The sequence below is a fragment of the Veillonella sp. 3891 genome, assembly GCF_003992315.1.
In the GTDB taxonomy this organism is placed as follows: Bacteria; Bacillota; Negativicutes; order Veillonellales; family Veillonellaceae; genus F0422.
Genome location: NZ_RQVE01000004.1, coordinates 115,343 through 173,013, shown reverse-complemented (window position 1 = coordinate 173,013; position 57,671 = coordinate 115,343). Strand labels below are relative to the sequence as shown.

Genomic DNA, 57,671 nt, shown 5'->3' with positions numbered 1-57,671 from the left:
AACACAATATTGTTATCTTTATAACGTGTTAAGATAAAGTTTGTTGTCGTGGACAACACCGAATCCAATGTAGATAGGCGACGAGATACGAATAATGCAATATCACGCATGCTCGCCCCTTCCACGATAACCGTCAAATCATAGCTACCAGACATAAGGTATACACCTTCTACTTCTGGAAATTCCATAATTCGTTCTGCCACTTTATCAAAACCTTGATCTGGAGCAGGAGTCACACCTAATTGGATAAGAGCTGTAGACTTATTTTGGTCTACTTGTTCCCAATCAATGACTGCTTGGTACCGTTTAATAATGCCAGACTCCTCGAAGGCTTGAATACGACTTGCCACATGCGCTTCTTCACTGTTAAGCATAATGGCGAGATCTGCAGCCGACATGGAGGCGTCCTCATCTAATAAACGTAATAAACGATGATCCAATGTGTCTAATTGTACTGTCATAAGGGAGACTCCTTTCTTATGATTCACATCTATGTCTTATAAAGTATCGCATTGTACATCTATTCTCAATGCTTATCTTTTTATTATAGTCAGTTTCTCTGAAAGTAGCAATACATTCTATAACACTCATACAAAATAAACATCAAAATTAAAAGAATAGTGATACGCCGAGTTATACTGTACTATGTTTTCAATTTACAGCTATTCCGTATCTAGCTAAATTCTCACAATATGGATATGTACACTCTAAAAATTTTTTATACCCTCTTCATAGACTATCTTCCTATGTATAATTGACAGATAAATTGACATAGTACGTCTATATGTGCCTTGAAGGCCCATGATTTCCAATAATTATCTTTCATTATATTGTTAACTTAGTAAAGTTCTATAGAAAATATTTATATAACCTTTACAAGGTTCACAATTAGGTATATTCTATAGAACGTATTACAAAAGGAGGAGTTATCCATGAATGCCCAATCGTTACAAAATCAAGAAGAAACATTATTTAATTCTGGGTTTATCAGTATTACTATCATTAACTTTATTGTCTTTTTAGTCTACTACTGCTTTGTGGTCATCACAGCAAGCTATGCTACAAAAGAACTACATTCTACAGTTGCCGAGGCAGGCTTTGCTACCGGTATTTATATTATAGGCACTTTATTTGCTCGCCTTATCATGGGACAGCGCTTAGAGCTCATCGGCCGTAAAGAAGTACTTCGGTATGGCGCTATCTTTTATTTTCTCACTACCCTTGCTTATCTTATCGCCAAAGATATTTTAATCTTGGATGCCGTACGTTTCTTAAATGGATTTGCCTATGGTACCGTATCCACCGCTGCCAATGCAGTGGTCACTGCTTACATTCCTAAATCAAAAGATGGTGAAGGCATCAATTATTATGGTCTTAGCACTAGCTTGGCCGCCGCTATTGGACCTTTCATCGGCATGATTTTATTGCCTGCCGTAGGTTTCACTTGGATTATTTATCTTGCCGTCCTATTATCTATAGGTGTTGCCATCGCATGTTTGCGATTCCCTGTACAAAATTTAAGCTTATCCTCTACAGAAGCGGCCTCCATGAAATCTTGGTCTCTTAAAAACTTTATTGAACCACGCGTAGCTTTCATCTCCTTTCTCGGTTTCCTAATGGGCCTTGCTTACTCTAGTGTACTAGGATTTCTTTCTATCTTCACCCATGAAATCGGTCTCATTACAGCAGGAGCCTTCTTCTTTGTTGTCTATGCCCTTGTGATTACTGTGACTCGCCCTATTGCAGGTCGTATCTTTGATGAACGCGGGGAAAATGCTGTTATGTACCCTAGCTATGTATGTTTAACTATTGGACTTTTACTCATCGCTTATAGTTCAAATGCAGCGTTACTACTCATCGCTGGTGCCTTTGTCGGCTTAGGCTATGGTACTTTCATGTCGAATGGTCAAGCGGTTTGTTTGAAAGCCGTAGAACCTGCCAAAATTGGAGTAGCTCTTTCCACCTATTTCATCGGTTTAGATCTTGGTTTAGGAGTAGGACCTTATACATTAGGTATCTTGCATGGATTACTATCCTACAGCGGTATCTACATCGTATCTGCCATCATCCCAGTCATCGTATTGGTACTCTATGCCATCTATTATCGTCCAGTGAAAGAACAAGCTATCTACGAAGAAGAGATTTCACAACATCAATAAGTATATACACATAAAAATTGCCATATACCGATATGCTATAACATACATATGCATATCGGTATATGGCACTTTTATATTATTCTTTTTTTACAAATATACGAATTTTATTCGTCCTATCGATCAAATTAGTGTCACTGCAATAAAACTTAAAAGTATCATAGCCAATATATCTGTCTATAAGAAGGAGGTTCGTCTCACTATAGATTATCGCTCCTAACTCATCATAACAGTTTACGATAAACTCTAAATTACAATTAAATTTGCCATTCATGATTTCAAGAAGAACACAGAAGGATTGCTCACCTTCTTTATCGACATCTTGTATACCATAAGACTGTACATCGATTTGAAAAAACTGAAATGTTCTTTCGTTAATTTCAATAGCCTTATATAATCGATCAACATCAGTAACCATATTCATAGTCCCTCCCTAAGCACACTCATTGTATGATACTTACATTATAATCCATTTAGACATAAAAAAATAGACCAACCGAAGTTGGTCTAAGTGGTGCCGAGGACCGGAATCGAACCGGTACGGTTATCTCTAACCGACGGATTTTAAGTCCGTTGCGTCTGCCTGTTCCGCCACCCCGGCATGGGTGGAATATTGTGGAGGCGGCACCCAGAATCGAACTGGGGAATAAAGGTTTTGCAGACCTCTGCCTTACCGCTTGGCTATGCCGCCAAAAAAGTGGAGCGGAAAACGAGATTCGAACTCGCGACCCCCGCCTTGGCAAGGCGGTGCTCTACCGCTGAGCTATTTCCGCAAATGGTGCCTCAGGGCAGAATCGAACTGCCGACACACGGATTTTCAGTCCGTTGCTCTACCGACTGAGCTACCGAGGCAAGTAGTGGCGACCCCGATCGGATTTGAACCGACGATCTTCGCCGTGACAGGGCGACATGTTAACCGCTACACCACGGGGCCAATTGACTACTTTGTTAGTATACCCTATTTCATATTTCTCGTCAACACTTTTTTATATTTTTTTATAAATATTTTGTATTTCTTTGATATCTTGTCTAACACTCGAACAATCCACTACGTCATATCATTATTCTAAGTATCTTTTCTTTTACTCATGTACTATCAAGTACGGATTGGTTGCTAATTCATGCTCTAATGTAGTGCTCGATCCATGACCTGGATATACCACATAGGATGGATAGAAACTTTTTATTCTTTTTAATGTCTCTTTCATGACCACCGGATCACCATTATAGGTATTCACCTTCCCTACGGTTCCCTTAAATAATGTATCTCCTGTAAACAAAATATATTTATATCCAACAAACACACTACCTGCACTATGTCCAGGCACTTCCCATATACTCAAAGAAAAGGTTCCTATTTGTAAAGGTCCCTCTTCCAACGCAATGTATGGCGACGTAAACCGTTCTTTATACCCCGATGGCATACGCCGTTTGACTAGTAATAGTTCTTCATCCTTAGGATGCATGTATACAGGGATATGATACGCCTCTACTAAGGCATCCACAGCACAAATATGGTCTGCATGACCATGGGTCAATACAATACCTACCGGCACCACGTCCTGTAATTCTTTCATAATACGTAGACCGTGAAATCCTGGATCAATAATAAGGGCGTATCCATTTTCTTTCAGAATATAGCAATTTGTCTTATACAAGCCTTGAGGAGTTCTTATGATGTCCATCGAATCGTCTATAGCCTTTTTCTTTCTTTGTAAAATATCCACGCCAAAAACCTGGATGCAATAACACTAATAAAGTAAACAACTCTAAGCGCCCTAATAACATATCAATAATACAAACTATCTTTGCAAGGGGTGCCAAAACTGTAAAACTTTCTGTAGGCCCTAGTGATCCAAATGCAAGGCCTACATTTCCTAAACTACCTGCAACTAATGGCAGCACATCTGACAAGGGTAATCCTGTAGAAGAGATAATCACCGAAGAAAGACCAAAAATTAGCATATACAAAAAAAAGAACTGTTGTGTAATTTGTAACCATTTATTAGGCAATACATAGCCATTTAATCGTACTAGCTGTACCATATCAGGGTGGATAGCTTTTCGTAGATAGAGAATGCTACTTTTCGCCAAGATAATAATCCGAATAATTTTAAGTCCCCCAGCAGTCGATCCACTACAACCACCAAAGAACATCCCCATAAACAATACCATTTGTCCTAAACTAGGCCATAGATTATAGTCAGCAATAGCAAATCCAGTCCCAGTCTGTATGGAAACAAGCGTAAAAATCGCATTTCGCAAATGCTCAATTTTAGCATCTCCAGCTTCCCATATTAATGCAAATAATACTAAACTTGATCCAATTGCTAGAGTAATGAGATAAATTCTGTATTCAAAATCTCGCCAAATCTCTTTAATACCTCGTTGCCAGACAGATTGATAGACTGCAAAATTTCCACCCGCCAATATCATAAATACTACTAATATGATGCAGACCAAATAGGAATCAGCATATCTAAATGTACTGCCAGTAATTGGGGACAATCCACCTGTAGCTACCGTAGCAAAGGTAAAATTAAGTGCTTCAAATAAACCGATGCCACTTAGCCATAATAGAAAAGTACAAGTAAATGTAAATCCCAAATAAATTCTCAGCAAGTTTCCTGCCATAGATTGGATTCTTGGTAATACAAAGCCAGGTCTTGGTACAGAAGCCTCTGCTTCAACTAAAGGAGCTACTCCAGTCCCTAAATTACGCAAGAATGCTAACACTAAGACAATCATCCCCATACCACCAATCCAATTGGTAAGCCCCCTCCACAAAATAAAGGCTCTTGGTAAAGCACTTACATCATCAATCATGCTTGCCCCGGTAGTCGTTATACCTGACACAGACTCAAATAAAGCATCTACAAATTGCTCAAGTACTCCACTAAAATAAAAGGGCAACGCCGAGAATATAGACGCTAAGATCCAAGTTGCACTGACTACAAGAAATCCATCTCGTACACTATATACATTAGTAGCTGTACCATAATAATATAATAGAAACCCTACTCCTCCTGCTATACATGATGTAATAAGAAAAGAGTAGTAAAAAACCCCTTCATCTAATATACCAAAGAAAAAGGGAACCATAATGAAGGAAGCTAATATAAGCATCACTTGTCCAACAACTCGCATAATATTTTGAATGCGCATGATTCCTTCTCCTTTCAAAATTTTTATATCATTTATTAATATATGCTAATAAAGCATTAATATTTTCTGGCAATGTAAAGATAACTATATGATCTCCTTCCAGGAGCAATGTATCCCCTTTAGGAACAATGGTTTGATGCTCTCTAACAATAGCCCCCACTAATGATTTTCCAGGCAACTTTAAGTCTTTTAAATGTTTATTTAACAATGATGTTTTTTCTGTAACTTCTATTTCCACAGCTTCAGCTTTAGATCCTTCGAAGGTAAAAATATTAATGAGATTTTCATCTTCTCGAATTAACCGTAAAATTTGTCCCGATGTTAATAATCTCGGTGAAAATGCTACGTCAATACCCACCTGCTCCATCAAAGTAATATATTCTAATCGCCCTACACGAACAAATGCTTTAGGTACCCCCATATGTTTCGCTAAGAGTGCCACTAGTAAGTTTAGTTTGTCATCATCTGTCAAACAAATGATAACATCATTATCACTAATTTCTTCCGCTTCCAATAGGTCGATATCTGTGCCGTCTCCATGAATAACAATGGACCGATCTACCATGGCTGCCAATTGTTCACAACGATCAATATTCTTTTCGATGACTTTCACATCGTATCCATCTCGTTCTAAGAGAACTGTTAGATTACGACCAATGAGGCCTGCCCCTATAATCACCACACGTTGTGTAGGACGTGTTGTTTCATGGAGCCAAGATTCCACCTCATCAATACTATCGGTGGCACCTAAAAAGAATACATTATCCATATATTCTAAGGTGCTGTCACCATGAGGAATAATCATTTCTCCACCACGTAGAATCCCTACTACAAGCACATTCGGTGGTAAGGTTAAAGAGCGTAAAGGAATCCCCATGATGTCGTGATTGTTTCGTATTTTAAACTCCACTAACCGCACGGCACCACTAGCAAAATCTTCTACATCCAGTGCAGCTGGGGTCTTTAATATTTTGTAAATTTCTTGGGCTGTTACCATTTCTGGATTGATGAAAAGATCAATCCCTAATCGCTCACGAATCACCGCATTCGTACCATGTTCATATTCCGTGTCACGGACCCTTGCAATGGTCTTAGGAATCCCTGCGGCTTTACCTAGCATACATGCTAGCATGTTGACCTCGTCAGAGTCTGTCACAGCAATGAGCATCCCCATATCTTCTACGCCAATTTCTTGTAACAGGGAAATGCTGCTGCCATTACCTTGTACCAAGTTCACATCCAAATTATTTTCTAAATTTTTAATGCGATCTCCATTTTTTTCAATGACATACACATCATGTTGGTCTTGCGCCAATCGTTGTGCCAAGGAGTAGCCTACTTTACCAGCACCTACTACCACAATTTTCATGACATATCCCCCTATTTTGGTTCCTCTACCGTTGCAGATTGTTCATCTGCATCTAGCAAAGCACGTTGTCCTGCCTCAGTTAAGAGAGTCCAACCATCTTCTTGGATGATAAAACCGGCTTTCATTAAATGACCTAAAGCCCGTTTGAAAGCTGCTTTACTAATATTGAATTTATCTTTTATGATAGGTGCTGATGTGCCATCACCATAAGGCATACGTCCATGACGACTGCCTAAGTAGGTCATAATTTGGGCTCCATCCGAAGCGAGTGCCTCTTCTTTCACTGGGCGCATAGAAATATTGATACGTCCATCATCCCGTTTAAACGTGATGCGACCTTCAATGAGTTCCCCCACCTTTAGTTGTCTTGTCATTTCACTACGATGCATGAAAGCAATCCATCGTTCAGGAGTAATCAAGAACGCCCCTTCACTAGTCATGTTGTAAATGGCACCTTTCACCATGCCACCACTCTTAGCCTCTGTAGCCGGTTTTGAAGCACGGCGCATGGCATCATCCACATCCATGGACACCGCTAAACGACCTGATTTATCACTATAAAGACGAACCCAAACTTTTTCACCATTTTGAGGGCGCCCACGCATTTCTGCATGAGGCATGAAAATCCCCCGTTCTGTTCCGACCTCTACGAAACAACCAAAGTTTGTTGTATTGATAACCTCTACATAACCGATTTGGCCTTCTTTCATGGCTGGTAAACGCATACTCGCCGTTAAACGACCCTTTGGATCTTTGTAGAGAAATACTGTCACTTCCTCACCAATCGCAACGGAACTAGTTTGTTGGTCTTTATGCAATAAAATGTCATCATTCGTGTTGCCTGTCTGACCATCTAAAAAAGAGCCTTGATCACTTTGACGCAATACTTTGAGGGTGACAATGGTATTTTCTGATAAGCTACTAGCCATATTAGACTCCTTCAAAGGATTCTCTCGGTGCATCCTTCCACAATTCTTCTAGTCCATAGAAATGACGGTATTCACCTGTAAATACATGGGCGATTACATCACCAAAGTCTAGCAAAATCCAATCGCCTTCGCGATAGCCTTCACGATGTAAGACAGTCATGCCTTGTTCTGCCCCAGCATCTTCAATAGCATCTACCACACTTTGTGCATGTTTTACATTGTTCGCTGTGACTACTAAGAAATAATCCCCTAACATCGTAAGACCTTCCATATCCATAATGGAAATATCCTCGCCTTTTTTATCATACCCAGCTTGTGCTAATACCTTTACGGTTCCTAAAATATCTTGTTTCTGTTTCATTCTAACTCCTTATCTTGTTGTGGGGCTTCCTGGCTCTGTTTTCTCCTTGGTGCCCTCTGTTTCACTGTCCTTTGGTTGCTTTCCATTATCTTTAGAAGAATCCTTGGATCCATCTTTTGGAGAATCGCCAATCACCGGAATCACTTCTGCATCGCTCGGAATATCCCCTACGGTTATCCCCACTAATTGTTGTAATTCCACTGGCTCTACATTCCAATAGTCCACATGGTCAATCGTTTCTGGTGAACCTGGTAAAATGTACCAACGCACTTTATCTTTCGGGAATTCAATCACTTTTGTCACAAAACGAACTCCATCCCAAGTGCTCACATTAGTACTAATATGGCTCCATTGTCGCCATACTCGAAAAGCAGTCCCTAAGCTAACGTGATTACGTTCATGTTCCAACATAGATTTCAACAATCGCTCTTGATGCATGGTCCTTCCCAATGTATCCCCTGGATCATTGATAAACCGCATATACCCATAGGCTGTATCACTAGTCAAATCTTGGTACCCTTGATGAATATTGATATCTACTTCACCAGATGCTGCATCTCGATGTACCATCGATTGCTCTACATATAAACTAGGAGCACCAAAAATGTTCATCATAGAGTGGAAACTATCTTGATCCACTACCGCATAATAAGGGATGACGATATGGAACATATCTTCCACGACTGCCTTCGTTAATTCAATTCCACCTTGTGCATAGATATCATTAATTCGTTGCGGGGCCTCATTATGACGATTAATAATTTTACTATTACTTGGGATACCAATAATCTGCATAGTTTTGGCATCTAAATTGAAAGCCACTACATACAGCGCATCTGCTTGTTGTGGTTGACTTTTATCGACACCTACAACTAGCATATAAGATGTCTTAATTGACCCCATATCGATAGGCGTTGTATTTGTCACAACCGGCAACGGATGCGATTCTTGTCCAATAGTAGGCTGTGATACGGAACTTACCGCACTGCGTATCCCCCACACTATCAATCCTATCATGACTACGAGGAGGATAAGGGCCCCTATAATTCGTCCCCAACGCAGTCCATTTTTACGTGGTTTGCGTCGTATCTTTTGCTCCATTTATACATCCGACCTTTCTAACAACACACTATTTCTACCTCGAATCGTATCCACATGTATGCTCAACCCTTGATCTAGCAAATGACGTATTGTTCCATCGTAGGCGCGAATAACAGCAGCATTCAAATCTTGAAATGCTAACGCCCGTAGTTCTTCTACACCAGGAAAATCACGATTTGGCTCAATATAATCTGCTAGAAAAATAATCTTATCCAATACACTCATATGGATACTACCTAATGTATGAACACGAATGGCCTCACAAATTGATTCATCATGGATATGTAGTATTAGCTTCGCATAGGCAGCACCTGCTGGTCCATGCAATAGCGCTCCATTCTTCAGCATCTCGGAATCCACCGGTATCTGTGCCTCCCTCACCAATGATTGCATCTCTTGTAAGGGACTTTCTTTCATAGCATCATGCAATAGTCCCGCCACTTCTGCTTGCTGTACAGACGCCCCATAGTGGCTCGCTAATCGTTTTGCCATATCCACCACACCTAGTGTGTGGGCAAATCGTTTTGATGAAAGCCGACCTTTCACAATATGTTGTAATCTTTCTATTGTCATTGTATCCTTCACTAACATATACCTTTCTATGGGGTATCACAAAATTAACTCTATCTCTTTCGATAGTAAGTTTACGTATTATATATCTTATGTTCCTTAATATATTGGTACACGGCTCTCGGCAACATATATCGAGTAGATAAGCCATGGCGCAATCGATAACGCAATTCCGTGGCAGACAGCTTCATTTCTGGCACTTCTAATATATGAATACGACCGCCTCGTTGAGTAAGCCATTCGATGCTTTCACCAATGTCGTTTGTAGCACCAGGACGAATAGCCCCGATGAACTCGCACATATCTAACAATTCCTCTATGTATTTCCAATTTGGTAAATTCTGAATCGTATCTGTGCCAGCAATGAAGAAAAATTCCGTAGATGGTCCATACACATCATGAAAATACCGCAATGTATCAATAGTATACGACTTTCCTTCTCGTTGCATCTCTACATCAGAAACTACAAAATTCGGATTATCCAAAACCGCGGCACGCACCATTTCTAAGCGATATTTCGCTTCAATTACATCTGTTTCTTTATGCGGTGGTTCCTTTGCGGCCACAAAAATAACTCGATTTAAATCAAACGCTTCTGACGCCATTTCGGCAATCATTAAATGTCCTAAATGCACAGGATTAAAGGTCCCCCCTAATATGCCAATTCTCTTTTTCTTATCTGCCATGTAACCACGCCCCTATACACACTAGAGATACCATACTTAGTATGGCTAATACGATGCCGTAAGACTTCCATTCATAAGCCCCTTTTGAAGACTTCATATACTGAAAGTAAGCTTTTACATACTCAAGTTTCATCGTACCTGTCCATGACCAAAGACGAAATATTTATAACTTGTCAACGCATCTAATCCCATAGGTCCACGAGCATGTAACTTCTGCGTGCTAATTCCAATTTCTGCCCCTAAACCAAATTCAAAACCATCTGTAAATCGTGTCGATGCATTTACATATACTGTAGACGCATCTACTAAATTCATAAACTGTTCTGCCTGAGTTGGGTCTTCTGTAATGATCATTTCAGAATGTTTCGTGCCAAATGTATTGATATGGTCAATAGCATCATCAATGGAAGCTACCACTTTGAAATTCACAATATAATCATTATATTCTGTAGACCAATTGTCCTCTGTAGCAATTTTCACCTGAGAAGATAAGCTTTGCACCTTATCATCTCCATAGATGGTAACACCTTTTTCTTTTAGCATAGACACAATTTTTGGACCTAAATCATGTAATCTCGCTTCATGTAACAGAATAGTTTCCATCGCATTACATACCGATGGTCGTGACAGTTTTGCATTTTCCAATACCTGTAATGCCATCATTTCATCAGCAGAGGCATCTACATAGCCATGGACAACACCACTCCCTGTTTCTATAACAGGAATTTTACTGTTATTCACAACAAATTGAATCAATCCTGCTCCACCACGTGGAATCATCACATCAATCCATTTGCGTTGTGCTAACAATTCGCCTACAGCCTCACGTTCTAGAATAGATACTAATTGAACTAGTTCCTTAGGGGCTCCACAACGTTCTAAAGAACTTTGCATAATTTGTACCATCGCCTCACTAGTATGGTATGCCTCTTTTCCACCACGGAGAATGATAGCATTGCCTGTTTTTATAGCTAAGGCTGCTGCATCCACTGTTACATTTGGGCGTGCTTCATAGATCATACCGATCACACCAATAGGAATTTGTCGCTTTTCGATACGCAAACCATTCTCTAACGTCCTAGTTTCTAATACTGTACCAATAGGATCTCGTAAGTTAGCTACCTGACGAACACCTTCACAAATGCCTTCGATACGTTCTTTCGTCAATCGAAGACGGTCCATCATCACGGAAGGAACTCCATTCTCTTTGGCTTGAGAACAATCAATACTATTCGCTTCCAAAATTGTAGGGATTGCCGTTTCCAAATCACAAGCAATCTGTTCCAAGATGTGATTTTTATCTTCTGTACTCAGTACTTGTCCGGCCATAGAGGCTGACCGTGCTGCTTTACCTAAACTTTCAAAATATGCAGTATATGGATTCATAATTTACTCCTGTCGTAAGACAACTAAGTTATCTCGATGCACCACTACATGATAGGTATCACGAACGCCTAGAATACTAGGGATGTCCTGCGATTTATGACCTTTAATCTTAAGCAAATCGGATACATTAAAGTTCACAATACCACGAGCGATTTCCTCTCCATCATGAACAACAGAAATCGTATCTCCTTCTTCAAATTGTCCTTCACCAGATAGAATGCCTACTGGTAAAATACTAGATCCATTGGTAAGCAATGCATCACGGCATCCTTTATCTACATGAATGGTACCTTGTAAACGTGTACCAAATGCCATCCAACGTTTCTTGATTTGCGGCACATCTCTATGCGGCCAGAAATGGGTGCCTCGTTCTTCTCCATTCATGATAGCTTTAATACTATCTGAATGATCCCCAGAGGCAATGACCATATGAACACCGGAATTCGTTGCAATATGAGCCGCTTGAATTTTCGTATACATACCACCTGTCCCCAATGAAGACCCAGCACCCCCGGAAATTTCATAAATGTACGGTGTAAGAGCCTCTACTTCATGAATTAAGGTAGCTGTTGGATCCGTCGATGGGTTCGCTGTATATAAACCCTCGATATCCGAAAGGATAATCAATGCATCTGCATCGATAATGCTAGCAATGTTAGCAGATAATGTATCATTATCTCCGATTTTGAATTCATCGATAGCCACCACGTCATTTTCATTGATAATAGGAATAACCCCTAAGCCGATGAGTGCGGTCAATGTATTTCTTAGATTCAGATAATGACTACGTTTCACCGTATCTTCTCGGGTCACAAGAATTTGTCCCACCGTATGTCCATATTCAGCGAATAACTTCTCATACATATGCAACAAAATCCCTTGTCCCACAGAGGCAGCGGCTTGTTTTAACGCAATATCATCGGGTCTTGAAGTGAACCCCAATGAGGGAAGACCGGCGGCAGTAGCCCCAGAAGAAACTAAAATCATTTCTTTTCCTGCATTGGCTAAATTACAAATTTGGCGGACTAACACTTCCATTTTATCAATGTTAATGCGTCCATTTGCATGGGTTAGTGAACTTGTTCCTACTTTAACAATCACTCGTTTCGCCTGTCGTAATTCTTCTCTCATCGCTTCACCTCATACGGATTGATTATCTTGGCAACTCAATTTTTGGATCTTTTGCTTTTTTATACAATACACCATTATGTCCAATGATTTGTACTAATTCTGCTCCTAACATATCTGCTAAGTGAGGCAAAATTTCTTTTGGGTCCTCCAAGCAGTTGTTTAACACTTTTACTTTGATTAATTCACGTTTTGTAATAGCAGCTCGTGCACTGTCGATAACAGGATCTTCCAATCCCCCTTTACCAATCATCACCACTGCCGGCATAGTACTTGCTAAAGCACGTAAATATCGTTTTTGTTTACCTGTCATTCTATCTCCTAATCATGGAATGTAAATCGTTGGTCACCAATGACTACTTCATCGCCATCTTGGATACCACGTTTTTTCAATTCCGCATCTAAATCCATATAACGCCAAATCTTTTGGAATCTTCGCAATGCTTGTTCATCATCAAGATTTGTCATAGCCACCAATTTTTCAATACGAGAACCACTAATAATATAGGATGCATCATCGCCACGAGTAATGACAAAGTCTGTATCTGGTTTTGCTTCGTAATATACAGTATCATCTACTACTTCTGGCTCTGGCACGTAATTTTCCACATAGTACCACGCACGTTCTACTAATGCTGGCAAGCCTTCTCCAGTTAATGCATTCACCGCAAATACTTCGTAATCTTGATCAGCGAAGTATTTTGTCACTCTTGGCAATGTTTCTTCATCTTGTAACAAGTCTGTTTTATTTAATACGATTAATTGTTTTTTCTTGCTCAATTTTTCGCTATATTTTGCCAGCTCTTCATTAATTTTATGAAAATCCTCAATAGGGTCACGACCTTCTAATCCAGATACATCTAACACGTGTAATAGAATATTACTACGTTCTACGTGGCGCAAGAAGGAATGGCCTAAACCAATGCCTTCACTAGCCCCTTCAATCAAACCTGGAATATCTGCCATAACGAAGCTTTTACCCGGCGCTACAGAGACTACCCCTAATACAGGAGTTAATGTCGTAAAGTGGTACGCAGCCACTTCTGGTTTTGCAGAAGACACTTTGCGGATGATAGAGGATTTACCCACGCTTGGGTACCCCAATAATCCCACATCAGCTAACACTTTTAATTCAAGATTTAACCAACGTTCTTCACCTGGTTCCCCTTTTTCAGCGAAAGTTGGTACACGGTTAGCACTTGTTTGAAAGCGCGCGTTACCACGGCCACCTCGACCACCTTTGGCAACCATGTAAGTTTGTCCATCTTCCACTAAGTCTGCCATTAATTTACCGGACTCTTCATCAGTTACCGTTGTCCCCAAAGGAACAGAAACAATTAAATTTTCAGCACCACGACCATGCTTGTTGGCACTCTGTCCTGCACCGCCTGTATCGCCTTTAAATTGACGTTTATATCTAAAATCAACCAGTGTATTGATATTTCTGTCAGCTTTTAAAATGATGTCAGCACCTTTACCGCCATCGCCACCATTCGGTCCCCCTTGTGGCACATATTTTTCTCGACGGAAACTACTCATCCCGTTACCGCCATCTCCCGCTTTCACTAATATACGGGCACGATCTATAAACATATTTTTTTCCTCTAGCCCTATAGATAGAGCGGCCGAAGCCGCTATATCATAGAGTTTTTACAATTTCAATAGCACGTTCCATTTGTACATCCTCTTCAGGATTTGTCTTGGACGGCTCCACAACTTCATCTGGTTCAATACCAATACCATCGATAACTCTATCATTTGGTGTATGATAGCGCGCGATAGTAATCTTTAAACCTTCTCCGTCAAGGCCTTGTACTACGCTCTGCACAGTACCTTTGCCATAACTTTTGGTACCTACAATGGTACCCGATTTTGTATCCTGCACAGCACCAGCAATAATTTCTGAGGCACTTGCAGAATTACCATTAATCAACACAACTAATGGGATAAGAGGATACTCTCCTCTAGACATATAGGCTGTCGTTTTACCTCGTCTCGTTTGTACCGTCACAATCGGGCCTTTCGGCACTAAATATTGTCCAATACCATGAGCCGTCGTTATTAAGCCACCCGGATTATCACGTAAGTCTAAGACTAACCGTTTCATCCCTTTAGATTGAAGGTCCTCATAGGCTTTCGTAAATTCATCTACTGTTTTTTCCGCAAATTGGGTAACACGAATATAACCAATATCTTCGGTTAGCATTTGCCCTTTTACCGTAGGCATCACAATCGTTTTCCGTTCAATAGATAGCTCTTGTTCTTCCCCATTGCGAAGAATCCGAAGTACTACAAAAGTCCCTTCTTCACCTCGAATGCGATTTGCTACGTCTTCTTTTTCAATATCAGACACAGGTGTGCCATCAATAGCAAGAATTTGATCTCCTTTTTGAAGCCCTGCCGCTTCCGCTGGTTGTCCTTCCATCGTAGCGCCTACTTTCAGAGTTTTTCCATCGGAAAAATCTAGTAATAGGCCAATCCCACTATAAGTAGAAGACGTGTGCATTTCTAGCTCTTTCATATCATCTTTATCTAAATAGACAGTATGTTTATCATGGGTACCTTTGGCTAAGCCTTTCAGCATATTCACAAAGAGTTCTTCTTTGGCTGGAGGATCCATGGCCCATTGGGTCGTGATGTAATAGGTATATCCAAATTTGGCAATCCCTAAAGGCGACCCCGAAATATACCAGAATACACCAGTCATAACCACAAGAACCGTAAGAATACACCCAATGACTCCCACCACCGCAGTTTTTAAGATTGACTTCCAGCTAAATGCTTCGTCATCGTCAAAACCGTCATGTTTCTCATCAGTGATGAAGAAAAATTCTTTAACCTGTTTCCAGATGGTTTGTTTTTCTTTTTCTTTCATAGTCTCCTCTATAAGTATCCCATTGGATCTGTTGGTTCCCCATTAATACGCACTTCAAAGTGAAGATGTGGACCTGTAGAACCTCCGGTATTACCAGAATAGGAAACAACTTGACCTTTTGATACAGTTTGGCCTGGGCTTACCGCTACCTCACTATTATGAGCATACAAGGTGGACATACCATTTCCATGGTCAATGATAACAGTATATCCATAACCGCTAACCCAACCAGCTTCTACGACAACGCCACCATCCGCTGCATGCACAGGTGTACCTTCATCCACACCAAAGTCAGTGCCCGCATGTAAACGACGTGTGCCATAAATCGGGTGAATACGCCAACCAAAGTCAGACGTAATAGGCGCCACCACAGGGGCTGCTAATTGACCAGATCCTTGTACCCATGTAGCACCACCGCCACCACCGCCTTGGCTTGCAGCCGCTGCTGCCGCCGCACGTTCTGCAGCCCGTTGTTGTAGCATCGCAGTAATGCTTGCGGAAGACGCCATTAACTCATTATACGCACGCTCAGCCGTATCTCGGTCATTCATAGCCCGTTCTAACACAGCTTGACGTTCTGCTTTTTTCTGATTAATTACGTTTTGCTTTTCTTGCGCTACTTTTTCTAGTTCTAATACTTTAGCACGATCTTCTTCTAATTTAGCTTTTTTGCTAGCAATTTCTTCTCGCTCCGTTTTAATCGTGTTGATCAAATCCATATCGGATTGTAGAATGCGTTTCAACATTTCCATACGGTTTGCAAAGTCGCTAAAATCTTTTGATCCCACCACTACATCTAAATAGCTTAAACGACCATTGATATAGATATCTCGTACTCGTTTATAGAATACTTTTTCACGAGACTGCAAGCGGGCTTGTGCTTCTTTCAATTCAGCTTCTGTTTTTGTAATATCTTTATCTAATTGAATCCGCTCTGCCTGCACTTGTTTTAATTCTGCTGTAGCAGTATCTAAATCACGTTGTATAGCATGTAACTGTTCATATACGGTACCAATCGTTTTTTCAGCTTCTGACTTTTTATTCGCTTCATTTGTTATTTGTTGTTGAATATTTGACAACTGATTCGTTAAGTCTTCATCTTGTGCTTGATACCAATACGGTGTAGCCATCATGATAGAACCGCATAGTAAACTAGTTACTAGTGTTACAGTTTTTTTCTTCATCATTCCTACACTTTCATATATTGTTTTAACGAAATAGTACTACCAATAGCACCTACTAATATACCTACACCTACTAAGCCAGCTGATAATTGATAGATGAATGGCATCATTGGTACTAATGGCATAAAAGCAAAGTTGGAAATCACTTCCATCGTAATATAGCGATAGAATTGCCATGTCGCAGCACCTGCAATAGCGCCACCAATAGCGCCTAAGAACATACCTTCCAATACGAAAGGCCAACGGATAAACCAGTTCGTAGCCCCTACATACTTCATAATTCCAATTTCTTTTCGACGTGCGAACACAGTCAATCGAATCGTGTTAGAAATAATAAATAAGGTAGCCCCCGCTAAGAAAGCAATTAACACAATGCCGCCGATACGGATAATTTTTGTGACTTCAAAAATTTGCTCAATCACGTCTTGCCCATAATGAGCGCTTTCTACTTCTGGATATTTAGACACCAGTTCCGCTGTACTTTTCACTTGGTCTGGTGTATTGAAAGTCAACACATAGGACGTTGGCAATGGATTATGTCCATCTAAGGATTCTACCAATTGCTGTTGTTCTCCTAAACGCTCTTTAAAGCGTTTCATAGCTTCATCTTTTGTGACAAATTCAATTTCTTTCAACTCTGGCAAGGCCTTTAATTTTTTGCCTAATTCCATCACTTGCGGTGTTGTTAAATTGTCCTTCAAATAGATACTAATTTGCACTTGGCTCTCTAAATGGGATGCCAAATTGTTAAGATTTACAACGCCACAGGCAAACACGCCCAAGATAAACAACGACAATGTGACCGTGGAAATGGATGCCAAGGACATCAATCCATTGCGGCGCATGGATTTGATGGCTTCTTTAATATAATACTTAAACGTTCTAATTTTCATGGAATGCGGCCCCTCTCATTTGATCACTCACAACTCGACCGCCTTCTAAGGCAATCACTCGTTTGTTTAGATAGGACACCATATCCATATCATGTGTTACCATTACTACAGTTGTACCAGAGTTGTTGATGGCTTTGAAAAGATCAGAAATATCGCGGCTTGTTTGTGGATCCAAGTTACCTGTTGGTTCGTCCGCAATGAGCACCAATGGCTTATTCACAATGGCTCTAGCAATAGCAACACGTTGTTGTTCCCCACCACTTAGGTCTTGTGGCAAATCATTGGCTTTGTCGCTCAATCCGACCAGTTCTAAAACATTTAAAACTTTCTCTCTAATCACTTTCGGTTTTTCCTCGATAACTTCTAAGGCGAAAGCAATATTTTCAAACACTGTTTTTGATGGTAATAATCGGAAATCTTGGAATACAATACCTAACTTTCTACGTAAGTACGGTACTTTACTAGATTTGATACGTGTTACATCAACATCATTCACAATAACCGTTCCAGAATCTGGTGTGACTTCATGTGAAAGTAACTTGATAAATGTTGATTTACCTGCTCCAGAATGCCCACAGACTAATACGAATTCTCCTTTTTCAATATGAATCGATACATCCTCTAAAGCAACAGACCCATTGTCGTATACTTTATGGACATTTCTAAATTCTATCATTCTATCATTCCCTTCCTATTTTCGTGCTATACCTCGTTTAGTAGCTGCTACAATATCAGCTGCTGTTAATCCATATTTTGCCATCAATTCTTTCGGTGTACCAGATTCACCAAAGGTATCTTTCACACCGACAAATTCCATTGGCACTGGGTATTCTTTCACCACAACTTCTGCCACAGCACTACCTAAACCACCAATCACATTATGTTCTTCTGCTGTGATCAATAGGCCTGTCTCTTTCGCTGCCTTTACGATCGCCTCTGCATCGATAGGTTTAATGGATGCCATATTGATAACACGTACAGAAATACCTTCTACTTCTAATGCAGCTGCTGTTTCTACTGCAGGTCCTACTAAGGCTCCACAAGCAATAATGGTAGCATCCTTACCATCACGTAATTGTTGAGATTTACCCGGTACAAATGTATAGCCTTCTGGTGTCACATCTTCTACACCAGCACGGCCTAAACGTACATACACAGGGCCATGATACTCCGCTGCCCAGGTAATAACAGCTTCTGTTTCTGCTGCATCTGCTGGTACTACAACAGTCATATTAGGCAATGTACGCATACAAGAAATATCTTCTAAACTTTGGTGTGTCGCACCGTCTTCGCCGACAGTGATACCTGCGTGAGTAGCACATACTTTTACATTTAATTTTGGATAGCACACAGCGTTACGCACTTGTTCAAATGCACGACCGGTAGCAAACATAGCAAAAGAAGACACAAATGGCACTTTTCCCGCTGCTGCTAAACCAGCGCCTACAGAAATTAAGTTCTGCTCTGCAATCCCTACATTAAAGAATCGTTCAGGATATACTTTTTTAAATTCATCAGTTTTTGTAGATTTTGATAAATCTGCATCTAATACAACAACATCTTTATGAGTGGCACCCACTTTAACTAAGGCTGTACCATATGCTTCACGAGTCGCTTTTCCCATGATTACACCTCCAACAATTCCGCTACAAATTTTTCACATTCCTCTTGTGATGGCGCCTTACCATGCCAGCCGGCTTGGCCTTCCATAGCTTGTACACCTTTCCCTTTGACAGTATTCATAATCACCATAGTCGGTTTATCTGTAGTTGCTTTTGCTTCTGTTACTGCTGCATGTAAGGCATCTAAGTCATGACCATCTACCACGATTACATGCCAACCAAAGGCTTTAAATTTTTCATCAATTGGCAATGGACTCATAACTTTTGTGATGTCACCATCGATTTGTAACCCATTAAAATCTACAAAGGCTGTTAAGTTGGACAATTTGTAATGTGCTGCAAACATCGCAGCTTCCCATACTTGTCCTTCTTCTAATTCGCCGTCACCTAGTACGGAGTACACACGGTAGGAGGATCCATCAATCTTACCTGCCAATGCCATACCACAGGCTGCAGAAATGCCTTGTCCCAAGGAACCCGTAGACATATCTACACCTGGAATATATTTCATGTCTGGATGACCTTGTAAGATATGGTCAATTTTGCGCAAGTTTAGTAATTCTTCTGTTGGAAAGAATCCTTTTTCTGCTAACGTAGCATACAGAGCTGGTGCAGCATGTCCTTTGGATAAGACAAAACGATCGCGGTTTGGATCTTTCGGCTCATTTGGATTTACATTCATTTCTTGAAAGTACAACAAGCTCATCACATCAGCAATGGATAAAGATCCACCTGGATGACCAGATTTTGCTGCTGTTACAGATTTCACGATGTTTACACGAATCGCTTTTGCTTTTTCTTGTATCAATTGTTTTTGTTCAAGTGTTAACATACTATACCCTCCCGTGTTATACACAATTCTAAGGTAAATTATTTATCATGCAGCATGCCAATGGCAATGCGGGCATTCTCTAATGCATTTCTTCGTAGTTCATGGATATTTTCTAACACAGTTTCCGTGAAAGTATTTCGTTTCAACGATTCTACTGTATGTGTCACAATAGGTTCTACCGTTAATGTATGTAAATCACCTACCGGCACTTCTCCAATCATATGAAGAAAGTTTAAAATTTTAGGGTCATAGGAGATCCCTAAGCAAGGAGTTTCCATTAACGCACTAAATACTAATGCATGGAGTCGTACACCTATCATGACATCCACGGAACCACTAAGCGCCAATAACTCAGTAGTGCTATACGAATCAGCTAGGACCGTGGACTTTGATTTCATCTGTTTAGCTATGGTTTCTGCTTCCATCGTATCTTCCCGATGTTGCATGGGAATGAATACGATCTGGGCATCCTTAGCGGTCTGAATCTGGTCGAGAGCTTTTGCCAATGTTCGTTGATACTCTGTGCAATCTTTCCAAGCACGTACGGACACCCCCACAATCGGTCGGTCAGAATCAACTTCATAGGATGCCAATATATCACGGCCCACCGCAGTATCCACTGGATGCATGCCCAGCACCGCATCAGCAGTTACTGTAATTGGTACATTATGAATCCCCAGTGAAAGCAATTCCTCTTTTGAAGCGTGATCTCGTACGGTAATCATAGATACTTGATTCAATACACGTCCCACCGTGGCCCGAGCCAAAGATTTACGCAAAGGTCCAATGCCTTGGGCATAAATCATCACTCGTTTTCCCAAGGTATTCGCTAAAGCGATAATACTCAAGTAGTAATACAAACTGCGCGCGCTTGTTACATCTTGCAACAAACTACCGCCACCACTGATGAGCATATCGCAAGAATGTATCGCTTGATATATCTTCCACATATCAAATCGACCAATGGCTTTCACCTTGTGGGTGCTCGTAGTTTCCGCAGGATTACCCGAAATGACTGTAATTTCAGCTTGTGGTTCTCTCTCCAGTAATGCTTGCAAAATAGAACTCAATAGCGCTTCATCTCCGGCATTACCAAATCCATAATAACCGGAAATGAGTATCTTACACATGGCTTTCACCTCGTCCTTGGAACCAACGAATGCCATAACCGATGAAACGAACCGCCATAATCGCTAGTAAACCGATGACAATACCTAATAGCAATCCATCGTAACCACGAGCAATGGACATATACACTGGCGTACGCAAGTGACAGAATGTTTCTACCATGGAGGCAATACCAATGACCGCCCCTACGGATAAGGCAAAATGCAATACCATTGGAATGCGTCGTCCCACAGCATAGGCAGCAAGCATAAATGCTGGATGACCAATTAAAAATTCTTTTTCACGAGGGCGAGCATACATGGTATTTTCTAAAAATCTACGTAAAGCCAGTTCCCAAGACGGTACTGGTACGCCTGCCGTATGACCACTACGTCCTACAAAGACATAGGCTACCACAGCCAAAGCACCTAGGATTAATAAGCTATATACTTTAATATCTATTTGTACAAATTCTGTAATGAAAGATTTCACATCTTTCACAGAAGAAATAGTTCTGCCTTTCCAAATTGGAAACCGTTGTAAATAGGCGATAGCAGTCAGTACTACTGGCGCCACAAAGGTTAATTTCACGCCATGGAATAAAGCAAATTCCATAAAGAACTGTGTGCTACCTAACATGGCAGCAATACTAATGCCACCAACGGCAGCAATCAAAGCCGCCACCACAAGATATACTACAGATTCTATAGTGCTTCTCCACGGGGATAAGCCTACATGGTTACGTTTCGACCAACAATCAAAGATCATCGTCATAGCTAGTACTGGTGCTGATATAGCTGCTACCAATGCCCAAGCCGACATAATTTTTGTACCTGTAGTCATCACATAGATACCAATAGAAAGGATGGACCCCACAGCAAATAGGCCCAGTAAATATGGTTTTCGTATACGTATAAACTGACCCAATGTGAGTGTCGCTAAGCTAATTACACCTGTCATCGTTAATACTCGTAACAAAGTGTTCGGCGTATATACTGGATAGACTGAGGCTTGCCCTGTGGTAAAGCCACGAGCTTGTAATTTATCTGTCACTTGTTTCGCTACAAACAATGTCGTTTCTAAGGCGGTTCTATTATCTACACCTTGTTCATATAATGGGAACAAATTGTAGCGGATATTTCGTTCAATGTCGCTAATGTAGAACCATTGTACCAATTCGCCTGGTGTAAGTTTACGTACTTCTTCTTTCGATACAGTATACAATCTGCCTACTTTATAGTGATTGGCATTAGCCATTTCTAGGAATCCAGCTTGTGGGAAATATTGTAATTGGTTCACTGCTTCAATACCAACTACAGGGATATGACGTGCTTCTAATTGTTCTAAAGTACGATCCACATGCAATGGATATCCCAAAGCTTCTTTCCCTACAAAGACCATACCCGTTACATTAGGGACACCCTCGATTCGTTGAAATACATGATCTACATCTTCCACGGTAACGCCTTTATAGTTTGTAGGGCGCACAATGACATGGAATCCGAGGTTCGCCACTTCTTGAGCTTGTAACTTGGAAATTCCCAAATTCATATCTTTCATCGAATCACTTGGTAAGGCTAATCCTAACATAGGGCCCAACGATGTTTGCAATACTGTGACTTTATCCTTACCTAGGCGGCGTAATAAATCTTCTTGCACCTCTTGAAAGTAAGCTTCTTTACCCGGAATCACGCCCACATATGTCATGCCTGGCTGGGTACCTTCCACTTGTAGCTGCTGTAAGTCATCGGAGCTATACATATGAATATGACCTGCATCTTTTTCTTTTTGCAGTGTTCTATCATAAATTGCTAAGGCTGTAATGCCAGATTCTTTAGCCGCTGCTACAGCCTCCTGTAAGGAGCGTTTCTCATAGGCATTAGCACGAAGGAGCCCATCATAATCAATGATATTTTCAATTTGCTCCTGCTGCGCCTCAATATGATGACGTTCTTTCACCAATAGGAGTCCACTCACAATGCCTACACCTAGAAAGGCTAATAAAATCCACGTGTAAATAGATATTGTCTTTAGTTTCATAAGCCCTCCTATTGTGCAACAGGATGCACGAATACATGAATTTCTTCACGTCCTGTTTCTACACGATCCAATTGAACTGGAATTGGGAATTTTCCAAAATCATAGAGAGGAATTGCTTTTACCGCACCACTAGATAGGCGGTTTAAACTAGCTCCACCAATGGATAACTTTTCAGTAGCAAATTGTAATGTATTCCCTTCAATTTCCAAATGACCTTGGATGGTTACCTTACCGGAAAGGAATCCTCCTACGTCGATACGACCAGTCATGACAACGCCACGATCAGAAATCTCCACAGTTTCAATGGATAACCCTTTTGCACTGGAACTGGATAAATGTTGTTCAATATATCGTTTTAAATCATCTTGATGGATAACTCCTTCAATATGACCTTGTCCAAAACTCGTAAAACGTAATTGTTGGTCAAAAAATAATTCTTTAGGCTCAATCTGAATTTGACGTAAATCAAATGTCAAACGTTGTACTTTCAACTTACCTAAAGTAACGCCTTCTAAGTTACCACGAAAGGAGTCAATCTCACCTAAGGCCAATTTAAATCCAGGAGAGGATTCAATACGCATAGATTGTTCATCAGGATGTAAAGCTCCTTCTAATCTTGATTCCACTTCATGACTCACAAGCGTAGGCAATAGAAAGGATGATCCTCCTATAACGATACCACCTAGTATCAAGATGAATAGTATTGTTTTTAAAAAGAAATTTCTCACTGCCACTCCATTATATTGTTAAATTCGCTTCTTTCTTCAAGAAACCTTCCATAAATTGATCTAAATTACCGTCCATGACAGCTTGTACATTACCTGTTTCCACACTAGTACGATGATCTTTAACCATATTATACGGATGGAATACATAGGATCGAATTTGGCTCCCCCATTCAATGGCTTGGTAGGTACCGCCCAATTGTTCCTTCAATTCAGCTTGCTTTTCTAACTCTAATTCAAATAATTTAGCACGCAATAGTTTTAAACATTGTTCTCTATTTTGAATTTGTGAGCGCTCACTTTGACACTGTACGACAATCCCCGTCGGAGTATGTGTCATACGCACGGCAGAGTCCGTTTTGTTGATGTGCTGTCCACCAGCACCACTGGCACGATACGTATCCACTTGTACATCTTTCATATCTAAATTAATTTCTACGGTCTCATCAATTTCAGGCATCACGTCAACAGCACAGAACGATGTATGACGGCGTGCGGCAGAATCAAACGGAGAAATACGAACTAACCGATGTACACCTTTTTCAGATTTCATATAACCAAAGGCATTTTCCCCTTTTATAAGGAACGTCGCACTTTTAACGCCTGCTTCATCTCCTACTTGTTCATCCATGAGAGAAATACTATACCCTTGTTTTTCCGCCCAACGCAAGTACATGCGAATGAGCATAGAGCACCAATCTTGTGCCTCTGTACCACCGGCACCGGCATGGAAGGTAAGGATGGCATTATTCTTATCGTATTCACCACTTAATAGGAGTAATACTTCGCGATGCTCTACTTCATGAGTCAACTGTTCTACCATAGCAGTCAGTTCCCCTTCCATAGATACATCTTCCTCATCGATGGCCATCTCTAACATGAGCTTTGCTTCTTCGATATCTGTGACCAGCTTTTTATATCCTTCTACAGCATCTTTTAATTGTGTCGCCTCTTGGGAAATGTCGCGTGCTGCCTCTGGATCATTCCAAAAATCAGGGTCACTCATTTTTATATCTAATGTTAATATGCGTTCTTCTTTTTGAGCGATGTTAAAGTGAATCCCTCATTCCAAAAATACGCTCCTCTAAATTGTCGATAGGACCTTTTAAGTCTTCTAACAATTTATTCACCTCTTTCTTTCATTCTATACAACAAATGGCCGCACAGGAGATGTATCACCTCGCTGCGTGGCCATGAAAGTCTAGTCTACGTTTTGTGGTTCCAACACGTCTTCATGGTGGGTCTTAGCATCAGCTAGATGATCAACCGGTTCTTCTTCTGCTATTGTTTCCACATTAATTTGGATACGGTATAAATACATAATAGTTTCATCCGTAATAGCTTCTTTCATACTTTCGAACATGTCATAGGCCTCGAATTTGTATTCTACTAATGGATTTTTTTGTCCATATGCACGTAGGCCAATCCCTTCTTTTAACATATCCATGGCATCCAAATGTTCCATCCATTTGCTGTCCACCACTTTAAGCATGATGGCTTTTTCAAGCTCACGCATATTGGCTTCTCCAAATAAGGCTTCACGTTTTTCATACTCTTTGTGAGCAATGTCAATTAAATGCTCTTGCAATTCTGCACGACCATATTCTTCCATTTGCTCTACTGTCAACATACCTGGTTCTAAGAAGTAAATTTCTAAATGTTTTAGTAAGCCTTCATAGTTCCATTCTTCTGGATATAGTTTTTCATCTGCATACTGATTCATAGCGTTGATAATCAAATTATCAACCATATGTAAGATCGTTTCACGCAAGGATTGGTTATTTAAGATCAAACGACGTTGTCCGTATAATACTTCCCGTTGTTGATTCATAACATCATCATATTCCAAGATATACTTACGAATATTAAAGTTATGATTTTCTACTTTTTTCTGTGCTCGTTCGATGGATTTAGTAATTAAAGAATGCTCGATAGGCTCGTCTTCTTCCATACCTAATTTATCCATCATGCCAGCAATATTATCTGCGCCGAAAATACGCATCAAATCATCTTCCAAGGATAGGAAGAATTGAGAGGAACCATTGTCCCCTTGACGGCCAGAACGACCACGCAGCTGATTGTCGATACGACGACTTTCATGTCGCTCAGTACCTAAAATGTGCAAACCACCTAATTCAGCTACGCCTTCCCCTAAGGAAATATCGGTACCACGGCCTGCCATATTCGTGGCAATTGTTACCATGCCACGCTGACCTGCATTCGCAACAATTTCTGCTTCTTGCTCATGATGTTTCGCATTCAATACATTGTGAGGTACGCCTGCTTTTGTCAACATATCACTTAGCATTTCAGATTGCGTAATAGAGGTAGTACCCACCAAGATTGGCTGCCCTGTTTTATGACGTTCCACTACATCTCGTACAACAGCACGATATTTAGCATCTTTTGTTTTAAAGATTAAATCTGGCATATCCACACGTGCCAATACTTTATTTGGTGGAATTTCATATACTTCCAAACCGTAAATATTGTTAAATTCTTGTTCTTCTGTTTTCGCTGTACCAGTCATACCAGACAATTTTTCGTACATACGGAAATAGTTCTGGAATGTGATGGACGCCAACGTTTGGCTTTCACGTTCTACACGTAGGCCTTCTTTGGCTTCAATAGCTTGGTGTAAGCCATCAGAATAGCGACGACCGAACATCAAACGACCCGTAAATTCATCGACGATAACAACCTCGCCATCTTTCACGACATAATCTTTGTCTCGTTCCATCATGGCATAGGCACGAAGGGAAGCACTTAACAAGTGATTCAATTCTAGGTTTGAGGAATCATATAAGTTTTCGATGTGTAACATCTTTTCAACTTTTGCAATCCCTTCTTCTGTAGGAGCAATCGTTTTTTGTTTTTCATCGATCGTATAATCTTCATCTTTCACCAAGTGAGGCACTACTTTAGCTAATTCATAATAGCGTTCCGTAGAGCGTTCCCCTGGACCAGAAATAATAAGTGGTGTACGCGCTTCATCGATTAAGATAGAGTCCACTTCATCGACGATGGCATAGTTCAACGGACGTTGTACCATTTGATCTGCATGGACAACCATATTATCACGCAAGTAGTCAAAGCCGAACTCATTATTTGTACCGTATGTAATGTCTGCGCCATAGGATTGTTTACGTTGGTCGTAATCTAAACCAGCTACAATTAAGCCAGTAGATAAGCCTAAGAAATTATATAAACGGCCCATCCATTCGCTGTCACGTTTCGCTAAGTAATCGTTCACTGTTACAACGTGCACACCTTTACCAGATAGAGCATTCAAATATACTGGTAAGGTAGCCACTAATGTTTTACCTTCACCCGTACGCATTTCTGCAATATTGCCACGGTGCAATACAATACCCCCGATCATTTGCACATCGAAGTGACGCATACCCAACACACGTTTGGATGCTTCACGAACTACGGCAAATGCTTCTGGTAAAATATCATCTAATGTTTCACCATCTGCCAATCTTGCTTTGAACTCCTCTGTCTTTGCGCGCAAAGAAGTATCACTTAACGATAACAATTCTGGTTCCAATCCATTAATCTCTTCAACAATGGATCGAATCCGTTTAATTTCTTTTGCATTTTTATTGCCTAATAGTTTTTGTATAAAACCTAACAACTATCTCAACTCCTTATATGTGGAAAGTTTCAATTAAAGACTATGTATCTAGATTATTATAGCCTACTAGCAAGTAATAGTCAAAAAGAATGATAAAAAGACGGTGCCAAGTTTATCATTCTATACTATATAAAAAAGATTAGACCAATCTAGCCAGTCTAATCTCTCCACTCCCTTATTCAATTCCAAAAAACTGTTTAATATACGTCAATGACACAGGAAAGTAATAGTTCGCATCAACGCCCACGTCATATCGTCGAATGCCATTGGCTCGATTCTCTGCATTATACTCCGGTGTGTTATGCATATGTCCATGCAACATGAGACCACCTTTATTACGACCACCTTGCCAGTCCAAAATAGGATAATGCATGAGTGCCAAGCTCACACCCTCTGTACGAAGGTATGTATAATGCGTAATCTCCTCAAACAATGATTGATCATACTCCTCATAGCGATCATGATTTCCTATGATTAAAATCTTTCGTCCATTTAGCTGTTGAAAGTATGCATTCGCTTGATCCGCTCCAATTTTATAAGCTAGATCGCCCAATAAATACACTGTATCATCAGGCCTTACAATACTATTGTAGTTCGTAATCAGAACCCTTGACATCTCCCTTTCATCTCTGAAAGGACGATTATTAAAGCGAATCACATTTTCATGACCGAAATGCAAATCGCTGGTAAAGTAAATCATTTTATTTTTTCCTCAATTCTCGCATCCAAGCTTTATAATGTAAAGCTTTTGCTTTAAATAGATTTCTATAGCGCCGTTTTGGCGTAAACAAATGAAACATTCTACCATAGGTAACAAACATGGTATCCATTGCAAGATCATACTCACACCAATCCAATGAGTCTAAAAAGGTAATCAGTTCCTGAACACCATGTTTTTCAGCTAAAGTCTCGACAAATCGGTATACACCCACAGTATCTTCATCCATAAAGTCCCAGTTACCAATGCGATAGTCATCATCGAAATCATAATGTTCACGCACCAATTCCTGCAAGTCTTGTAAAAATTCTTTACTTAAACAAGCATCAAAACATTCTTTTTTCTTTTCTAGGTATTCATCAGTACACCATTCGTATTTAGCCATGGAGGGCCTCCTTCGTTTAAATGATAAAATTATAAAACAATTAAGTTCAAATATCTTAATATACTTGGTAATTATCTCATATGAGATATATTTAGAATCATACTACTTTCAAACCCAAAGTGTTCGGATCCACTGCATTATGTTGTTTGAGTCATTCACAGAGTCACACTACTCTCAAACATTACCTAAAAAAATAGCGAATTTTGACCTGTTTGAGCCATTTACAGAATCACACTACTCTCAAACGATAATTAACCCCCCAAAAGCCTCTCCGAAGTTTAAGTCATTTACAGAATCACACTACTCTCAAACCAACATACCGTAGGGCGGATGGATCAGTATGTTTGAATCATATACAGAATCACACTACTCTCAAACCTGTCACGCAGATTGGGTGATAGTGGCAGAGTTTGAGTCATTTATAGAATCACACTACTCTCAAACCAACATCCTCACGGCAAGTTAGGACGTTCTGTTTGAGTCATTTACAGAATCACACTACTCTCAAACCTGGGGTAGGAGGTTTGAGAGTATAACCTGGTTTGAGTCATTTACAGAATCACACTACTCTCAAACCATCATTAGGGGTATGTAAAACTACCTTCTGTTTGAGTCATTTACGGAATCACACTACTCTCAAACTTTCCATAACAAGTGTATGCACAATCATATGTTTGAGTCATTTACGGAATCACACTACTCTCAAACTCATTTGGCATAACTAATGTATCCAAATCAAGTTTGAGTCATTTACGGAATCACACTACTCTCAAACGTTTTTTCTTACCTTCTACTAGGTCAACATGTTTGAGTCATTTACGAAATCACACTACTCTCAAACGCGGTTCGTCTCGTGTTTTCCTCTAACATCGTTTGAGTCATTTACGGAATCACACTACTCTCAAACCTGAAAATATTGCTTGCATAGAGGAGTTTAGTTTGAGTCATTTACGGAATCACACTACTCTCAAACAGTAAAGATGTATAGAGATCATTTAGATTCGTTTGAGTCATTTACGGAATCACACTACTCTCAAACAGGAGGAAAGACTTCACTAGCTGCATATATGTTTGAGTCATTTACGGAATCACACTACTCTCAAACACGGTAAAAATAGATATGTCTCACACGTCTGTTTGAGTCATTTACGGAATCACACTACTCTCAAACGTAAATTATTCAATTTGTTCCTCACGGTTCGTTTGAGTCATTTACGGAATCACACTACTCTCAAACTTTTCTTCTTACCTTTAGATTCTTCTTTAGGTTTGAGTCATTTACGGAATCACACTACTCTCAAACGGCCAAGTTCGTGCGCATTATATGTCACAAGTTTGAGTCATTTACGGAATCACACTACTCTCAAACATGAACGATACAAAGATAAAGAGTCGAACCGTTTGAGTCATTTACGGAATCACACTACTCTCAAACGCTGCTTTTCTTATTTTGTACTGTTCTTTAGTTTGAGTCATTTACGGAATCACACTACTCTCAAACCATCTAATGTGGTGGAGTATGAAAACCGTGGTTTGAGTCATTTACGGAATCACACTACTCTCAAACACCCCCGGCTTATGTTGAAAGTATGATCTAGTTTGAGTCATTTACGGAATCACACTACTCTCAAACCAACTTCCAGAATTACCCACGGTAGCATTTGTTTGAGTCATTTACGGAATCACACTACTCTCAAACGCAACCTCACGCAATTGTTCCATTTCTTCAGTTTGAGTCATTTACGGAATCACACTACTCTCAAACACGTTTCTTAGGTTCTACCTCAGGTGGGTAGTTTGAGTCATTTACGGAATCACACTACTCTCAAACGACCACCATTTTGTAAATAAAGTTTTGAAAGTTTGAGTCATTTACGGAATCACACTACTCTCAAACTTAATATATAAGAAATGGGCAAAAAATGGGGTTTGAGTCATTTACGGAATCACACTACTCTCAAACAAAGCAGCAATGGCACGTGTGGGGCATAATGTTTGAGTCATTTACGGAATCACACTACTCTCAAACGTAATCAGTGATACCACGTGCAATCGCACGGTTTGAGTCATTTACGGAATCACACTACTCTCAAACCCCAAATACGAGTTTGGGATTCCAAAGCTTGTCCAGTCACCACCAAGTGTGATTCTGTAAACGCTGTTATATCAAACAAAAGTCGCTATCTAAAGTATACCCATTAATAAAAGATTTATCAATATCATCTAGTCCATGTACCCCAGAAGATATACATAAAACGCATAGCTGTTTCGCTAACATAGTCGTAAAAAATGCATGTAATTCTTCCACGTCTAAATACATCTCTATATTTGCAATCACAAATAGATCTGGATTTAATAGTTCATGAACTATATTGATATAGTCTACTAAACGGTCCACTGGATCCGCATCATTTTCAGGTATTTTAAAAGCTCCTAACTTGATGATATCCGCAGCAACGATTTCTTCCTTATGCTCGATATCAATCGATGATCCAAATTCCAGTTGATAGTAAAATTGATGTAATCTGGACACCGTTTCATGTAACTCTTCCATCATTAAATTACTTTCTTTCACCAAATTGGCCGTTAACTTTGTTAGTATTGTTTTACTATTCACATCTACCTGGATGGGGTTCATGATGACATGAAGTGACTTATCAATGGCTACTCCTTTGGCATTCACATTATAAATCCAAGGCCCTTCACCACCACTATATTGTTCATACAATTCTAAAATCATATGGCGAAATATACTATGTTTTTCTATACACAGGCAATTAATTTTAGTAGTATCCAAGTTAATCTCTATCGTTGAGTCTTGATAAAAAAGTTTCACAGTACAATCACTCTCTCTGTTGTATCTAGGACTTCCGACTGCACCTCTCCCGTCAATATTTCCATTTTTGAATATTGCTTTTCAGTCACAGTTAATAAGCAAATGTTTCCATCCGCCGGTTTATGTTCTCGCAGTTGCTTTTCCAACAATCTAACACTGGTTCCATTTAATACCAACTTTACATACACCGATTCTTGTAACATAATAAACCCATTAACTAACAAAAATTTTCTAAAATCGCGATAGGCCTTTCTGTGAACCGATGTATCTGTTGGTAAATCAAACATTACGAATACTCTCATAAATCTATAACTCATATTCTATAAACCTAACTAACCCAGGATCTTGGTACGTCAATGCATCTAATACGCTTTTACAATAAATGCCGATGGCATCCTTTAATAAAAATCGGTATCCATCTATATCTACAACTAATGATAGGAGCTGGACTAAGCTGATTTTTTCATCTTTCCCAAACTCCTGTACCTCAAGACTAATCACCTTATGATCTACAAACACACGCAACGCCTCCACCAGGTCTGATCCTAGATTGTATAGATTAAATTGATTTCGATGATTGATACCTAATTGCGTGATAAATCCATTCTTAACAATTTCACGATTCACCGCAGAAAGAAGTATACTATACCCGTAATCTAACCCCGCATTAATTGGATTTTCTTGCTCCCTTGTGAAAGTATTTCCAAACAAGCTATTAAAGTATACTTTAGCTGCATGGCCTTCCCGTTGTGTCATATCATTAATTCGTACTTCATCTCGATAGGATTGCAACAACTCACTTTCTTCTTGATGTCCATATTTTTCAAGTATCCGTGCTTGATTGTTAATCTTTTCAGCAATAATTTTACTCCAAACCAGCCCTTTGATTTCACTGTCCCAACTCACCTGTAACCGGCACTTTTTACTCGCATTATGAGAACCATACAAAGGCATCACTTCACTACTAGGGTTTCTCTTTTCATCACAAAATACAATTTTTACTTTTGCTTTAACTAAAGCATTCAGCAAAACGGCAGTCAAACTAACTGCTGTAGATTCAATGATTAGCATATAAATTTCATCAATAAAAACTTTCTTCACATCGAATCCCTGCCGAACAATCATATAATTCATTTTAAAATCAAGTTTAGATTGCTTAGTTATAACTACCGTTCGCCAACTCATAATATCTCCTATTCTATTTTATTTTAATTTCATTTTCATATAAACCCGTAATAGATGTTGTGATGACACTGAAACTGCTTTTATTAGTTAAATTTACACCTATTGTACCTCTAGATATATTTATATTAAGTCCATCTATATTTCGATTATCAGTGAAGTTAGTAATTAAATTGAGTATTTTCATTAATGTAAATACCTGATCTTCTAGAGATAAGTTTTTAAATTCTTCATATCCAGTTGTCTTTAAAAGTTTCAACTTATCTTTAGGAATCTTCCTAAATAATGAACCAGACAATTTTTCCATAAACTTTTTATAGAGAGCCAAATTCTTTTCTAAAGTAACACTAACAGACTCATCTAGATAAGTAGTCTTTATTTTATTAATATCAAATAGAATTTTATTATCTTTTTTGAATTGAATTTTTTCTAATAACTTTATATATATATTCAAATCATTATCAAGTAATAAAGGAATCGCATGATCAACATATACTTCATCTTTTGTTCTTCCTCCCAAAAAAAGTCTATTTCCCTCAAAATTAATTAAGCTTCCATTATATAGCCCTCTATATATAACATGAATACTTTTTAAAGCTACCTTTCCTTTATAATACTTAACAAATAGATTACAAATAGATTGATCTGAAAAATCTCGATTTAACAAATACACGGGCACCGGGAAAATTTCAATTTTCTCTTTATTTTTTTCATCAATTGTTTTTAAAACTACATATTCAGCAATTTTAATATCACTTCGTCCTCCATATTTCCCAAGTTCTTCCACTCTGCAATCAGTTTCTTTTATAGGTAAATATTTATCATCTGATGACTTAATTGCCACATTAGCCTTTTTCAAGCCTTCTTTTCGGAATAATTTTCCTTTATCTGCAACAGCTCTTCTTGTAATTCTCACATCATTACTTTTCATCATTGCAGTAACGGTTTCCATACTGTATTTTGGATCCCAGATAATCATATCTTTGTTATTGCCACTAAAAATTCTTTCATCATACATTTTCGTTAAATTATATGTTCTATCTACACCTTTATTCTTTGCAAATGAAAGAAAGTCTTTTGTAAACTTTTCGTGATATACATTACCTACCACGATATTTAAATAGGCATCTTTTGCATGATGATGGTGATTCACCGATCGCACTTTAATGAACCCATAATCTCGTCTAAAATCGGATACATTTTCTGCTTTTACAAATACAATTTCTGTTTTGGGATACAGTTGTTGTAATAAAGTTGTCACGGCCTTAATAGATTGGCTAGTAGAAACGATTTGACGATTAATAAATTGATTTAATTCATCATTTGTTAAAGGTTCAATTCTGATTAACCGTTCAAATTTCTTTTGAGATATTAGCCCTTTATCCAATAACATCTTCCAAAAATCTCGACTTTGTTTTTGAATTGTTTCATCAATAGGATAATTATCTGTTTTACGCATATTTATAGTTTTATCAACTAACACTAAATTATCGAAACTATCATCTTTAGTTTTACTTTTCGGAAATATATGATCTTTATCATATTGACCTGTAACTAGATCACGTATATCAATCCTTTTCCCTGAATACATACATCTACCTAGCTGAGTAAAATAAAGATATAACTTCCTACTATCTAAATCTGCCTCATTTAGTACATTTAGCTCATTGCGCAGTCTATTTATATCATCATTTTTGATTTGATTATACAAATCGACTAAAATTGCTTTTCTAGATTTATTTCGTTTTTTATCTACTTTATTAGTTCTTGTTACTTCCACAAATATTTTCTTTGGTAGTTCTTTACGAATAGATACAAGCTCATCAAGAATACGCAATGTTTGCCATACACTACGTTTTACCATTGGTGATAAGGATAATTCTTCTAGCATTTCAAAAGCTGATTTTTCTTTTGTTCCTAATACATTTTTTACGTATTTTTGTACATTCTCAATAAAAGAATAGGAAGAACTCAACAATTGCATCAAGTTTTCATGACCTTGTCGCATATGTTCAATAATGGTGCCTTCTTCAGAGTCATCATCATTCTTTTTTATGCCCCTAATATCACTCAAGAATCTCTTGGACAACCTTCCCCATCCAACGTATTTTAACTTTCCTAATTTTTTGATTTGTTCCTCTGTAAGTCGTTCTCCATAGTTGTTTTTCATTACTTGTCGTAACATATCTTTACTTTCACCAAAGATAGTAATATAGCGAATGATGTCTTCTGCCATGGAATAATCAAAATTTTCACCTAGGATACGAGCCATATCTCTATGAGATGTTAGTTTCGTAGCAATCTGTTGATCCATACCCGTAATAACCGGAGATTGTGACACATAGTTATTATCTACTAAATATTTTGCTACCACTTTTTTCGTAGCTGTTTTAGTATCCTGTAAAGACATAAAGTGATCTCGTATAAATGCTTGTTTAACATCTACTGGTAATGGTTTGCCATTGATACGAATATTGTTCAATTCATTCAATAAAGAAAACTCCGCATAGAGCAAGGAATATTTAGGTAACACATCTTGGTCAATTAAATAAGTACATTTATTAGTTAAGTTTTCAATAAATTTAACCGCTGATGCTTGGACATCAATTTTTTGTTCAAAGTTCCATGGCAATACTTGTCCCGCTTCCTTACGAACAACCCAAGCATACCCACCATTCTCAATTGAATGTGCAGGATTCAATGGACCCACATAATAAGGAATTTTAAACTCCAAGATGGAAATAATTTTGTCCGCTACAGTCAATCCATCTTCTACTTCACTTAAAAATGGGAAATTTGTTTTTGCTTTGTCTAGAATACGTACTAATTCTTCTTTATGTAATTGGTAAGGTACTACACCATTTTTATTAATTCGTTGAAGTGGTAAGAAATTCTTTTCTTTTATCTCTTCCTTTATCTTTTCTATTTCTAATGATTCTGGTAATTGTTTTAATACTTTTTCAACATAGCTATAAAAGGATTTTTCTGTTGTAGTAGTCTTTCCAATGACTCCCTTCTTAATATATTTCACATAATTTGTGCCTTCTTTCAGATCAGCCTTAAACATATCATCATATAGTTTCTCATCTTGTTTTAACACTCCCTTTAAAAGTGCTAAATCGTTTTTATGTTTAGCATATGTTTCTATTTTTGCCTCTGATAAGGATTGTCCTGGCTTTACCATATCGCTAAGAATAATGCTATCATGCAAAACTTTACATTGATCTACTAAGCCCAACCGATCACCCCATACTTCTGCATAAGCACTTCGTACATCATCATAAATCAATTCATCTAAACTAATAATTCTAAGCTCTTTTTCATCAGGTTCTACAATATCTACATCAACTTCAGTAAATAGTTCTACTAACTTAGCTTTCAATCCCACAATTAAATTCGCCCATGCTTGTAACCGTTTTTTATCAATACTAGAAAGTTTTTTCCCGTTAGCAATCATCGATTCTAGTTGTTTTACCTTATCACGTCTTACAATACCTTTGTCTAGCAATAAAACAACAACTGAATCCAATATCCCCTTATTCTCTATAATAGAACCAAAACCTAACTCTGATAACGTAGCTTGAACGACTTCATTAATCTCTCCATCTAGAGAAAATTCTTTTTTCCCATATAAAAAGTTTCCCCGATGTTTTAAGATATGATGAATAGCCAAGAATAACAAGCGAATATCTTTCGTGCCTTCTGTCATCAAGTGATGGCGCAAATGGTAAATAGTAGGAAACTCCTTGTAGTAATCGACATCTGTATAATCTTTGTCCATAAATAGTGTATATTTCACTGGATTCGTCTTATCTTCTAAATGATATTTCGACTCATGAAGGCGCATGAAAAATGTATCATCTACTTCGTTAATTTCTTTAGCAAATAATGATTCGAGTAGGAGTAAACGGAATTTGCGGCGTTTATAACGACGACGAAGAGACCGTTTCATACGAGTTTCTGCAGCTGTCTCTGCGCCTTTAAATAATCTGGAGCCCCATATTTTATGAGATTTGAATTTCAATAATTCATACTTCTCATTGGTGGCAGCCCAACCCACAGAGTTGGTACCAATGTCAAACCCAATATAATAATTCCCCTGTTTCAAGCCTTTGTGTTTACAAATCTGATCCTTGTGTTTGTCAAAATCACTCATTGTACTTCTCCCTTCCCATATAAGATAACCGTCATCACGCAATGAAAAAGCAATATCCATGACTATATATCAAAATGAATATTACCATCTGTTATTTAATTGTATTATACTACTAAAAAAAGCTTGACTCCACCTCTTTTTTTGTATACAATATAGGTGTCTCAAAGAGTTTGAGTCATTTACAGAATCACACTCGTTCAAATACGAATTTATTTTCATCGCCCTTGGGGCACCCGCTGTGGGTACTTAACTCAATTCATTAGGAATTGAGTTTTTTTATTTTCCAGACAAAAATGAACGCATACATACACATTACATACTATCATCTATTCAAAAAACTATAACAGACTCTCATATACAAAAAAGGAACGCTGATAACTCTCTATCAACGTTCCTCTTTCTATTTCTTATACTCTTTCAAAACTATCTATTTCATCGTCATGATATATGCCGATTAGATATAATCAACCTTTACAACGGTACAAGACATCCTTAATTGCTTACCTCTGCTTCACCCATCGCTGGTATCCTTTCCACAATAGGAAATACAAAACCGACGCAACGAGTATGACGATTGTTAAACGACCTAAGTTATCTTGCAATAGCACCGCATCGTGACCGACGATGACTTCTAGTGCTGTGGAAGGGAATTTCCCCACCAAGTTGGCGATAATATAATCGCGCAAAGAAATTTGGCTAATCGCTCCCAAGGCAGTAATGATACCACTTGGAAAATACGGAATGGCACGAGCGAAGAGCATGACAGTCAAACCATTTTTACCACTAAAGTCATCCACTTTCAGTAAAAACTCGCTCTTTTCTATAACCTTATGCGCCGTATCTCGTAAGATATAGCGCATAATCATAAAGCTCAGTACAACGCCCACTGTTTCTGCTAGCCAAGAGATAATTATCCCTGGTACTACACCAAATAGCAAACCATTGGCTGTGGAAAAGAAGATGGACGGTAAAAATCCTAGCGCATTGATGAGTACATCCAAAACAAAGCTGATCACCATGGCCCACGGACCATAGGATTGTAATACCTCTGCCATGCGTTGTACATCACCAGAAAGAATTAATTCCCACATGTCATCATAGAAACCTGGAACAAGGACGTACACTAGAACTCCTAGTATCACCAATCCGCTCAACAACCCTAGTTGTATATATCGTTCCTTTTTCTTATCATTCATTCCCATACCTTCTTTTCTAGTCGTTACTTAACCTCTGCCGTCTAATACTAACTTATCGTGGATGGCACGAACCGCCGTTTTAATATGTTCTTCTCCGATAAGGCAAGAAATACTGATTTCAGATGTGCTGATAATCTCGATATTCACGCCTTCGTCAGATAAAATGCCAAACATTTTCGCAGCGACCCCTGGTTGACCCAACATACCTGCTCCAATAATAGACACCTTCGCCATATTTTCGTTGATCACACACTCTTCGATAGACATGGATTGACCAAGTTCATCAAGCACTTGTTTCGCTAGGTTCACATCATCACGTGTGATAGTGAACACAATATCTGTTCGTTTATCATCTGTAGTGCGGATACTTTGCACAATCATGTCTACGTCGATACTCTTATTAGCCAACGCTTGGAACACTTGATGTGCCACACCTGGAATATTTTCCACCCCTACAAGACTTACTTTTGCCACATTAGTATCATCTGCAACGCCTGTAATCGCGTATTGATTTGCTTTCATTGTATACTCCTCTCGAATTATCGTGCCTTCTTCATCACTGAAAGTAGATCGTACATGAATTGGCACCCCATACCGATGTCCCATTTCGACCGCTCTTGGTTGCATAACGCCTGCCCCTAAGCGCGCCATTTCTAGCATTTCACCATAAGTGATTTCTTTCAATTTTACAGCACCCGGTGCCACTCGTGGATCTGTGGAGTATACCCCATCTACATCTGTAAATATTTCACATACATCAGCTTGCATAGCCCCTGCTAATGCTACGGCTGTTGTATCAGAACCGCCACGGCCCAATGTAGTAATATCTCCTGCTTCCGTCATACCTTGGAAACCTGCTACTACCACAATGTTACCAGCTTCTAATGCTTCAAGCACACGCTTTGGTTCAATCTCTAAAATGCGAGCTTTACCAAATGCATCGCTAGTAGCAATGCCTGCTTGTTCACCAGTCATAGAAACTGCTGCATGACCTTTTGCTTGGAACGCCAGTGCCATCAATGCAATCGTTACTTGCTCTCCTGTAGAAAGAAGACGGTCCATTTCACGACCATATGGCATAGAAGTTACTTCTTTCGCCAAGTTCACCAAATCATCTGTTGTATCGCCCATGGCAGAAACAACCACCACAATACGATCCTCTGGTTGTTTATCACGTAACACGCGATTTACAATGTTAAATATTTTTTCAGGTGTCGCCACAGAGCTACCACCAAATTTTTTCACTATTAATGCCACTGCAATCCCTCATTTATAAGATACTAAAGTATAAAACAATATCTATATTAATCTACCATACTACGCTACTAAAGTAAAGGATTTTTGTAATATTTTACTATTTTTATCATACATTTGTCTTTTTAAGGTAGATATTTCTATATATATTTTTACTATATTATACAACAGTCTATGCCTATACAAATTCTATACGTAATAATAAAGGACTGTCATCCCTTACTAGGGGTAACAGTCCTTATCATAATCAATTCAGTTAGATGTCTAATCCAAAATTAGCCTTCTACTACGATATCTTTTTCAGATTCCCACAAGCCGTGGATGTTGCAGTAAGATGTTGCGATCAAACGACCAGATTTTTTGAAAGATGCTGTAACAACACCTGCTGCTTCTGCATGTACAGGACCTTCGTTAGCGCCTGTAGGTGCTTCACCATGTACGTTGAACTCAAGACGAGCTACTTCGTAAGGAAGTTGTGTGCCTTCTTCTACATAGTACAATTTGATCCAAGAAATATGATGTTCTACTGTGTTAGGATGAGCAATTTCTTTACCCACTTCTAATTCGATAACTACGCGTTCGCCAGCTTTTACAGTGTCAGGTGCTGTGATAACTGGAACGTGTTTTTCTGTTGCAAATTCAGCTGTTTTTACATAATTTGTGATAGCCATAGGTATAACCCCCTTGAATTAATATCATATCCAAACATGGAAACCTTTCCATGTAAAGCACTAAATTAGTACACTATTATTGTACTTGTTTTTCTGCACTTACGCAAGAACTATTTTTAAGATTTTCGATGTGGTTTTTGCATAAGCCTTTTATTTTCTGCAACATCAAGTATTCAAATACATAGGTAAACCGTATTACTTAGAATTCAATACCACGTTTAGCTTTAATCCCCTGTTGGTATGCATGTTTGATAACTTTCATTTCTGTGACAGTATGCGCCAACTCAATAATCTCCGGACGTGCGTTGCGACCTGTTAAAATCATGTCCAAGTTCTCCGGTTTTGTTTTCAGCAAGTTTACCACTGTCTCTACATCTACTAATCCATAATGAATGGCATAATTGATTTCATCGAGGATAATCAAATCCCATTGGCCAGACTTCACTTCTGTTTCCACCATAGCCCATGCTTCTTTGGCTGCTTGTTGATGTTCCTTCATTTTTTCTTCTGATTCTTCCTGCTTGTGAAAGATAAAGCCTTTGCCCATGGATCGAATTTCTACGGTTGGTAATAAATCAATGCCTGCTAATTCGCCATAATTCGCACCACTTTTAATAAATTGTAAAATAAGTACTTTTCTACCACAGCCCGCTGAACGCAGTGCAACGCCCAAAGCCGCTGTTGTCTTGCCTTTCCCGTCTCCTGTATTGACTAAGATTAAACCTTCACCCATTTATCTCTCCACCTTTCTTAGAATATATGGAAATCCTATGCCAAGGCACAGGATTCCAAATGATTATATTTTATTATAGTTAGAATGGATTACGTATATGATACGCTAATTTACCAAGTACATGATCCGCTGGTACAAATCCAATAAAACGGCTATCTGAAGAATGATTACGATTGTCTCCCATCACAAATACATGCCCTTCTGGAACAGTAATTGGTAAGGAGCGTTCAAACTTCATCGTTTCTTTTTTAGTATACGTCTCGTTTAGCTTGGTACCATTTCTCCACACATGGCCTTCTTTAAATTCTAATGTATCACCTGGACGACCGATCACTCGTTTTACCCACACATCATGTCCTTGCAAGGATGGAACTACCACACTAGCATAGTTCATCAACGGTTCCATCACATCATCTTTCCAAGAGCGTTCTCGTTGCACCCGGCTATCAATGATGACAATATCTTCATAATTGGGTATGTCTCGCATCACATGAGACCATTTACTAATTAACAAGAAGTCCCCATTATGTAAGGTATCCTCCATTGATTCCCCAGACACTCTCGTAGGTTGCACAATAAATATATGCGTTAACATGGCTACAATAAGAGCCACAATAATAGCTTGTATCCACTCACGAGCTTCTTTCAAAATTTGACTGCCTATGGCTGTATCTTTTTCCATAGTTCCTCCTATTCTAAGGATGCGTACTAATACGTATCTTGTAATCATCGATTAATGAATTGATTTTTTGCCGAACTGCCCACCGAATACATCATGTACATCATTGATGGTGATGAAAGCATTGTCATCCACTTCATAAATAATATCTTTCAATTTTGTTAATTCCAACCGTGTTACCACACAGTAAATGATACGTTTTGGAGTCTTTGTATACGCCCCTTCACCATATAGCAAAGTGACACCACGCCCCAATCGATGCATCACTACATCAGCCACTTCTTCCGATTTATCGGTGATGACCATAACGCCTTTCGATTCTTCTACACCCGTAATGACTAAGTCCATCATTTTATAGGCTACGAAATAGGCAATCAAGGAATACATAGCGCTATTCCAATCATATACAAAGCCCGCTGCTCCTAAAATAAAGAAGTTTAGGAACATGACGATTTCACCTACGGAAAAAGAGCTCTTTTTATCAAAGATGATGGCTACAATTTCCGATCCATCTAAGGACCCACCATTTCGTATAATAATCCCTACCCCAAGGCCAAGGATAATTCCGCCAAAAACAGCTGCCAGTAATGGGTCATGCACAATAGGCGGCACATGATGCATGAAAGCAGAAAATACGGAAATGCACGCTATGGCGAATAGGGTGGATATGGTAAAACTTTTACCAATCTGCATATATCCTACGTATAAAAACGGTAGATTAATCAACATAACTAGTACACTAAATGAGATACCAGATAGCTTACTCGCCATCAACGCAATACCTACCACACCGCCATCAATCAGGTGATTTGGTACGAGAAATACATCTAGCCCATAGGTATAAATGACTGCACCAATAATCATCATGAAGTAGCGCATAGCCATATCCATTAATTTTCGTTTTCTACTTTTGTGTTCTTTCATCCTTCGGATACTCACTCCTTATTTGTTACTAACCAACGTTCTCCTATTATCCACGCCGTAATATCATCCACAGGAACAGGAGGATATAACATGCCCTTTGGCACTAATTTTCGCCACCCTGTAGGTGGATGTACTTCAAAATAACGACGCCGTGCCTCTTCTGTAGTATGCTTTTCATTGACAAAGGTAAATTTTTTTCTTTGCGATTCTGCTACATGTTTTATAATAGTCCCTACCGCTTTATGATTCGTTCCATTTCCACAGACTAAAACAGATACCCCTGCATACATCCTTAACAGAGATTGTAATTCACTCATTACGGAATCAGTAGGCACAATATCCATCATCACTAATTGAGATGTTCTAGTAAGAATCGCAATTCCGGTTTTGTCACGCCCCGGGTCAACTGCCAATACATAAGGTTCCAATGCCATTGTCTACACCTCACTGATTTACCGGAATGACACGAAGCAAAATTTGTACAGGCCCACTAGTGAAAGTATCTTCTCTAGTAACAGCTTCTAAGCGTACAGGACCACGCTGATTTTCGACTTTTCGTATCGTAGTAAACAGCTCATTGCCAGGTAAAGAACCCACTTCGCCAGTAATGGGATCAGGCAAGATACCGTGTTTCTTTACCTCTACATTGACTTCTTTTAAGAAAGCCAACACTTGATCTTGTGCGCTGTTACCACCATTTATTAAAGATGACCAGAGAACTGTATCCTTTTTGAAAATCATATCATGAGGATATGCATGAATTTCTGCTAGTGCTGGTTCTCCATAAATAATGTTGGCAGATGCGGTAACCCGAATCATCAATGGTTTATCTGTAGAGGCCACTACTTTTGCCACTTCATTCAAATTATCTCGACTTACGTAAATGACTGTTTTTTCCTCTTCCATTTGGAATCGATTCAAAATCAGACGATTCGTATCTTTCAAGAAACTAGTTAAGGCTGCCATGCTTTCCACTTCCCCTAAGCCTGGTCGAATCACTGCTTGGGATAAGACTTCCCCATTGCGGAATACTACATTGCCTTCACGAACATGATTGATGCCATCCTCTAATTCTTTTGTTGTTATTTGTAAGTCTTGTACATGACTTTCTAGTTGCGTCCGTACATCTTCTAAACGACCTACTTCCGCATTGGACGCCACTAACTTATGCTCAGCTTCTGCATAGGCATCTTGGATCGATACCAATTGATCTCCCATGTTTGCTAAAGCACTTCGCGTTTCTTCTAGTTCTTGTTCCGTTGCTTGTACATCACTTTGTACCTTTTGCAATTGTTTATTTTTTTGGTTCAATTCATCATTACTTTGTTGTAACGCTTTTGTTTTTTTGTCGATATCTTCTGAAAGTTGCGCCATCTCGGCTTTCAGTTTATCCATACCGAACAAAGCAGTACGCACATTGTTGGATGCAATACTAAGTACACCCAATGTGGCTGCGGAAATTAAAATACCCGTTACTATTGTCACAATGATAGACGTATGCTTAGGGCGTAACCCAAACAAACTCATGCGACGTTTTCCTACTTTGGTGCCAATTTTATCGCCTAAAAATGCAATTAATCCCCCCATAATCGTAATGATGAGGAGAATTCGTAGTCCCACTAACATAGTCGTATACCTCAATGTCAAATACTAGTCCTATATCTTTACTTAGTATATCAAAATCCATAGTACACTACAATGGTTATAAGGAAAAGGTCTCAATATACTTATTAGAAATAGATATAAAAGAGTAGCATAACATAGTATATGTCATGCTACCCCCTATACTCTCTTATTTATTTAGATACTCTCCAGTTTAAATATAAACCAGCTATCACACCTAATGTATTCGGGATCCAAGCTGCTAATAACGGTGGTATAGCGCCACCTTTACCTAAGGCGCCCGACAGTGTCATAACACCATAGTAAATAAAGATAACTAGCACTGAGATACCGAATCCAATAGACGAACTAGAACGTTGTTTCTGCAAGCCTAATGGTGCCCCTACTAAGGCAAAGATAAAACTTGCCACAGGAATAGTAAATCGTTGATACATTTCCATTTGCCATTCTGTAATCTTGCCACCCGTAGCTTCCATTGCTTTGATTTGCTGTCTAATCTCTTTGATAGTCATCTCTTCTGGTTTGCGTTGTGAACGACTAATTTTATCAGGATCTTGTGTAATTGGCAATACTTGTTCTTCAAACTTTAATGTACGATCAATACCCTCACCGGATGCATTGATATCATAAATAGTACCGTCATGCATAATCCAGTACTGACCATTCCAATTCGCTGTTTTAGCACGTTCAATTTGTGTCACTTGTCCATCTGTAAATTGTTGCACCGTAATATCGGATAACAGTTTAGTAGAGCTATCATATTTCCCAGCATACATTAAAGTATTAATCTTTTTGTCTGCCAAGGTTTTCAACACAATATGTTCCTGTGTTTGCGGTGTAGCACGCTTCATAATTTCCTCGCGGATAATCGTTTGATAGGCATGGTTCGCCGCTGGTACTACATATTCATTGAACCCAATAGAGCACAGAGAAATTAAAAATGCCATAATATATACTGGTGTAGCCAAACGCAAGAAGTTTTGACCACCTGCACGCATGACAATAATCTCGCTACTACCACTTAATCGACCAAATGTCATCAAGGATCCTAATAGGACAGACATAGGGAAGGTCAATATGACGATATTCGGCAATGCTAGTAAGAAAGCTCTGGTCACAGACCACAAACTAGCTCCGTATTCCGTAATGTACTGAGCAATCCGAAATAGAGTTCCCGTACCAATAAAGATACTAGTAAATGCAAAAATACCAAACAGGAATGGCCCTATGAAAGCTTTCAATATATATTTATCTAAAATTCTCATACCCACTCCTACATTCGGAAATCATCACCTAAGTAAAACTTACGAGCCACATCACTAGTAGCCACTTCATCAGCAGTGCCTTCTAATAAAATAGTCCCGCTATTTAAGATATACGCTTTATCTACAATCCCCAAAGTTTCACGCACATTATGGTCTGTAATGAGTACCCCAATACCACGATCTTTCAAATGGCGAATAATAGATTGAATATCTGCTACTGCAATAGGGTCAACCCCTGCGAAAGGCTCATCCAGCAATATAAATTTAGGATTTAAAGCAATGGCTCTAGCAATTTCTACACGACGGCGCTCGCCACCAGACAACTGAATACCCAAGCGGTCACGCACGTGAGTGATATGAAATTCTTCTAATAACGATTCCATTGTATCCTTCTGTTCTGCTTTAGAAAGATTGGTGGTTTCTAGCATGGCTAAGATATTATCTTCTACTGTTAAATTACGGAAGATGGATGCCTCTTGTGGCAAATATCCAATACCATAGGCAGATCGCTTATACATCGGCATGTGGGTCACATCCACATCGCCAATACAGATACTCCCTGAAGTCGGTTTTTCTACACCAACAATCATATAAAACGTAGTTGTCTTTCCAGCACCATTAGGACCTAACAAGCCTACAATTTCGCCTTCTTCAACACGGACACTGACTTTGTCCACTACATTTCTTGATTTATAGGTTTTCACTAAATCCTTTGTTTGAATAAACATAAACTCTCCTTACTTTGGAGTAATGATTAATGTACTACGCCCACCAAGCGTTTCTGCACTATTGTCACTAAGTTCTATCTTTAACTCTGGAGCTTCTAGAATATTCCCGTTTTGAACCGCCCTAGCATTACCTTTTAAATAGGCTACCCCATCATTCTGATTTGGAGTTTGCGTGTACACCGCCTCATCTGCTGTAGCATTGACATTACGACTAGCGCTAGATAAAGTTACATTCCCTTTAGCCGTCGCAGATATTTGATTAGTAAAAGCTGTAATATGTTGGCCTGTCAATACATTATCTGCCATCACTAATTGTCCATGTCCAATAATCTCGCCATATCCAGTTTCTGTATTATAATTCACTTGATCACCGAATAATTGACGATCATCCTTCTGTAGATGTACATTACCTGTGGCATCAAATTGGTGATTATGTAAGACATGTACTTCACTAGCCGCCATGGACATATTGTTACCAATCATGCTCACGCCGCCTGTTAAAAATCCTTCTTCACCTTTTGTATTGTACCAACCAGAGGCACCTGTCATAGTTTTATCATCTTTTGTAATGACCACACTGCCTTTAGCTTCCGCACGGCCACTGATGCCGTCATATGTTAACTGATCGGCAGTAATCATTATGGATCCATTCCCCGCAGGATTGGTATCCGTTGTTGCTGCCCATACGGGAATCATCATGACTCCTCCCATTAGGGTTGCCATGAGTAAACGTTGTAATTTCATGAATATCCTTCCTACTTGCGAATTAATTTAGCATGACCTTTTGCTGTCACCTGTTGCAAAATCATATCACCTTCTAATGCATCACCTTCTAATGTGGTATCCGCATCAGTATAGGTAAACTTTGAGGTAGACTTAAATAGCTGCTCTTTACTAGTATACTCTAATCCTTCCGTTCGGAGACTAGCACCTGTACTAGAAGTTGCCTCAATACCTCCTGATAAAGTAATCTGTCCATGATCCTTAGATACGAGTCCTTTCGGAGCCTTCACAGTCAGCGTCGTTCCATCTTTATGAAAGGTACCCGTTACATTTTCTAAAGTGATGACTTTCGTAGTTTGGTCCAGACTGATTTTCTCAGCTTTTACAGACCAAATGAGTTGTCCATTTTTTTCTTCTTTCAGTTCTGTACCATTAAAGCTAATGGAATTACCCGATGGCCCCACCGATGTCGTATCGGTACCACCATATAGGAAGTATCCAAAACCTAAGAGAATTAATATCCCTACCACAATCGTGAGAAGAAGTTTTTTATTGTTCTTCATGCACAGCCTCCCTCACTTGTAGTTTATGTTCAATATCTGTAATTTCATGAATTTTTGTATTCCAACGATGTTGGAACCACAACCATTCATCAGGATGTTCTTTAATAAACGCTTCTGTTATCTTAACTGTTTCTTCCGTGAGGCGGAACATATCTTTCTCCACATCACCAGTATCTTTATAATGAAGTGCTGGCAAAATATGAACAATATGACCATTTTCTTTACGGGATGTAAAGACTGGTACTACAGGAGCTTTGAATTTTTTTGCAAACGATGCTGGCCCCGTCACCGCTGATGACTCTTGCCCTAAGAACATCACCGGCAATCCTGTATACCATCCGTCTTGGTCCGCCAAGAAACCTAATAGCTTCTTCGCTTTCATCGCTTGTGCAGCGCCTCTCATTTCGGAACCACCACGAGCAAATACTTCTAACCCTACCATTTCTCGGTATTCATTCATCAATCGTGTGAATTGAGCATTTGGTTGCTTTTTTACAATCGTTGTGGACGGATATCCATGCGCCGCTAGGGCCGCTCCCATCCATTCCCAATTGCCTACGTGGGCTGTCAAAATCACAACACCTTTATCTTCCGCCACGGCTGCATCTAGGTGTTCTAGCCCTCGCATTTCAATATGTTCTTTTATGAACTCAGGTGTCAAATTAGGCATATATAGTGTTTCCATAACAGAACGTCCCAAGTTTTTAAAGAGTCGTCCTAATATGGCATCTGCTTCTTTTTCATCTATGGAAAGGCCAATCATCAGATTATGTAATCCTCGTTTGACCTGTTTTTTACCTACTAATCTATATAAAGGTCCTAGAGATGCTCCAATGGATAAGATTGTAGAATAGGGTAATGCACAAACTAATTTACTAATCGTTTTTAATGCTGTATATTGCCATTCTCCTGCCATGAAAGCCTCCTTTCTACTGACCTACTTGGTAAGATTCTTCACGGTATGAGCGCACCGCATCCTCCCAAAGTCCTTCTTGTTTTAAAATATACTCAACTGCTTCACGCACAGCTCCCTCGCCACCCTTGGCTTGGCAAATATGGTGAGCTACTTTTTTTATTTCTGATACACCATCTTGTGGTGTCATAGCTAACCCCACCTTAGACATAATGCCTAAATCATTGAGGTCATCGCCCATATAGGCTACTTCATGAGCCTCTAAATCCAATGTATGTAAAAGTTCTTGTAATCCTGCACTCTTATTATGACTTCCCATTTGGATATGAGAAATATTTAATTCTTTTGCCCTTCGCTCTACCATAGGAGAGATGCGGCCCGTAATAATTGCAGTTTGCAATCCCATCCGGTGTGCTAAGGCTAATCCTAATCCATCTTTTGCATGAAATGCTTTGATTTCTTCTCCACTAGATGTATAGACAATCTCACCTTTCGTAAGAACACCATCCACATCTAAGGCTAAACAACGTATTGCCATTACACAATGCCTCTTCGCAACAAATCAGTAATATGTACTAAGCCAAGACTTGTTCCATCTTGACCAACAACTGGTAATACGGTAATAGGTCTAGGTTGATTTTTCTCCATCATGTGAAGCGCTTCTGCTGCCAGCTTATCCTTTGTAATGGTACGAGGTGATTTTGTCATCATATCTTCCACAGACCATACTAGGAAATTACATCCAGAATCTAAGCCACGACGAATATCTCCATCTGTTACTAAACCGATTAACTTACCTTCTTCATCTACTACATTTGCTGCTCCAAGCCCTTTGTTGGTCATTACAAATAAGGCATCTTGTACAGTGGCCCCTTTATGAATAATGGGATTATCATCTCCACTATGCATAATATTTTCTACGGTTAGCAATAATTTGCGACCTAAGGAACCACCTGGATGGAATACAGCAAAATTTTCTGGAGTAAATTTATGTTGATCCAACAAACATACTGCTAAGGCATCGCCTAATGCCAATGCCGCAGTAGTACTACTTGTCGGTGCTAATCCTAATGGGCATGCTTCTTTGTCTACGCATACCACCAAAACTACATCAGAGTTTTTTCCCAATGTAGAACTTGGATTACCCACTACAGAAATTAATTTAGCCCCTATTCGGCGCAAGGATGGTAATAAACTAATGACTTCGCTAGTTTCCCCACTATTCGAGAACGCTAGTACTACATCATCAGATGTAACCATACCTAAATCACCATGTACCCCTTCACCAGGGTGTAAAAATAATGCAGGTGTACCAGTACTTGCTAATGTAGCCGAAATTTTTCGTGCAATATGTCCAGATTTTCCCATACCTGTACAGACCACGCGACCTTTAGAGGCTAAGATTAACTCTACTGCCGTTTCAAAACGATGGTCTAATGTTTCAATTAAGTCTAACACTGCTTTTGATTCTTCTTGGAGCACCTGTGCTGCTCGTTCAAGTATCTTCATAGTTCACCTGCATCCTTTACATCTGTACTATTTTTTTACGATTTTATCGATAGCCACTAAATCAGTTAATAATTCTTCTAAAGAATCTAAATATAACATATTTGGTCCATCTGAAAGTGCTTCTTCTGGGTTATCATGAACTTCAAAGAACAATCCATCCACACCACTCGCTACTGCACCACGTGCTAAGTTAGCCACGAATTCACGTTGTCCAGAAGAAGCTGTACCTGCCCCACCTGGTAGTTGTACGGAATGTGTAGCATCAAAGATAACTGGATAATCAAAAGAGCGCATAATTGGGAAAGATCTCATATCCACAACCAAGTTGTTATAGCCAAAACTAAAACCACGTTCTGTAAGCATCAAATTTTGATTACCAGATTCTTCCATTTTTTTCAACACATTGCTCATATCTTTAGGAGCCATGAATTGACCTTTTTTCACATTCACGCATTTTCCAGTCGCTGCTGCCCCGTATACCAAGTCAGTTTGGCGGCATAAAAAGGCTGGAATTTGAAGAATATCTAGTACTTCTGCAGCTGCATCAATTTGAGTAATATCGTGGATATCACTCACTACCGGCACTTGCAACTCTTCTTTGATAGCTTTCAAAATCTCTAAACCTTCTACCAATCCTGGACCACGGAAGGAAGAATAGCTAGAGCGATTGGCTTTATCAAAAGATGCCTTGAATACGTAAGGAATACCCACTTTATCGCAAATTGCTTTCGCACGACGACCAATCTCTAATGTACGTTCATAGCCCTCAATTACACATGGACCTGCCAATAGAAATAAGCCTTTACCTCCACCAAGTGTAAGGTTGCCTACTTGTACTGTTTTCATTGTATCTCCTCTCTAAACGAAATCGTTTATGCTTCTAATTGGTGAAATATTTCATTCACTCGTTCTAAATCTTCTGGTGTATCTACTCCCACAAAACGCTGGTCTGTAGTAATCACTCGGATGGTATATCCATTTTCTAATGCTCGTAACTGTTCTAAGGATTCAGTTAATTCTGCTGGTGTCGGTTCCATCTTAGCATAGGTTAATAAGAACTGCCGATTATATCCATACATACCTACATGCTTGAGTGGAGGGACCACAAATGCATGTCTAGGGTAAGGAATCAAAGATCTGGAAAAATACATAGCATTCCCTAGTCGATTCACGATGACTTTCACAGCACTAGGCTCATTGTATTCTTCTTCTAATAAGGGACAGCCTACCGTTCCCATTTGTAGGGTTGGGTCTTCTTTAAATTGACGTGCCAATGTATCGATAACAGAAGCATCAATGAGTGGCTCATCACCTTGCACATTAATGATCACATCAATATCAGTTCTTGCAGCTGCTACTTCCGCTAATCGGTCAGTTCCGGTCAAATGATCCGTTCTTGTCATCATCACCTGTCCACCAAATTGGGTGACAGCATCATAGACTCGTTCATCATCAGTAGCCACAATGACCTCATGAATTTCCGTCGCTTTCGACACTTGCTCATAGACCCGTTGAATCATTGGTTTATTACCAATCATCGCTAAGGGTTTACCCGGTAATCGTGTAGATCCATAGCGCGCTGGAATAATACAAGCTATACGCATATTATTTCCCCTTTGCTATTTGCAACACATAGGATTTAAAATCGTCTTCACCTTTGGTAAATTCGATGCCAATCACTAATACATAGACAGGAATCTTCAAATCACGGATGGCCCGTACTTGAGAGAGTTTCACTGCATCTTTTTCCGTTGTAATAATGCCTTGAATCCCTGTTTTAAAACAATGTTGCCACAGTTTCACAACATCCTCTTCACTATAATCATGGTGGTCACCAAAACTCATCATATCCTGTACAGCGAATCCATAACTTTTCAAATTAGAAATGAAAGAGCTAGGTTGTCCAATACCGCTAATCGCTAATAAAGGAGTCCCATCATAGTTACTAATGTCATGAATCATCCCATTATGGCTCCATTCTTCCAAGGTTTGAAAGCCCACTGTTTGATGAATGGTTTCTGCTACAGGAACAAGAGGTGCCAAGGAATGAATCTTCTCACGTAGTGCTTCCAGTTGTTCTGGTTCTACTTGATTCGTTTTCGTTAACACCATGTAAGTAGCTCGCTTCAAGTTCGTCAAAGGTTCTCGTAACAAACCTCTTGGTAACACCGCCCCATAGCCAAATGGGTGACTTGCATCGATCAACACAATGTCTGCATCACGGCCCAATGCTCGATGTTGAAAGCCATCATCTAATACAAGTACATCGGAGTGCATATCTTCTACGGCAATTTTCGCAGACTCCACGCGCTTAGAACCAATAATGACATTCGCATTAGGTAATGTTTTTGCTAACAACCACGCTTCATCACCACTGATAAAAGAAGACACATCTACCGTCCCTTGTCTAGATACGACGATGGGTTTTTTATTATTATCCGCTTTGTACCCACGACTTAAGACACTCACTGTATGTTGGTCTGTATCTAACACTTCACACACATAGCGCACCATCGGTGTTTTACCTGTCCCCCCCACTGTAATATTTCCTATGCTAATGACTGGCACTGGCATATGTAACACTCTATGTGGATGGTTATATCGTTCATTGCGATATTCTACGACTCTTTCATAGACCTTACTAGCCTTTTCTAAACCACCACGCAGAGCATCTCCTAATGAGCCTTGCATCTGCCCGCTGATGATATGTTTAAAGAGTTGTTCTCCTTTCATGAGTAAACCTCCTCCGTATCCCTCTAGTATAGCCTAGGATATTAAAACTAAGATGAACTGATTAAGGAACAATATGAAACCGCTCAAAGAGACGTCGTAGCTCCTCTGTATTACGTTGTGTAGCACCACGATTTTCACTGACTACTTCCAAGCAATGACGACTCATATCTTCTCGCATAGTTTGGTTCGCACACAACGTTTGTAACACATCTAACAGTTCACTTTCATCATGTACCATCGTACACGCCCCGCGGGAACTCAATAAGCTGTAGATTTCCTTAAAATTAAACATATGAGGTCCCACAATAATAGGCTTGCCATGAGCGGCTGGTTCCAAAATATTGTGCCCTCCCGTTTTAACTAAAGAGCCTCCCACAAAAATGATATCACCCAAACTATACAGGCGGCCTAATTCTCCAATGGTATCCAAAATCACGACTGGAATTTCTTCATGTACAGGCTCTGTCATGGTACTGCGACAAATCGCTTTGAGCCCATATTTTTGAGATAATGCTTTTACATCATTACCGCGCATAATTTCGCGAGGTGCTATGAGCAATCGTGCATTCGGGTATGATTGTAAAATTTCCTTGAAAGCTTGAAACAGTTTATCTTCTTCCCCTTTATGGGTGCTGCCTGCCACAATGATAGGATGATTATGCCCAAAACCAAATTCATGCTGTAATTGTTCTTTTTCTTCATCCGTAACCGTCGCATAGGTTTGATCGTACTTAGTATTTCCTGTGACAGTCACTTCTTTCACATTTGCACCTAGTACAGAAATATATTCTGCATCCAACTTTGATTGCATACAGAATCGATCAATGGATCCCAGCATATCTCGCATAAACGACTTAATATGCATGTATCGTGACATAGAGCGATCACTAATACGACCATTAACCATCATTACTGGAATTTCTTCATCTTTCGCAATACGAAGGAAATTTGGCCAAATTTCAGTTTCTACTAGCAAAATAGCAATAGGTTTTATAATGTTCAAAATTCTTCGTGTTAAGAAAGGTAAATCCAAGGGAAAGAAAATAATCCCTTCTGCTTCTGGTATGATACGTCGTGCCATAGCATGACCCGTAGCGGTAACTACAGATACAACTACTACTGCCTCAGGAAAGCTCTTTTTTATATCTTTCACCAAAGGACTGGTAGCTACAATTTCTCCCACAGATGCTGCATGTAACCATATAGCACGTTTACCTTCTATTTTTTTCATCAATGTGCTCGGCATGAATCCCGCACTTTGTTTAATACGCTCGTAGAATCCTTCTTCAAAGGCTAATCGATAGAGAATAACTGGTATTAAGCCAATCCAATAGATAATGAGAAGTATATTATATATCCAGTACATAGTTTATCCTTTTCCGGCAAATTGAACAGAATATAAATGACTGTACAAGCCATTCAACGCTAATAATTCATCATGTGTGCCTTCTTCTACAACACAGCCTTGTTGTAAGACCACTATATGATCGGCATGTTTAATGGTACTCAATCTATGAGCAATCACCAAAGCCGTTCTATTTTTCATTAATCGTTCTAATGCTTCTTGTACAATTTTTTCACTTTCAGTATCTAAGGCTGAAGTAGCCTCATCAAGAATTAAAATGCTAGGGTTTTTCAAGATTGCCCTTGCAATAGCAATCCGTTGACGTTGACCGCCAGACAAGGAGCTACCTCGCTCGCCTACTATCGTATCAAACCCATTTGGTAATTTTTCAATAAATTCATAGGCATTTGCTGCTTTAGCTGCATCTATGATTTCTTGCTCCGTCGCATCTAAGCGTCCATACAAGATATTTTCACGTACAGATGCATTGAATAACATCGTATCTTGTGGTACTAAACCAATATTTTCTCGTAAGGATCTAAATGTTACATCACGTACATCTACACCATCAATGCGGATGGCGCCACCCGTCACATCATAGAAACGTGGTAACAAATTGGCAATCGTTGATTTACCTGCTCCAGAAGGTCCTACAATCGCCACAGTTTGCCCTTGTTTTACTGTTAAATTGACCCCTTTTAATGCCAAATTATCCTCATCATAGGCAAATTGTACATTGTCGAACTCTACATCTCCTTGTACATTCGTTAATGCTTTTGCTGTTACTGATTCTTTCACATGAGGTTCTGTTTCTAAAATATCAATGACACGATCTCCTGCTGCCATCGCTTTTTGCAAGTTACCGTACACTTGAGTTAAGCGTTTCACAGGGTTAGATAGATTGATAGCATAAATTAAGAATGCAATCAAGGATCCTGCTGTAATATAACCTTGTACTACAGAATATCCACCATACCATAAAATAATGACTACTGCAATGGCTGCTGCAAATTCCACCATAGGTCCCATGACAGCGGTTAATTTTGTAGCTTTCATAGCAGCATCAAAGTTATTTTGGTTCTCTTGTTCAAATCGCTTAAATTCATATGTTTCACGAGCAAAAGAACGAATCACACGAACACCGGAGATAACTTCTTGTAAAAATGCCGTAATATCTGCTGTTCTACCTTGTACCTCATGGCCTGCAGAGCGCAATTTTTTACCAAATATATTGGTTAATCCTAACACGACAGGAACAATAATCAATGTTAAAAGGGATAGTTTCCAGTCCAAGTAAAACATGAATACTAAGGACCCTACTAAGGTAACCCCTTCTGTCATAAAGGATATAAGGTTATCCACAATAGCTTGTTGCAAAGCACCTACATCACTCGTAACATTACTCATAATAACCCCTGTTTTACGGCGGTCAAAATAAGCTTGGTCTAACTTTTGTAAATGCTTAAATAAGGTTTCACGAATGTCGATAACTACTCTTTGCCCTACATAAGCCATCGTATAGTTTTGCCCATATGTAGCAAATCCACGTAGCAAGAAAATGATTAAGATGGCGACAACAATTAACGTTAATAAGCCTAAGTCTTTATCTTGCAATACTCCATCCACTACATTTCGGATTAACCATGGTACTACTAAATATCCCATGGCAGCGGCAATCATGCAAAAGATCCCCAAGATGAGTCGCATTCTATATGGCAGTACAAACGCCAATAGTTGTTTATAACGATTCATTTATGCCTCCTTCATTGCTACTGATGCAATGACATCAGCTACACGTTGCACCGCTCCCGGTGCCCCTAATTCTACTTTCACTTGTGCTAAATCAGCTTTCATCTGCGTATATACCGCCTCATTATCTAAGATATTAGCTAGTTCTCGTTCTACATTTTCTGGCGTTACTTCCCCTTGTAATAGTTCAGGAATAATACGCCGTTTTGCCATAATATTAGGTAATCCAATATGGTCAATTTTAACCAATAGTTTACCGATTCCATACGTGACAGATGCCACTTTATAAATCAACACTGTAGGTACATTCATTAATGCTGTTTCCAAGGTCGCCGTTCCAGATGCCGCAATACAAGCTGTACAAATCTGCATTAAATCATAGTTATGACCTTCTGTAACAGTAACTGGCACAGAATAAGCTTGTAATATTCTATCAATATCTTCTTTTGGTATGGTATGTGCTCGTGGTAGGAAGAACTTCAAATCTTTGTGATTCTCATATAACCGTTCAGCCGCTGCTAACATGGTAGGTAATAAGCCTTCTACTTCTTGTTTGCGACTGCCTGGCATCAAGAGAATATTGCGACTTGTTGTATCTGCACCGAAATGAGCAAGAGCTGATTCATAGGACATGGTAGGATGTACAATATCTACTAAAGGATTTCCTACAAATTCCACATCTACGCCAAATTCACGATATGCCTCCGCTTCAAAAGGAAAAATAGAGGCTACTTTTGTTACTGTTTTGGCGATATCTTTACCTCGGCCTTTATTCCAAGCCCAAATGGTTGGCGCAATGTAGTACACCACAGGGATATGTAATTCTTTTGCCACCTTAGCTAGCTTCATGTTAAAACCTGGATAGTCAATACACACCAACACATCTGGCTTTTCTCGTAGCATAGCTTCTTTTAAGAAACTGCGAAGTTTAAAAAAGGTAGGTAAATGTTTTAGTATTTCAACGATGCCGATAAACCCTAGTTTCTGAATATCATAAATAATATCCACACCAGCTTGTTTCATCAAATCTCCGCCCATACCAAATAGCTGTGCTTCCGGATATTTCTCCAATAAAGCCTTCGCCACACTGGCGCCGTGCGTATCTCCTGATGCTTCACCAGCAGAAAACATAATCTTCATGTTTACTCCTCATCCGGCCCTTCTACGGCACAGATTACGATCCCTAATTCATTTGCTTTTTGCAGCACCGCTTCTTGTTCCACAAAAATCGTCCGTTTTGCTTCCATAGCTAACACCTTACAGTTACTGCTAATCATAGATTCTAAGGTCTTCATACCTACTGCAGGAACATCGAAACGTACATCTTGATTAGGTTTTGCAGTTTTTACCACCACAGCACCTTCACGCCCCAAGGCCCCGCCTCGTTTGATACACTCATCTGTTCCTTCAATAGCTTCAATGGCCATCGCTGCTTGTTCTTTCACTACTACAGTTTGACCAATATCGAGAGCTCCCATTTGTTTGGCTAAGGTAAAGCCAAACTCAATATCTAGTTGCTCCACCTCTGTTGGTTTTCGAGTTGTCATCACACCCACCGGAGGCATAAGAGAACGCATGTATTTTGTTTGATCTGCTACAGATAGACCTTCTTTTTCTAATTCATCCACGATGGCCAACATGATCGTATCATCTTTACGATTACGCAAACGATTCAATAATTTAATGGTACGCATATCTGGAATGGTTGTTATCTTTTTATAGAGATGTTCCTTTGTCACTTTACCTAACATCGTTACATCAGTGACACCTTCTTTGAGGAACGTTTTAATCACTGTATCTGATTTAAAGACGCTGATTTGGTAGTATGCATCGGCCTCTGCTTGCAATTCAGGAGCACCATTTGTCACAACAGATATGACCACAACTTCATAGCCTTCATGTTGAGCTGCTCGCATAAATTCAACTGGCAGATTTCCAATTCCTGCAATCAATCCTACTTTCACCATAACGCCTCCCACTAACTTTTAATTATAAAAATCCTAATCTATATTATATC

At 39.3% G+C, this 57,671-nt stretch carries 55 protein-coding genes, 5 tRNA genes and 1 CRISPR repeat array (1 of these 61 cut by a window edge); of the genes, 1 reads left to right on the top strand and 59 read right to left on the bottom strand.

What is annotated here, in order from left to right; all coding sequences use genetic code 11:
• Positions 1-461 carry the 5' portion of an Lrp/AsnC family transcriptional regulator gene (locus EO118_RS03785; protein ID WP_127068702.1) on the bottom strand. It extends 49 nt beyond the left edge of the window, so only the first 461 of its 510 coding nucleotides appear in the window; it begins with the start codon at positions 459-461; its stop codon lies beyond the left edge, outside the window.
• A gap of 471 nt (positions 462-932) precedes the next feature.
• Here EO118_RS03785 and EO118_RS03780 point away from each other — a divergent pair, with 471 nt between their 5' ends.
• Positions 933-2,159 carry an MFS transporter gene (locus EO118_RS03780; RefSeq protein ID WP_127068701.1) on the top strand — a complete coding sequence of 409 codons (1,227 nt, stop codon included), beginning with the start codon at positions 933-935 and terminating at the stop codon, positions 2,157-2,159.
• Positions 2,160-2,235: 76 nt separating this feature from the next.
• Here EO118_RS03780 and EO118_RS03775 read toward each other — a convergent pair whose 3' ends face one another.
• The 58 genes from EO118_RS03775 to EO118_RS03495 form a co-directional block, all read right to left on the bottom strand.
• On the bottom strand, positions 2,236-2,580 hold the full coding sequence (locus tag EO118_RS03775; RefSeq protein WP_127068700.1) for a hypothetical protein: 345 nt from the start codon (positions 2,578-2,580) through the stop codon (positions 2,236-2,238).
• A gap of 88 nt (positions 2,581-2,668) precedes the next feature.
• Positions 2,669-2,757 (bottom strand) — tRNA-Leu (locus EO118_RS03770).
• Between the two features lie 15 nt (positions 2,758-2,772).
• Positions 2,773-2,847 (bottom strand) — tRNA-Cys (locus EO118_RS03765).
• A 7-nt stretch (positions 2,848-2,854) separates the two neighbouring features.
• Positions 2,855-2,929: transfer RNA gene (locus tag EO118_RS03760), tRNA-Gly, on the bottom strand.
• A gap of 3 nt (positions 2,930-2,932) precedes the next feature.
• Positions 2,933-3,008 (bottom strand) — tRNA-Phe (locus EO118_RS03755).
• Between the two features lie 6 nt (positions 3,009-3,014).
• Positions 3,015-3,090, bottom strand: a tRNA-Asp gene (locus EO118_RS03750).
• Between the two features lie 148 nt (positions 3,091-3,238).
• The gene (locus EO118_RS03745; RefSeq protein ID WP_127068699.1) at positions 3,239-3,841 is read right to left on the bottom strand and encodes an MBL fold metallo-hydrolase; all 603 of its coding nucleotides are present in this window, start codon (positions 3,839-3,841) and stop codon (positions 3,239-3,241) included.
• On the bottom strand, positions 3,807-5,321 hold the full coding sequence (locus EO118_RS03740; protein WP_127068698.1) for a TrkH family potassium uptake protein: 1,515 nt from the start codon (positions 5,319-5,321) through the stop codon (positions 3,807-3,809). The genes EO118_RS03745 and EO118_RS03740 overlap by 35 nt, the downstream gene beginning before the upstream one ends.
• 28 nt (positions 5,322-5,349) lie before the next feature.
• On the bottom strand, positions 5,350-6,690 hold the full coding sequence (gene trkA, locus EO118_RS03735) for a Trk system potassium transporter TrkA (RefSeq protein ID WP_127068697.1): 1,341 nt from the start codon (positions 6,688-6,690) through the stop codon (positions 5,350-5,352).
• An 11-nt stretch (positions 6,691-6,701) separates the two neighbouring features.
• Positions 6,702-7,619, bottom strand: a complete 918-nt coding sequence (locus EO118_RS03730; RefSeq protein ID WP_127068696.1) for a S1 RNA-binding domain-containing protein — start codon at positions 7,617-7,619, stop codon at positions 6,702-6,704.
• Between the two features lies 1 nt (position 7,620).
• Positions 7,621-7,980 (bottom strand): ribosome silencing factor, encoded by a 360-nt coding sequence (gene rsfS / locus EO118_RS03725; protein WP_127068695.1) that lies wholly within the window; start codon positions 7,978-7,980, stop codon positions 7,621-7,623.
• A gap of 9 nt (positions 7,981-7,989) precedes the next feature.
• Positions 7,990-9,081, bottom strand: coding sequence for an LCP family protein (locus EO118_RS03720; protein WP_127068694.1), 1,092 nt, complete (start codon positions 9,079-9,081; stop codon positions 7,990-7,992).
• Positions 9,082-9,654, bottom strand: a complete 573-nt coding sequence (gene yqeK, locus EO118_RS03715; RefSeq protein ID WP_127068693.1) for a bis(5'-nucleosyl)-tetraphosphatase (symmetrical) YqeK — start codon at positions 9,652-9,654, stop codon at positions 9,082-9,084.
• A 71-nt stretch (positions 9,655-9,725) separates the two neighbouring features.
• Positions 9,726-10,337, bottom strand: a complete 612-nt coding sequence (gene nadD / locus EO118_RS03710; RefSeq protein ID WP_127068692.1) for a nicotinate-nucleotide adenylyltransferase — start codon at positions 10,335-10,337, stop codon at positions 9,726-9,728.
• Positions 10,327-10,470 (bottom strand): hypothetical protein, encoded by a 144-nt coding sequence (locus EO118_RS08605; RefSeq protein WP_164723888.1) that lies wholly within the window; start codon positions 10,468-10,470, stop codon positions 10,327-10,329. Before EO118_RS08605 ends, nadD begins: the two co-directional genes overlap by 11 nt.
• Positions 10,467-11,723 carry a glutamate-5-semialdehyde dehydrogenase gene (locus tag EO118_RS03705; protein WP_127068691.1) on the bottom strand — a complete coding sequence of 419 codons (1,257 nt, stop codon included), beginning with the start codon at positions 11,721-11,723 and terminating at the stop codon, positions 10,467-10,469. The genes EO118_RS08605 and EO118_RS03705 overlap by 4 nt, the downstream gene beginning before the upstream one ends.
• Positions 11,724-11,726: 3 nt before the next feature.
• A complete protein-coding gene (gene proB, locus EO118_RS03700; protein ID WP_127068690.1) occupies positions 11,727-12,854 on the bottom strand; it encodes a glutamate 5-kinase in 1,128 nt (375 codons plus the stop codon).
• 22 nt (positions 12,855-12,876) lie between these two features.
• Complete coding sequence (gene yhbY, locus EO118_RS03695) at positions 12,877-13,164, bottom strand: ribosome assembly RNA-binding protein YhbY (RefSeq protein WP_126939868.1); 288 nt, start codon at positions 13,162-13,164, stop codon at positions 12,877-12,879.
• Positions 13,165-13,172: 8 nt separating this feature from the next.
• Entirely contained in the window at positions 13,173-14,444 is a 1,272-nt protein-coding gene (gene obgE / locus EO118_RS03690; RefSeq protein WP_127068689.1) for a GTPase ObgE, read from the bottom strand.
• A gap of 46 nt (positions 14,445-14,490) precedes the next feature.
• Complete coding sequence (locus EO118_RS03685) at positions 14,491-15,726, bottom strand: S41 family peptidase (protein WP_240626928.1); 1,236 nt, start codon at positions 15,724-15,726, stop codon at positions 14,491-14,493.
• Positions 15,727-15,734: 8 nt separating this feature from the next.
• Complete coding sequence (locus tag EO118_RS03680) at positions 15,735-16,913, bottom strand: murein hydrolase activator EnvC (RefSeq protein ID WP_370447246.1); 1,179 nt, start codon at positions 16,911-16,913, stop codon at positions 15,735-15,737.
• Positions 16,914-16,915: 2 nt separating this feature from the next.
• Positions 16,916-17,803, bottom strand: coding sequence for a permease-like cell division protein FtsX (gene ftsX, locus EO118_RS03675; RefSeq protein WP_127068688.1), 888 nt, complete (start codon positions 17,801-17,803; stop codon positions 16,916-16,918).
• Entirely contained in the window at positions 17,793-18,479 is a 687-nt protein-coding gene (gene ftsE / locus EO118_RS03670) for a cell division ATP-binding protein FtsE (RefSeq protein WP_127068687.1), read from the bottom strand. Before ftsE ends, ftsX begins: the two co-directional genes overlap by 11 nt.
• 15 nt (positions 18,480-18,494) lie before the next feature.
• The gene (locus EO118_RS03665) at positions 18,495-19,427 is read right to left on the bottom strand and encodes a transketolase family protein (RefSeq protein ID WP_127068686.1); all 933 of its coding nucleotides are present in this window, start codon (positions 19,425-19,427) and stop codon (positions 18,495-18,497) included.
• Positions 19,428-19,429: 2 nt separating this feature from the next.
• A complete protein-coding gene (locus tag EO118_RS03660) occupies positions 19,430-20,257 on the bottom strand; it encodes a transketolase (protein ID WP_127068685.1) in 828 nt (275 codons plus the stop codon).
• A gap of 38 nt (positions 20,258-20,295) precedes the next feature.
• Positions 20,296-21,387: a polysaccharide pyruvyl transferase CsaB gene (gene csaB, locus EO118_RS03655; protein ID WP_127068684.1), complete on the bottom strand. Its 1,092-nt coding sequence runs from the start codon at positions 21,385-21,387 to the stop codon at positions 20,296-20,298.
• The gene (locus tag EO118_RS03650) at positions 21,380-23,404 is read right to left on the bottom strand and encodes a DUF5693 family protein (protein ID WP_127068683.1); all 2,025 of its coding nucleotides are present in this window, start codon (positions 23,402-23,404) and stop codon (positions 21,380-21,382) included. The genes csaB and EO118_RS03650 overlap by 8 nt, the downstream gene beginning before the upstream one ends.
• An 8-nt stretch (positions 23,405-23,412) precedes the next feature.
• Positions 23,413-24,054, bottom strand: a complete 642-nt coding sequence (locus EO118_RS03645; RefSeq protein WP_164723887.1) for an LmeA family phospholipid-binding protein — start codon at positions 24,052-24,054, stop codon at positions 23,413-23,415.
• An 88-nt stretch (positions 24,055-24,142) separates the two neighbouring features.
• Positions 24,143-25,250 (bottom strand): peptide chain release factor 2 gene (prfB, locus tag EO118_RS03640; protein ID WP_240626927.1). Its coding sequence is split into 2 segments (ribosomal slippage): positions 24,143-25,192 and positions 25,194-25,250, totalling 1,107 coding nucleotides; the frame shifts between segments, so codons are not numbered across the junction.
• Between the two features lie 80 nt (positions 25,251-25,330).
• Positions 25,331-27,769: a preprotein translocase subunit SecA gene (gene secA / locus EO118_RS03635; RefSeq protein ID WP_127068681.1), complete on the bottom strand. Its 2,439-nt coding sequence runs from the start codon at positions 27,767-27,769 to the stop codon at positions 25,331-25,333.
• A gap of 175 nt (positions 27,770-27,944) precedes the next feature.
• Positions 27,945-28,469, bottom strand: coding sequence for a metallophosphoesterase (locus EO118_RS03630; protein ID WP_127068680.1), 525 nt, complete (start codon positions 28,467-28,469; stop codon positions 27,945-27,947).
• Between the two features lies 1 nt (position 28,470).
• Positions 28,471-28,872: a hypothetical protein gene (locus EO118_RS03625; protein ID WP_127068679.1), complete on the bottom strand. Its 402-nt coding sequence runs from the start codon at positions 28,870-28,872 to the stop codon at positions 28,471-28,473.
• A 144-nt stretch (positions 28,873-29,016) separates the two neighbouring features.
• Positions 29,017-30,967: a CRISPR direct-repeat array (repeat unit 36 nt; unit sequence GTTTGAGTCATTTACGGAATCACACTACTCTCAAAC).
• A 66-nt stretch (positions 30,968-31,033) separates the two neighbouring features.
• Positions 31,034-31,708 (bottom strand): type II-A CRISPR-associated protein Csn2, encoded by a 675-nt coding sequence (csn2, locus tag EO118_RS03620; RefSeq protein WP_164726242.1) that lies wholly within the window; start codon positions 31,706-31,708, stop codon positions 31,034-31,036.
• The gene (cas2, locus tag EO118_RS03615; RefSeq protein ID WP_164726064.1) at positions 31,705-32,010 is read right to left on the bottom strand and encodes a CRISPR-associated endonuclease Cas2; all 306 of its coding nucleotides are present in this window, start codon (positions 32,008-32,010) and stop codon (positions 31,705-31,707) included. The genes csn2 and cas2 overlap by 4 nt, the downstream gene beginning before the upstream one ends.
• Before the next feature lie 4 nt (positions 32,011-32,014).
• Positions 32,015-32,893 carry a type II CRISPR-associated endonuclease Cas1 gene (cas1, locus tag EO118_RS03610; RefSeq protein WP_127068676.1) on the bottom strand — a complete coding sequence of 293 codons (879 nt, stop codon included), beginning with the start codon at positions 32,891-32,893 and terminating at the stop codon, positions 32,015-32,017.
• A gap of 13 nt (positions 32,894-32,906) precedes the next feature.
• Complete coding sequence (cas9, locus tag EO118_RS03605) at positions 32,907-37,046, bottom strand: type II CRISPR RNA-guided endonuclease Cas9 (RefSeq protein WP_127068709.1); 4,140 nt, start codon at positions 37,044-37,046, stop codon at positions 32,907-32,909.
• Between the two features lie 500 nt (positions 37,047-37,546).
• The gene (locus EO118_RS03600) at positions 37,547-38,242 is read right to left on the bottom strand and encodes a TVP38/TMEM64 family protein (protein WP_127068675.1); all 696 of its coding nucleotides are present in this window, start codon (positions 38,240-38,242) and stop codon (positions 37,547-37,549) included.
• A gap of 27 nt (positions 38,243-38,269) precedes the next feature.
• The gene (locus EO118_RS03595) at positions 38,270-39,499 is read right to left on the bottom strand and encodes an aspartate kinase (RefSeq protein ID WP_127068674.1); all 1,230 of its coding nucleotides are present in this window, start codon (positions 39,497-39,499) and stop codon (positions 38,270-38,272) included.
• A gap of 272 nt (positions 39,500-39,771) precedes the next feature.
• Positions 39,772-40,167: a class II SORL domain-containing protein gene (locus tag EO118_RS03590; protein WP_009353050.1), complete on the bottom strand. Its 396-nt coding sequence runs from the start codon at positions 40,165-40,167 to the stop codon at positions 39,772-39,774.
• Between the two features lie 199 nt (positions 40,168-40,366).
• The gene (gene cobO / locus EO118_RS03585; RefSeq protein WP_127068673.1) at positions 40,367-40,900 is read right to left on the bottom strand and encodes a cob(I)yrinic acid a,c-diamide adenosyltransferase; all 534 of its coding nucleotides are present in this window, start codon (positions 40,898-40,900) and stop codon (positions 40,367-40,369) included.
• A gap of 79 nt (positions 40,901-40,979) precedes the next feature.
• Entirely contained in the window at positions 40,980-41,582 is a 603-nt protein-coding gene (gene lepB / locus EO118_RS03580) for a signal peptidase I (RefSeq protein ID WP_127068672.1), read from the bottom strand.
• Positions 41,583-41,633: 51 nt separating this feature from the next.
• A complete protein-coding gene (locus EO118_RS03575) occupies positions 41,634-42,503 on the bottom strand; it encodes a YitT family protein (RefSeq protein WP_240626885.1) in 870 nt (289 codons plus the stop codon).
• Positions 42,504-42,514: 11 nt separating this feature from the next.
• Complete coding sequence (locus EO118_RS03570; RefSeq protein ID WP_127068671.1) at positions 42,515-42,937, bottom strand: hypothetical protein; 423 nt, start codon at positions 42,935-42,937, stop codon at positions 42,515-42,517.
• A 10-nt stretch (positions 42,938-42,947) separates the two neighbouring features.
• Positions 42,948-44,129: a DUF3084 domain-containing protein gene (locus tag EO118_RS03565; protein ID WP_127068670.1), complete on the bottom strand. Its 1,182-nt coding sequence runs from the start codon at positions 44,127-44,129 to the stop codon at positions 42,948-42,950.
• Between the two features lie 170 nt (positions 44,130-44,299).
• Complete coding sequence (locus EO118_RS03560; RefSeq protein ID WP_127068669.1) at positions 44,300-45,391, bottom strand: LptF/LptG family permease; 1,092 nt, start codon at positions 45,389-45,391, stop codon at positions 44,300-44,302.
• Between the two features lie 8 nt (positions 45,392-45,399).
• The gene (lptB, locus tag EO118_RS03555; protein ID WP_127068668.1) at positions 45,400-46,119 is read right to left on the bottom strand and encodes an LPS export ABC transporter ATP-binding protein; all 720 of its coding nucleotides are present in this window, start codon (positions 46,117-46,119) and stop codon (positions 45,400-45,402) included.
• A gap of 9 nt (positions 46,120-46,128) precedes the next feature.
• A complete protein-coding gene (locus EO118_RS03550; protein ID WP_127068667.1) occupies positions 46,129-46,863 on the bottom strand; it encodes an LptA/OstA family protein in 735 nt (244 codons plus the stop codon).
• 11 nt (positions 46,864-46,874) lie between these two features.
• Positions 46,875-47,405, bottom strand: a complete 531-nt coding sequence (gene lptC / locus EO118_RS03545; protein WP_127068666.1) for an LPS export ABC transporter periplasmic protein LptC — start codon at positions 47,403-47,405, stop codon at positions 46,875-46,877.
• Entirely contained in the window at positions 47,392-48,321 is a 930-nt protein-coding gene (locus EO118_RS03540; RefSeq protein ID WP_127068665.1) for a lysophospholipid acyltransferase family protein, read from the bottom strand. The genes lptC and EO118_RS03540 overlap by 14 nt, the downstream gene beginning before the upstream one ends.
• Positions 48,322-48,334: 13 nt before the next feature.
• Positions 48,335-48,856, bottom strand: a complete 522-nt coding sequence (locus tag EO118_RS03535; protein ID WP_127068664.1) for an HAD family hydrolase — start codon at positions 48,854-48,856, stop codon at positions 48,335-48,337.
• On the bottom strand, positions 48,856-49,827 hold the full coding sequence (locus EO118_RS03530) for an SIS domain-containing protein (RefSeq protein WP_127068663.1): 972 nt from the start codon (positions 49,825-49,827) through the stop codon (positions 48,856-48,858). The genes EO118_RS03535 and EO118_RS03530 overlap by 1 nt, the downstream gene beginning before the upstream one ends.
• Before the next feature lie 27 nt (positions 49,828-49,854).
• Positions 49,855-50,673, bottom strand: a complete 819-nt coding sequence (gene kdsA, locus EO118_RS03525; protein ID WP_127068662.1) for a 3-deoxy-8-phosphooctulonate synthase — start codon at positions 50,671-50,673, stop codon at positions 49,855-49,857.
• A gap of 26 nt (positions 50,674-50,699) precedes the next feature.
• Positions 50,700-51,431, bottom strand: coding sequence for a 3-deoxy-manno-octulosonate cytidylyltransferase (kdsB, locus tag EO118_RS03520; RefSeq protein WP_127068661.1), 732 nt, complete (start codon positions 51,429-51,431; stop codon positions 50,700-50,702).
• A 1-nt stretch (position 51,432) separates the two neighbouring features.
• On the bottom strand, positions 51,433-52,560 hold the full coding sequence (gene lpxK / locus EO118_RS03515; protein ID WP_127068660.1) for a tetraacyldisaccharide 4'-kinase: 1,128 nt from the start codon (positions 52,558-52,560) through the stop codon (positions 51,433-51,435).
• Between the two features lie 61 nt (positions 52,561-52,621).
• Positions 52,622-53,926 (bottom strand): 3-deoxy-D-manno-octulosonic acid transferase, encoded by a 1,305-nt coding sequence (locus EO118_RS03510; RefSeq protein WP_127068659.1) that lies wholly within the window; start codon positions 53,924-53,926, stop codon positions 52,622-52,624.
• A 3-nt stretch (positions 53,927-53,929) separates the two neighbouring features.
• Positions 53,930-55,657, bottom strand: a complete 1,728-nt coding sequence (msbA, locus tag EO118_RS03505) for a lipid A export permease/ATP-binding protein MsbA (protein ID WP_127068658.1) — start codon at positions 55,655-55,657, stop codon at positions 53,930-53,932.
• A complete protein-coding gene (lpxB, locus tag EO118_RS03500) occupies positions 55,658-56,794 on the bottom strand; it encodes a lipid-A-disaccharide synthase (protein WP_127068657.1) in 1,137 nt (378 codons plus the stop codon). It lies immediately after the preceding gene.
• A gap of 2 nt (positions 56,795-56,796) precedes the next feature.
• A complete protein-coding gene (locus tag EO118_RS03495) occupies positions 56,797-57,621 on the bottom strand; it encodes an LpxI family protein (protein WP_127068656.1) in 825 nt (274 codons plus the stop codon).
• Between the last annotated feature and the right edge of the window lie 50 nt (positions 57,622-57,671).

Coding starts and splice junctions, on each gene's coding strand:
- ftsE (WP_127068687.1), bottom strand. CDS start 18,479: ATGATAGAATTTAGAAATGTCCATAAAGTATACGACAATGGGTCTGTT.
- cas1 (WP_127068676.1), bottom strand. CDS start 32,893: ATGAGTTGGCGAACGGTAGTTATAACTAAGCAATCTAAACTTGATTTT.
- EO118_RS03590 (WP_009353050.1), bottom strand. CDS start 40,167: ATGGCTATCACAAATTATGTAAAAACAGCTGAATTTGCAACAGAAAAA.
- yqeK (WP_127068693.1), bottom strand. CDS start 9,654: ATGACAATAGAAAGATTACAACATATTGTGAAAGGTCGGCTTTCATCA.
- kdsA (WP_127068662.1), bottom strand. CDS start 50,673: ATGAAAACAGTACAAGTAGGCAACCTTACACTTGGTGGAGGTAAAGGC.
- EO118_RS03740 (WP_127068698.1), bottom strand. CDS start 5,321: ATGCGCATTCAAAATATTATGCGAGTTGTTGGACAAGTGATGCTTATA.
- EO118_RS03705 (WP_127068691.1), bottom strand. CDS start 11,723: ATGAATCCATATACTGCATATTTTGAAAGTTTAGGTAAAGCAGCACGG.
- EO118_RS03780 (WP_127068701.1), top strand. CDS start 933: ATGAATGCCCAATCGTTACAAAATCAAGAAGAAACATTATTTAATTCT.
- cobO (WP_127068673.1), bottom strand. CDS start 40,900: ATGGGTGAAGGTTTAATCTTAGTCAATACAGGAGACGGGAAAGGCAAG.
- EO118_RS03535 (WP_127068664.1), bottom strand. CDS start 48,856: ATGGCAATACGTTGTTTAGCCTTAGATGTGGATGGTGTTCTTACGAAA.
- EO118_RS03775 (WP_127068700.1), bottom strand. CDS start 2,580: ATGAATATGGTTACTGATGTTGATCGATTATATAAGGCTATTGAAATT.
- EO118_RS03540 (WP_127068665.1), bottom strand. CDS start 48,321: ATGGCAGGAGAATGGCAATATACAGCATTAAAAACGATTAGTAAATTA.
- lptB (WP_127068668.1), bottom strand. CDS start 46,119: ATGTTTATTCAAACAAAGGATTTAGTGAAAACCTATAAATCAAGAAAT.
- EO118_RS03680 (WP_370447246.1), bottom strand. CDS start 16,913: ATGATGAAGAAAAAAACTGTAACACTAGTAACTAGTTTACTATGCGGT.
- EO118_RS03665 (WP_127068686.1), bottom strand. CDS start 19,427: ATGGGAAAAGCGACTCGTGAAGCATATGGTACAGCCTTAGTTAAAGTG.
- EO118_RS03745 (WP_127068699.1), bottom strand. CDS start 3,841: ATGGACATCATAAGAACTCCTCAAGGCTTGTATAAGACAAATTGCTAT.
- lpxK (WP_127068660.1), bottom strand. CDS start 52,560: ATGAAAGGAGAACAACTCTTTAAACATATCATCAGCGGGCAGATGCAA.
- nadD (WP_127068692.1), bottom strand. CDS start 10,337: ATGGCAGATAAGAAAAAGAGAATTGGCATATTAGGGGGGACCTTTAAT.
- EO118_RS03650 (WP_127068683.1), bottom strand. CDS start 23,404: ATGAAACTAAAGACAATATCTATTTACACGTGGATTTTATTAGCCTTT.
- cas2 (WP_164726064.1), bottom strand. CDS start 32,010: ATGAGAGTATTCGTAATGTTTGATTTACCAACAGATACATCGGTTCAC.
- msbA (WP_127068658.1), bottom strand. CDS start 55,657: ATGAATCGTTATAAACAACTATTGGCGTTTGTACTGCCATATAGAATG.
- EO118_RS03630 (WP_127068680.1), bottom strand. CDS start 28,469: ATGATTTACTTTACCAGCGATTTGCATTTCGGTCATGAAAATGTGATT.
- EO118_RS08605 (WP_164723888.1), bottom strand. CDS start 10,470: ATGAAACTTGAGTATGTAAAAGCTTACTTTCAGTATATGAAGTCTTCA.
- proB (WP_127068690.1), bottom strand. CDS start 12,854: ATGAGAGAAGAATTACGACAGGCGAAACGAGTGATTGTTAAAGTAGGA.
- EO118_RS03550 (WP_127068667.1), bottom strand. CDS start 46,863: ATGAAATTACAACGTTTACTCATGGCAACCCTAATGGGAGGAGTCATG.
- lepB (WP_127068672.1), bottom strand. CDS start 41,582: ATGGAAAAAGATACAGCCATAGGCAGTCAAATTTTGAAAGAAGCTCGT.
- trkA (WP_127068697.1), bottom strand. CDS start 6,690: ATGAAAATTGTGGTAGTAGGTGCTGGTAAAGTAGGCTACTCCTTGGCA.
- lptC (WP_127068666.1), bottom strand. CDS start 47,405: ATGAAGAACAATAAAAAACTTCTTCTCACGATTGTGGTAGGGATATTA.
- EO118_RS03510 (WP_127068659.1), bottom strand. CDS start 53,926: ATGTACTGGATATATAATATACTTCTCATTATCTATTGGATTGGCTTA.
- EO118_RS03730 (WP_127068696.1), bottom strand. CDS start 7,619: ATGGCTAGTAGCTTATCAGAAAATACCATTGTCACCCTCAAAGTATTG.
- EO118_RS03720 (WP_127068694.1), bottom strand. CDS start 9,081: ATGGAGCAAAAGATACGACGCAAACCACGTAAAAATGGACTGCGTTGG.
- csaB (WP_127068684.1), bottom strand. CDS start 21,387: ATGTGTAAGATACTCATTTCCGGTTATTATGGATTTGGTAATGCCGGA.
- EO118_RS03495 (WP_127068656.1), bottom strand. CDS start 57,621: ATGGTGAAAGTAGGATTGATTGCAGGAATTGGAAATCTGCCAGTTGAA.
- EO118_RS03565 (WP_127068670.1), bottom strand. CDS start 44,129: ATGTTAGTGGGACTACGAATTCTCCTCATCATTACGATTATGGGGGGA.
- ftsX (WP_127068688.1), bottom strand. CDS start 17,803: ATGAAAATTAGAACGTTTAAGTATTATATTAAAGAAGCCATCAAATCC.
- EO118_RS03560 (WP_127068669.1), bottom strand. CDS start 45,391: ATGAGAATTTTAGATAAATATATATTGAAAGCTTTCATAGGGCCATTC.
- EO118_RS03575 (WP_240626885.1), bottom strand. CDS start 42,503: ATGAAAGAACACAAAAGTAGAAAACGAAAATTAATGGATATGGCTATG.
- lpxB (WP_127068657.1), bottom strand. CDS start 56,794: ATGAAGATTATGTTTTCTGCTGGTGAAGCATCAGGAGATACGCACGGC.
- EO118_RS03530 (WP_127068663.1), bottom strand. CDS start 49,827: ATGAAGATACTTGAACGAGCAGCACAGGTGCTCCAAGAAGAATCAAAA.
- kdsB (WP_127068661.1), bottom strand. CDS start 51,431: ATGCGTATAGCTTGTATTATTCCAGCGCGCTATGGATCTACACGATTA.
- yhbY (WP_126939868.1), bottom strand. CDS start 13,164: ATGACAGGTAAACAAAAACGATATTTACGTGCTTTAGCAAGTACTATG.
- cas9 (WP_127068709.1), bottom strand. CDS start 37,046: ATGAGTGATTTTGACAAACACAAGGATCAGATTTGTAAACACAAAGGC.
- EO118_RS03660 (WP_127068685.1), bottom strand. CDS start 20,257: ATGTTAACACTTGAACAAAAACAATTGATACAAGAAAAAGCAAAAGCG.
- rsfS (WP_127068695.1), bottom strand. CDS start 7,980: ATGAAACAGAAACAAGATATTTTAGGAACCGTAAAGGTATTAGCACAA.
- EO118_RS03570 (WP_127068671.1), bottom strand. CDS start 42,937: ATGGCATTGGAACCTTATGTATTGGCAGTTGACCCGGGGCGTGACAAA.
- EO118_RS03685 (WP_240626928.1), bottom strand. CDS start 15,726: ATGAAAGAAAAAGAAAAACAAACCATCTGGAAACAGGTTAAAGAATTT.
- EO118_RS03600 (WP_127068675.1), bottom strand. CDS start 38,242: ATGAATGATAAGAAAAAGGAACGATATATACAACTAGGGTTGTTGAGC.
- obgE (WP_127068689.1), bottom strand. CDS start 14,444: ATGTTTATAGATCGTGCCCGTATATTAGTGAAAGCGGGAGATGGCGGT.
- EO118_RS03625 (WP_127068679.1), bottom strand. CDS start 28,872: ATGGCTAAATACGAATGGTGTACTGATGAATACCTAGAAAAGAAAAAA.